Origin of the sequence: Vibrio penaeicida (genome assembly GCF_030689305.1) — a bacterium.
Taxonomy (GTDB): domain Bacteria; phylum Pseudomonadota; class Gammaproteobacteria; order Enterobacterales; family Vibrionaceae; genus Vibrio; species Vibrio penaeicida_B.
Genome location: NZ_JAUYVM010000014.1, coordinates 115,343 through 164,531 on the forward strand (window position 1 = coordinate 115,343; position 49,189 = coordinate 164,531).

Genomic DNA, 49,189 nt, shown 5'->3' on the forward strand with positions numbered 1-49,189 from the left:
ACATTCATAGGGGCAGGTATCACACTGGCTGCTACTGCGAATCGCTAAACCGAATCATTGAACATGACCACACAGCCGTAACGTCATTTATCCAACCTGACTGGGTGTTTAATTTAGATCTTTTTAGTTGTGACATTCGCTAAACAGGCATACTATCGGCGAATTGAATCAATAGAGTGATAATCATCAATGAGAACCTGGGCAATCTTGCTGTTTTCTCTGCTGGTTACTTTCAGCCATACCGTGTTTGCTCAAACGGAGAACGGTGGCTGGCTATCGCAAAACGCTGAATATGCGGCGCAATCCTCTGTTGAGACTCCATCTCACCCTTCTACTGATTTTCAAACCGAAGCCAACTTGCAAATCGAGTTAGAAAAAGGCACCGCTGATTCCCATACTCAGCATATTCCTGATGGGCTTTTAACATCGTCTCGATTTGTTTCGTGGAATCAAGAAAGAGTATTCCCAACTCCAGATTACGAACTTCTTGCCCAACTCGGTGGCGAAGATCTACCACCAAGTTATCTGTATTTCTCTCCTGTTATTCCTTCAGTACTCTGGTCGGAAAAAGCATCAGGCACGAGCCCGCACAGAATATCGGGCTGGAAAGATTCAAACCTACTGTATGTCCGGTTAAGCCGCGACAGCTAACCTCAATACTGTCCAAGTAAAGTCTCGACGTTTCTGCGTCGCACACCGCTATTTTAGTTTTGCGCCAACCTTAGATTTTTAAATCTATTGGCGTCGCTGATCGATCTTTTCGTTCAGCATTCATGAACCTGAACTCAGGTTATTGAGGAATCGCTATGTCATCTTCACGTACTCGCGCAAAAGCGCCAGAGCGTTTAAACCACTATTCCGTCTGGAAATACGTGGTGCTTTTCACTGCCATTGTCTTACTTGCGTTAAGCGCACTCCCATCATGGTACGGCGACAAGCCTGCTCTATTGATTGAGCAAACCCATAACGAGCTGTCTCTTGATACAGTTGCTCGGCAGCTTAAGCAGCACAATATTGATGTAAGAGAAGTCACGCAACGTGACACTCAGTTAACTATTTTATTTGAAAACGAACATGACCAAACCCAAGCAAAGAATTTATTAAAGCCCTTATTGAGTAAAGAATCTCAACTCACATTGGCGTACCAGTCGGTTGCACCTGCTTGGCTTTCTGAACTTGGATTTGCGCCCGTCGACCTTGGATTAGATCTGCGAGGTGGTGTTCAATTCTTGCTTAAAGTCGATGTTGATACTGCCCTAGCTGAAAAGCAGCAAGCGCTGGTCGATGAAATAAAAACCACGGCAAGAAAGCTGCACATTCGAGGCATTCAAGTTCACGCGTCGAGTGAAAAAGGTGTCACATTCAAAACTCGCAACGATAACGCGACAACCCAGCTCAGTGAACAGCTTCGCGATGCTTTTCCTCAGTGGCAGCAAAACCACGACTTAAACAGTGTCACCTTATCTCTTCCGAAAAAAGAATGGCTCGATTTCAAAGAGATAACCCTAAAACAAAACTTAACGATTCTACGATCTCGTATCGAGGAATTGGGTATAACGGAAGCGTCGGTTCAGCGCCAAGGGGATAATTATATTCGAATTGAACTGCCTGGAATTCAAGATCCTTCTCAAGCCAAAAGCGTGATTGGCGCAACGGCGAGTTTGGCATTCCACGAAGTGCAATCCGAAACGTCCGTTGGAAGAATCATTAACGCTAAGGAAGAAAATGGTAACAACGTAAGGCTGGTCGCGAAGCCAGTTGTGCAAGGGGAACACATCACGGATGCGCGCGCAGGGCTCGATGAAATGGGCCGCTCAGTAGTGAACATTTCGCTCGATCTTGCTGGCGGGAACCAAATCAGCGATTTTTCTGCCACTCACGTGGGTAAACCGATGGCAACGCTGTTTAGCGAATACATCACAGACAAACAAGGCAATTTAACTAAGAAAGATACCGTCATCAGCATCGCGACGATTCAAAGCCAGCTTGGTACTCGTTTTCAAATAACCGGTGCGGGCACCACACAAGAAGCACAGGAATTAGCCTTACTTTTGAGGGCAGGTTCTTTAACCGCGCCTGTCACAATTGTGGAAGAGCAATCCATTGGCGCGACATTAGGCGCTGAAAATATCGAGAACGGATTTGCCGCTCTTGCACTGGGTATGAGTTTAACCTTGGCGTTCATGGCGTTCTGGTACCGGCGGCTTGGCTGGGTAGCCAACGTTGCGTTGCTCTGCAATATGGTGTGTTTACTTGGTCTGATTGCTCTGATTCCGGGTGCCGTTTTAACGTTACCGGGCATTGCTGGGCTAGTGTTAACGGTCGGTATGGCAGTAGATACAAACGTACTAATCTTCGAACGCATAAAAGACAAACTCAGTGAAGGAAGAAGCTTTGCTCAATCTATCCATCTTGGGTTCAACAGTGCCGTTAGCACGATAATGGATGCCAACATTACCACGTTAATCACAGCAGTCGTTTTGTACTCAATAGGTAATGGTCCGGTTCAAGGTTTCGCGTTAACACTTGGTTTAGGCATTCTAACCAGTATGTTTACCGGCATCTTTTTGTCTCGTTCCATCATCAATATGATTTGGGGGCAAGATGCCCGCCAAAACGTCAGAGTTTAGGAGCGCATCATGAATCTGAATAAAAACATGACAAACATTCGTCGCTGGACGGGGCTATTTTCATTGGTATTGGTCATTCTATCGGTGGGGCTCATTGCCGCTCGCGGTTTGAACTTAGGTTTGGATTTTACTGGCGGTATGGTGAGCGAATTTAGAGTATCCCCTACCCTTAGCCAACAAGACTTAAACAACGCACTTAGCCCTGTGGTGGGTGACACGCTCTCGATGGTCAAAAGTGGAGAAGAAGGTCGATGGACCTTGCGCTACTCGGCAGAGAGCCAAGCGTCTATTGAGCAAGTGAATCAATCGCTGGTTCAACTCGACAACCACGCTGAGATCATCAGCAGTAGCATGATAGGTGCACAGGTTGGAGATGAATTGTTCGATCAAGGTGGCATGGCGATTTTCATCAGCATGCTGTGCATTATGGCGTATCTGTGTTTTCGATTTGAATGGCGTTTAGCCAGCGGGGCGCTCTTCGCTCTATTTCACGATGTGATTGTGGTTTTAGGCTTCTTTGCACTGACACAGCAGGAATTCAACCTCACGGTTTTCGCAGCAATTTTAGCGATTTTGGGGTATTCATTGAATGATTCGATCATCATCGCCGACCGCATTCGCGAACAAATACTCGTGAAAACAAATTGGTCCACCAGCGACGTTATCAACTCCGCCGTAGCCAGCACCTTCTCGCGTACTATGGTAACGTCTGGCACAACGCTTGTGACAGTTGGGTCACTTTGGCTGATGGGCGGTTCCCCACTTCAAGGATTCGCCAGCGCCATGTTCATCGGTATTGTATCGGGCACTTGGTCGTCCATTTCCATCGCCACTGTGTTTCCGGAAATGTGCGAGTTAAAAGCCAAGCATTACATTCCGGCAGAGATGGATACCAACCCTTAAGAGTCTGTTTAATTTGCTCTTTATGGTAAACGCTTTTTAATAAAAGGGTTCTAAAGAATAAAGGCTTTCTAACAAAAAATGCCCCGTGGCAAACGGGGCACTGAACAATTTAAAGGGAGGGGGAGAGTGACTGGCTCAATTCACTCGATTGATTCGTTCAGCAATAAACTGGGCTTTTGCCCCAAATATAACTTGTACACCATTGGAACCAACGTTAATCACACCCATTGCACCAATGTCTTCCAAGCCTTTGGCGTTTACAAGTTTGGTATCCACCACTTCAAGACGAAGACGGGTAATACACGCACTTACAGACGTCAGGTTTTCTTTGCCACCAAGGAAGTCCAATGTCAGCTTAGTCAGCTGTTCGTCGGTTAAATCTAATTCTTCTTTCGCCTCTTCGCTTCTGCCCGGAGTTTGCAGATTGAATTTGCGAATAGTGAATCGGAAAACCACGTAATAAAGCGCGGCCATTGGCACACCAACCAACACCGCCGCAAAGTAGTTCGTCTCGAACCCGTTCATGGCAGGCATAATGCCAAGTGTAATGTAATCAATAAATCCAGCCGAGAAAGACTTGGCTAAGTGAGCATCCAGCAAGTACATAAACATGTACGCGAAGCCCGTACAAAGTGCGTTGAACAAATACAGCAACGGCGAAATAAAGATAAACGCAAACTCAACCGGCTCTGTAATTCCGGTTAGGAAACAAGTAAGGGCTGCTGAAAATAGGATACCTGCAGCGTATTTTCTCTGGCTGGTTTTGGCTTCGTGGTACATGGCTAAACAGGCAGCGGGCAATGCAAAAAGCATAAGTGGGAATTCACCCTGCATGAATTTGCCTGCGCCTTGATACGTGGCAGAATCAAAATCCTTCACACCATCCGCCAGCATTTTAAACCAGATAGCCTGATCACCATTGACGATTTGCCCAGCTTCCGTTGTGAATTCACCAAACGTAAACCAGAAAGACGGATACCAAATGTGGTGTAAGCCTAATGGGATCAGCGCGCGCTCTGTGAATCCAAAAATGAAGGTAGAAAGCGCTTGGTTATCACCGTTAACAACACTCGACAAACCGTCAATCCCACTTTGAACATGCATCCACACGTTAGGCAGCAATAGCCCAAGTACAAACGCTGCCAAAGCCGTCACAATAGGGACAAATCGCTTACCAGAAAAGAAGCCTAAAAATGCGGGTAATTGAATTGCATGGAATCGGTTATACATGGACGCAGCGAGAATACCCGCTATCAAACCGCCGAATACCCCCATTTGTAAGCTAGGGATGCCCAATACCAGAGCGTACGCTCCGCCTTCGAGTGCCATTTCTTGGGTCACGCCCGCACTCACACCAATAGTCATGTTCATCACCAGCATCGCGACAACTGCCGCCAGACCCGCAATACCCGACTCTTTTGAAAGCCCAACCGCGGCCCCAACGGCAAACAACAATGGCAAGTTGCTGAAAATGACATCCCCAGCGCCAACCATGAGTGGAATGCCAAGCTTGTCACCGAATGCAAGCAATAAACCTGCGGCTGGCAAAATAGAAATTGGGAGCATCAACGCGCGCCCAACAGTAGAAAGTTTTGATACACCCTTCATGAGATACGCAAAGGGGGATGAGCCTTTATTAGGCTTCATCGCAGCTTCAGTTGTCATGGTTGTTCCTTATAGTTCTGACCGATAAAACGGGTTATCGATAGATATTGGTTATTGGTTATTGGTTATTGGTTATTGGAGATAATGTTCAAGAGCTACTTTACGAATCTGAAGAATTATTGAAGTAGAGAATTGTTAGTACTTTGTAAATAGACACTTACAAATAACGCTCACCAACCTTGCATCTCTGGGTCACTAGGGATATATCTTAAGGGCATTAATGCAGCAAAAAACGGGCAAGGAACGCGTAATGAATTTCAAGCGTATTGAGACATTTGTGTTGGTGGCAACTCTCGGTAGTTTTCGTAAAGCAGCGGAACAACAGTTCACCACCCAACCAGCAATTTCGACCCGAATTGCGGGACTGGAAGAAGAGTTGGGCGTAAAGCTGTTCGACAGAGACGCTTCTCCCGTTGTTCTCACAGCCCAAGGTAAAGACCTATTACCTTATGCTGAAAAAATGCTGTATATGGCGGAACAAATGCACAAACGTGCCGACATCAGCCGATTACTTTCAGGGACACTGCGTTTGGGAGTTTCTGAAACCATTGCGCATACTTGGCTAACCGATTTTCTCAAAGTACTTCATCATGAGCTGCCTAACCTTGATGTCGATATGACGGTTGATGTCACGGGAAACTTGAAGAATAGCTTACTTGATCGGTCACTGGATTTGGCTTTTTTAATGGGGCCGGTTCCCGAACCTGGGATCACAAATCACGACCTTTGCCAATTTCCATTGGTATGGGTGGCGAGCACCGACCTACCTTTGCCAGATAAAACTTTATCGCTGGAAGAAATGGTTCAATACCCGATCATTACATACGCTCGCAACACGCAACCCTTTTCCGAGATCAGTGAAAAGTTCATGCAGATAGATGGGCTCCCCGCGCGTTTTTTCTCGTCCAGTTCACTGTCTGCCTGCCTGAAGCTCACCCAAGATCAAATTGGCATTTCCACTTTGCCACTGGCGACAGTCTCGTCCGATATTAAACGCGGGATACTCAAAAAACTGGATGCTCACTGGGAACCCTCTGCTTTAGCCTTTACCGCTTCGTATCCTTCGGTTGCATTTAACAGTGCGGCTGAACTTGCCGCAGAGATTGCGGTGAAAGTGGCAGAGAACTTTGAACAGGGCGATAAATAAAATTTATACCAGTAAGTAAAAAACCATAATTGGACTTTATGCACTTACAAAGCAACACTTGCGTTACATTTCTTTAACAATGGACTGCTTTGCGAAATGCCAAACACATATTCTAAGCCTTCAGCCTATAAGACTCAGTTACTTACTCAAGCCTCTGAAGTAAGAAAAAAAATCCGACTTGGAAAATTCAACCAGCCAACCAGTGGTGTCGCCTCTGGGCTGGTTCAAGGCAATATCGTGATACTGCCGCAAGAGTGGGCAAACGACTTTTTACGGTTTTGCCAAAACAATCCTGCTGCTTGCCCGTTAATTGCCGTTTCTCAGCCCGGGCATCCTCTGTTGTCCGATCTTGGTGAAGACATCGACATAAGAACGGATGTGCCAGAGTTCAAGGTATTTCGACACGGGGAACACGCAGAAACCGTTACCGACATTAACAGCCTTTGGCAGTCAGATTTTGTCACGTTTGTACTCGGATGCTCATTTTCATTCGAAGATGCACTTGAGCGCGCTGGGCTTACAGTGAGAAACATCGAATCCCAAACCAATGTTTCTATGTACAAAACCAATATTCAAACCACGCCAAGTGGTCGGTTTCACGGCAATATGGTGGTGTCCATGCGCCCATTTGTGGCATCAGATGCGATCCGCGCTATCCAAGTCACCTCTCGCTTGCCTAAAGCACACGGCGCCCCTGTTCACATTGGCGACCCAGCCCTCATAGGGATCGAAGACCTATCGCAACCTGACTTTGGCGATGCCGTTGACGTACACCAACACGAACTTCCTATTTTTTGGGCCTGTGGCGTAACACCGCAAGTGGCGATCGCCAATGCAAAACCCCCCATTGCGATCACCCATGTACCCGGAAAAATGCTCATCACAGATTGCCTAAACGATGAACTGGCAGTGCTGTAGCTGATCAGCTATTACTTAAGCTACTAATTAAGCGATATAAATGGAGATTAACATCATGAAATGGATAGCAAAAACCGCAGCCACGTTACTTATCAGTGGATTAGCCGCTCACAATGCGATTGCCGCTAAGTGGCACATGCCAACACCTTACGGGGATGGTCACTTACCTACTCAAATCGCTTATCAGTTTGCGAAAGACATCAAAAGCTATACCGATGGTGACGTCGATATCACGGTGTATTCTGGTGCCTCTTTGATGAAACACCCTGAGATTCCACGCGCAGTGCGCACTGGCCAAGTTCAGCTTGGGGAAGTGTTCATCGGAATCATGGGAAACACGCACCCAATCTTTAAACACGACAACATTCCTTTCCTTGCGACCAATTACGACCAAGCCAAGAAGCTATGGTTAGCCGCTAAACCAGAAGTTGAAAAGCAACTCAGCAAAGAAGGGTTGATGCTTCTGTACACCGTGCCGTGGCCAGCACAAAGCCTTTACACGAAGAAACCCGTTCAATCGTTAGCCGATCTACAAGGCAGTAAGATGCGCGCCTACAGCCCATCCACATCGCGCCTTGCTGATTTAATGAATACCACACCGACTACTGTTCAGTTACCGGACATTCCGCAAGCATTCAGCACCGGTATTATTGATGCGATGATCACCTCTCCATCAACAGGCGCAAATGGGCAAGCATGGGATTATCTAAGCCACTTCACAGAAGTAAAAGCATGGATTCCTAAAAACTTCGTTGTTGTAAACAAGCGTGCGTTCAAACGCCTAGATAAAGACACCCAGAAGAGCATTCTGACGGCGGCTGAAAAAGCAGAAACATCTGCATGGGATCTCGTTGTAGAGCGAGAAGCTCGTGATACAGCCATCCTTGCAGACAACGGTATCAAAGTAACGCAACCATCAGAGAAATTGCTGTCTGAGCTGAAAGAGATTGGCGTCACCATGACGAAAGAATGGCAGCAAGAAGCGCCTTCAGAAGTAAAAACGGTGCTAGACAGATATAACCAATAATACATTACCTTAAGGCTCTGTTTTCAGGGCCTTTCTTTGAACTAGGGTCTGTAGACCTAATACTTCGAAGTATTGCTGTGGGGTTTTTCAGTGAATACGTTTAAACACACTCTTTATATGCTGTCTGGCTACTCATCTGGGTTGTGCATCGTTCTAATGATGCTAATCATTTTGGCTCAGGTTGTGGGTCGCTTTTTTGGGTTTATTGTGCCGTCAGCCGAAGATTTTTCCGGCTACGCTTTGGCGGCATCCACTTTTTTTGGGCTTGCATACGCATTTCGGGAAGGTGGACACATTCGCGTTACGTTGGTGATTCAACGTTTACCTGAACGCGTTCAACACTATCAAGAAACGTTCATCCTTATTTTTGCTTTTCTCTTGGTGACTTTTATGAGCTTTTACTGCGCCCATATGGTGTGGGAATCCTACGATTTTGAAGAAGTCACCCATGGCTACATTCCGATTCCGTTGTGGATACCGCAAGTGCCTGTTGCACTTGGCATGTTTGGTCTTAATTTGGCTGTTCTCGATAACCTCATTTTGACATTGAAAGGGCAAGCGCCAACTTACAAAGCCCACGAAGGCGAGACGGAGTAAGGAAAAGCACTCATGGATATTTCTGTTATTTCTATTATCTTAGCGCTCACCATGATCCTAATGCTCGCGGCTGGGATATGGGTGTCGCTTGCCTTAATTGGCGTTGGTGTTCTCGGTTTGTACATGACGGGGAATGAACAAATCGGCTTGTTGTTCGCTACCTCAAGTTGGGGTGGAAGCACCAGTTGGTCACTCACGGCATTGCCGATGTTTATTTGGATGGGGGAGCTGCTGTTTAGAACTCGCCTGTCTGAAGATCTCTTTAAAGGGCTTGCCCCGTGGTTAAGTGGTTTTCCAGGTAAGCTCTTACACGTTAACGTACTGAGCTGTGGTATTTTTGCTGCGGTATCGGGGTCATCAGCCGCGACAGCGGCAACCATTGGGCGTATGACACTGCCGGAACTCAAAGCCCAAGGTTACAGCGAAAAAATGGCCATTGGCACGCTTGCGGGTTCTGGCACTTTGGGCTTACTTATCCCACCTTCTATCATTTTGATCGTTTATGGTGTGGCCGCAGAAGTGTCTATTGGTCGGCTTTTCATCGCTGGAGCCCTACCCGGACTTATGCTGGTGTTGATGTTTATGGGTTACACCGCAGTATGGGCGCTACTCAATAAAGACGGGCTCCCTACACACAGCAAAGAAAGCGTGTCTTTCACCGTTAAATTGGCGGCGCTGAAAAAGCTCCTGCCTATCGTGAGCCTTATCTTGTTCGTGCTCGGCTCAATATACGGTGGACTAACGACACCAACCGAAGCGGCTGCACTGGGTGTCTTCGGCGCACTCATTCTGGCGTGGACGACGGGTTCTTTATCGCTGAACAACTTCCTTGATAGCTTGCTCGGTGCGGTAAAAAGTTCCTGTATGATTGGGCTGATTCTGGTTGGCGCGCACTTTCTGACACTGGCAATGGGCTTTTTGGGTATTCCTCGCGCACTGGCTGAATGGATAGCGACGTTTACTCTGTCTCCGTTTGAATTACTAATCTACCTAACGGTGCTGTTCGTTATTCTAGGGTGTTTTTTGGATGGCATCTCTGTTGTTGTGTTAACCGTCGCAGTTGTCATGCCAATGGTGCAACAAGCTGGCATCGACTTGTTGTGGTTTGGTATATTCATTGTATTGGTTGTCGAAATGTCACAAATTACCCCGCCAGTTGGGTTTAACTTATTTGTCATTCAGGCACTCACAGGTAAAGACATACTCTATGTGGCTCGCGCTGCGCTGCCCTTTTTCCTATTGATTTTAGTTGGTTTGGTAATGATCACCGTATTCCCAGAAATCGTGACTTACTTACCCACCACCATGACACAAAGATAATCGAATCTGCGTTTTTAAAAGACATCGTTTAAGAGACAAAACATGAAACTGAATTGCGATATGGGTGAGTCCTTTGGCGGTTGGGCCAAAGGACAGGATTCTCACGTCATGCCTTTTATCGACATGGCAAACATTGCGTGTGGTTTTCACGCTTCAGACCCACTGACCATGGACAAAACTGTTCGCATGGCCGTCGAGAACAACGTAAAAATTGGTGCGCACCCTGGCTACCCCGATCTGATTGGGTTTGGGCGTCGCAACATGGATATTGCACCGCAAGAGCTTGAAGCCATATTGATTTACCAAATTGGCGCTCTGGATGCGATTTGCCAAAAACACGGCACTGAAGTCAGCTACATCAAACCTCACGGTGCAATGTACAACCAGATGATGAAAGACAAAACCATTCTGTCGACTATCATGAAAACGGTTCGTAAAGTTCGTCCTCTTTGCCCGCTAGTAGTGATGGCAACCCCAAATAACGACATTATTCGAGCCATGGCTCAAGAGCACGGTATTGAGGTGTGGTTTGAAGCATTTTCTGATCGAGCATACGACGATCAAGGCTACCTCGTTTCGCGCAATGAAGCGGGCTCGGTTTACACCGATTTCACCAGCATCAAAAATCAAATCTGCCAAATCATCGAAGAAGGCTGCGTGACGACGATTACCGGCAAAAAGCTCTCTATAGATGTAGATACCATCTGCATTCACGGAGACGGCGAGCACGCTGCCAGCGTGAGTGAAGCGGCGGCAGTAATGAGGAGAGCCAACTGATGCGCATAGAGCCGGTCAATGAGATGACCTGTATCGTGTATTTTGGCGACCAAATTAACGAACAAATCGCACAGAAAATAAGCCGGGCGATCAACCGGATACATGAAAGCCTTGGCGACATTGTGATCGACATTATTCCGTCTTACACCTCCATTTTGGTGTGTTATGACGTCAATAAAACCGATCGATTCAACATCATTGCCAAACTAAAAAGTGCGCTTCGTGGATCGAGTTCGGCCCATACAAAAACTCAGTCTTCACACGTTGTAGACCTACCCGTTTACTATGGCGATGAAGTCGCTCTGGATTTACAAGATATTTGCGATCACCATAAGTTGAGTAAAAGTGAAGTCATCCAAATCCATAGCGATAAGATCTATCAAGTTTACGCAATTGGATTTAGCCCCGGCTTTGCCTATTTGGGAACAACGGATGAACGCATCACCATGCCACGCAAATCCACACCTCGTTTAAAAGTCCCCACGGGCAGCGTTGGCGTGGCGGATAACCAAACAGCGATTTACCCAAGCTCCACACCCGGTGGTTGGCAAATAGTAGGTAGAACACCGCTCAAGATGCTCGATTGGGAAAGCGACTCTCTGGCTCGTGTTGCCGTTGGTAATCAAGTGCAATTTCGCCCCATAACTCGCGAAGAATTTTTGGATTTAGGAGGGCAGTTCGATGAGCTTTGAAGTTATTAATCCGGGGCTGCTTGCATTGATTCAAGATCTCGGTCGTTTCGGGTACCAACACATGGGTATTACCACGGGCGGCCCTATGGATGAACATGCATTTTGTTGGGCAAATCGAATACTTGATAACCCTCAAAATGTGCCGCAGGTTGAAATAACGTTTGGAAAGCTTACTTTAAAGGCACTCGCAGATACTTGTATTGCGATAACAGGCGCAGACTTAAACGCCAGAATCGGCGATAAAAAAATTCAGCCTTGGAATACGTATCGAATTCGAAAAGGTGATACCCTGAATTTTGACTCTCCTAAAAACGGCTTACGCGCTTATTTAGCGGTTAAGGGTGGCTTTACAGTCGACCTGCAACTCGATAGCGCATCGACAGTCTCACGAGAGAAAATCGGTGGTATTGAAAATGGGCGCGCGTTAAAGCAAGGGGATGTTCTCCGGTTTACCCCATGTAAAGACGACATCAAAACTCGAGCACCAAAATGGGCGATCCCCGACTACACAGCGCCACTGGAATTGGGCGTGATGCTCGGATACCAGTACCGAGATTTTCCCAATAACGACATCATGACTCTATTTTCCAGCGCTTATGAAGTCTCATCCAACATTGATCGAATGGGCTACCGGCTTTCTGGTCAAGCCATTCGCTGCAATCGAGATGGCATTATTTCAGAAGGCATTGCCTACGGTGCAATACAGATTCCTAAAGATGGGCAACCCATCGTGCTCATGAGAGACAGGCAAACTATCGGGGGCTACCCCAAAATAGGGTGTTTAAGCGCATTAGGGGCTGGTCAGCTCGCGCAGTGCGCCCCTGGTAGCCAAATTAGTTTTTACCAAATGGACGTTGGAGAAGCAGAGGCGCAGCGCGTCATCTTCAATCGCGTCATGCAAACTAAATAGCGACCGAATAAAAGACCCGAGCTCAGATTAAAACGGGAAAGGCGTCACCATCAATTCCTCGGTCTTTGACAGTGTTACCTCAAAGACCGCGGGTTGGTCATATGGAGCGTGGTAGATTTCATCGCCCTCTTTTGAAATGACTATGCTTCCCCCCAACCCTGTTTCTTCCGGTACGTTTGTGCCATTTGCCCAATTGCACTGTACTACCGCTGCACCTAACGTTTTTGCTAGTTCTTTCGCTTCATGGTAATAAGCGGCATCGGATCTGAGTTGTTCAGCTTCACCCAAGTTCCACCCGATGTAACTGGGCCAAAGTACCAACTCGACACCCTTTCCTGAAATCAATTTCGTGACGTCATGAACATCCAGTATTTCTCGGCACAATACAACCGACAATGTCATACCTTCTATCTCAACCGTAGGGCGGCTGTCCCCATGTTGAAAAAAGCGCTGCTCACTCTCTGTCAGCCCAATTTTGTCCCACCAGCAAGCCGTTTCACCATCTGGCTTGAAACAATAAAAACTGTTGTAAACCGAAGAAGAGTCGACTCTTGGCAAACCCGCAAACACATAGACTTGATGGCTACTCGCCAGTTCAGAGAGAGTCTGAGTCCAAATCATATGATTTTCTTTGCTCGAAATATTAACGACTTCCCGATTGAAACCTGGCAAAGCCAGTTCTGGAAAAACGAACACTCTTTGCCCCGTTTCTACGCCTTTTTTAACCACCTGTTGAATGGTCTGAATTTGCTTTTCAGCCCCAAGCTCCATACGGATCTGTGCCACTAGAAGTTTCATATTTTCACTCTTCAATTCTTTTGGCGGTGCATAGTAACCGTGAGAAAATTTCACCGCCAGAATTGACATCCTAAACCTGCAAGACGACCCGCAAACATCAAAAGTTTTGCCTGAATGTATTTCCATTTTTATTTAAATTTGCACGTGTAAAACAGAGTAAATGATCTAAAATGCAGAGGCCTAACATTGCCTTATGAACCATTATGACAAAATCTATCTTGCCTCTACTGCTCGTTCTCCCTTTTGCTTCTGCGACGACGCATGCCACAGACCTTTGCCCCGACGATCAACTTCTCATAGAAGGGTGCAATTTTGGTAAGAAAAGTGTCTCGGTTTGTACCGCCAGTGAAAACACCATTTTGTATCGATATGGCACCGCTGAAAAAATTGAAATGGAAATTGAGTCGCCAGTAAAAATGGCTCGCTCAAGCTACAGTGGTGGTGGCGCGGGTTTTGTCCTATTTGAAAACGGACGCTACAACTACATTGTTTTCAGTCGAATAATGCGTGGCGAACGCCAAGAGGACGGCAGCTTTGAGCACATCAGTGAAGCTGGAATCATCGTTGAAAAAGACGAGTCTGAAATCGCAACCCTCATGTGCAAAACAGAGATGGTGTGGGGTAAAGGTGATTTCCCTGAACACGAAGAACTCGTTGATTTTCGTTACTACTAAAATCTGTTGACCAGAAGAGCTCATGAAAACGGTAAACTACTTAGTTCGCGTTCACGCGTTACCAGAAGACTTAAAAGAAGCTTCTAGGGATACAAACCACGATTTGTACAAAACCTCAGTGATCTACACCAAGCTCATCAATACCGACCATTTATGGGAGGTTGATTCCATAGATGAATATGAGCAGGTTTGGGTTGCTGTAAATTTTATAAACGACGCTGGGCAAGCTGAATTCCACACGATCAAAATAGATTCAGGCACTTACGAACCCATCGAATACGACGACTACATTATTAACTAAGATGAACATGCTTACATTCTCATAGTCGATACGGTTATTTTTTAACCACCTTGCTACCGTGATATTTATAAAATATTAACTAATAATGTCAGGTATAAAGGTATGAGAGACCCAATCTTTACCTTCTCGGCGCCGAGAACTGTTCAATCCATCAGCCATGAAGACGAACACGACTTTGCCATTCGTCTTTCACAAAATGCATTAGCATCAACGCATTATTTATCTCAGCTCCCACAGCAACTCAGTGCGCGCCGAATGCGGGCAGCGGCAAGAACTCTTTCTGAAACATTCCGAGGCCGGTTGTCCATTAGCCAGTTGCAAAGCCAGCATGAGAGTTTACTGCGTTTTCATCGTCATATTACCGGTGAAGAACATCGGAAAACGTTTGAAGGTATCAATGAATTTATCGTGAACTTCAGCCCAGCAATGCTCTCGCCAGACGATAGAACATCGCTTTGGGACAACCTGATTCATCACCTCTGGGTGGAATACAACCAAACAACCATTGAGCACATCGTTGAGATTCTAGTGACGGATCATTTCTTAAGGATCCACCGAGTCGTAGAAGCAGACGATGAACTTGAACAAGCTCAAAAAGATACCCGCCTTAAAATGGCATTGCAGGCGCGAGTGGTTATTTCAGCCAGAGTGGATAACCGAACCGAACCTGAAACCACCTTTGGATTAACCGCCAGACAGCATCAATTGCTCGAAAACATTCACCAAAGAAACATTCGAGCGCAAAAACTGAGCCGCGTTCGAGAATTAAAAGACAAAGTAAACAATGAAATTCGACGCTTGGATCATCAAGCAATAACCAGCCCTTCCCAACCTACAGCAACTGCCGCTGCAACCACCTCTTTCACTACCGTAGCCACCACCCAGCGTATTGCGTCTACCATTAGCTTGGATGCATTGAATCTCGATTTATCGGATGACGCAAACCGCACTTTCGGACGCATGAGAAAAGGGGTATTTGACGCACGCGAATTGTTGAGTTTGGCGCAAGAAGAGTTTGAAAGTACGGAGTTGGATCAAGACGACAGCCTCGATGACGATATCGAAGAAGAAAGTACATTATTGGTGATGGGCAGTGAAATTTCCGTGGAAGAGAAAATCCCCGGAATGTCCCTGTTAGCGGGTCTAAATGAAGAGGAAGAACAGCAGTATGTGGATGTGACGTATTTCCGTGAACATGCCGAACCCATTCTCGCTGGCGCTGACGCCAGTATTAATGGTCGCCGAATGTCTGGTGAATTACTTCCAGAACGAGTAAAAGGGTTTCAAACTTTTCGATTTCCATTGCCCGAACCCACTCAGAATCCCGTTAGCCTGCAACTTCATTTATCCATTAACGCCAATCAAGTCATAGAGCCTGAACCCATGGTGGTCACTCATCTTCAAACGGCAAGCGCTATTCTGCCGTGGCAACCGGAAGATTTAGATGAAATAGGCACCCCTCCACCGCCTCTATTTGGTGTAAACAAAATCGGTATGGTCGATTTCTATCAGGTTGAACAGGAATTAGCCTGTTTCGAAGCGGGCGAACCTTCACGCACCGAAAACCTGCTTGCACGTGAGTACAAAGAACGCACCACTCGCAGACTAGATGTGACCGAAAGTGAAACCGAACAGGTGAACGAGTCGGCGTTTGAGCAAAAATCGGATTTGGAAACCACCACGCGCAATGAAGTCCAAGCGGCGGTTGAAGAAGTTCTACAGCAAGATTCATCGCGTAATATTAATGTGAATGCAGGGGTTTCTGGCGGTCCGAGTTTCATGAAGTTTTACGCCAACACGGCAATGACATTTTCAAATTCTCAATCGCGCCAAGAAAGCCGATCTAACGCCATTCAATACGCAAAAAGCGTGACTGAAAAAGTACAGCGGAAAATCAGCAGTAAAACCAGTACCAAACGGCGAGAACGCCATCAGCAAGAATATGAAGAAATCAACAAACACGGTATGGACAATCGCGGCGGCGCTGAACATGTTTTCGGTATTTATCGATGGCTAGATAAAATCTACAACCATTATGTGGTTCACATGGGGCAACGAACGTTACTCGAATTCAGTATCCCAGAACCGGCTAGGCGTTTCATTCAAGCGCAAGAACTGGCCGTTCCTGAAGACGATTTTTCTAAAAGAGCCCCTAAAAAACCTAAGCGATTTGGTGTCCGTGTACCCAATGATGTTACTCGTAATAATTACCGCAAGCTTGCCGCCAAATATGGCGTAAACATTGAAGCGCCACCAGCGCATAGGATTGTTTTGGTACGAGGGTATTCTGAAAGCAAACCACCATTAGCAGAACCTATCGACCTCAATGACATACCGCATGAAGATGTGTTGTCCAGCACTTACGATATAGAAATCCCCGAAAACTATACGGCGCATTTTGCCAAATTGTCTTGTCGTGCTGCGCCTAGCTACCATGACGCAATCCGGCATGAACCTTCGGATCAAGAAGCCATTCCTTTGCAACCCGGTTTTTACGCCATTTTAGGCACAGAAGCCATCCCAGATCACCAAGCGCCCTTCAGCGAAATACAAGTCGAGCGACATTTGAATCCTTCTGTCAGCACGGTTTTTCCGGTATCAATCATTGTGCCTTGGTATCACCGCACCTTCAGTTGCCAAGTGGAAATTCGATGTCGTCTCCGCGCGCGTATATTCCGCGAGTGGCAACTGCGCGCCTTTAATGATGTTATGGACGCCTACCGAGAGCAAAAAGCGCAGTACGATGGAGAAAAAGAGCGCCACCAATCTAAGCTTGCCAGCAGCGACTTAAACCCTAGATTCAAAAAAGACATTATTCAGCGAGAGCTTCGCCAGCTCGCCCTTTATATGATTCAAAAGCCTTTCAACATCAAGGTGGCAAAGAACCACTACCGTGAGAGAAACGACAAGCTTCCTAAACTCAAATTGACCGATAAACTGGATGAGCATAGCGATCAAGTCCGCTTCTTCGAGCAAGCGTTCGATTGGGATCTGATGGCTTACCACTTATACCCTTATTACTATGCGAAAAACCGAAGTTGGAGCGCCAAACTCAGCACGCAAGTCTCACGCAACCGCACCTTTGATGCCTTTATCAACTCAGGCATGGCAAGGCTGGTTGTGCCTATCCGTCTGGGGTTTGAAGACGCCGTAAGCTATTACCTACAAACCGGTAAAATATGGTTTGGTAAAGGGCTCGTCATGGATTCGGAGAACGACTTATATTTATCGATAGCTCAGGAATCGATTCAAGAAGAAGGCACAGTCCTAAACGATACATGGCAAACGAAAGTACCCACCAATCTAACCATTGTGCAAGATCAAGCGGCTGCGCTTGTCGGGAATGGTATGCCATGTTTAGACAATGAAGGGGTAGGACAAGGGAACAGCCAGTTAACGCCTTTACCACCCGAACCTGATACCCCAAACGGCGGCTAACCAATGAGCCACCAACGCCTGCATAGATGGGCTGATGAAATTATGGCAGAGCAGCCCATCACTGGTCGCTGCGATTACCAAATCATTAGCCCCGGTCAAACCAATTTGATCAAAATGGCGATCACCTGTGAATCGAGCGCAACGGATCTGCCCATCATTCCGGACGTATTTGAAAGCCAAGAAACAACAACCAGTGTGTTCCATCTTTACATTGGCTTTAGCGCTGTTGAGTTACTGAAGACCTACTACAAAAACGGGAATTCCGCACAAGATGGTACGCTGTACGTCGAGATAAACGAGGGCGACCGGTTCTCCGATGCCTTATTCATTAGCGCCATACCGGGTAACAATCGCGCTCAACAATTGTTCATGAGTTCTAAGCTCGCACACTTACTGCCTATTTTTGTCCGGATGTTTAATGGAAAGTCCGCTTCCTCGTTGCTTTCCCTAATCGGTCAGCCTCCTGAGCCAAAAGAAAACGAAGACAGTGACTTTTCTGATTTCATTGTTGAATCCATGGAAAGCCTTGTAAAAGCACTGGATAGTGTCAGCAAAGATCTCGCCTCGGATTTGCATGCACCAAAAGAACTCTGGCATCCGTCGGAGCGCCCTGCCGATTTCAATCAAACGGTAAAAAACGCTGGAGAGTCTATCAACAATGGCATTACGCAGCTTATCGCCGAACTGCAACACGTCATTATTGACGTAAACCAGTCTGTCAGCTCGGCATTGACTGAATTCGAAATCTGGGCCAACGATGCAATAGAAACCATTGCTGACTTATTTAATGGATTTTTCGACGCGGTTGATGAGCGTATTAAAGCGGCAAAAGCCCTTATGCACTCTCTAACTGAGCTGATCACCCGATTTCGTAACGGCATATCATCCTTTCTTGCGTTAGCATCCAGCGCGATCAATTGGCTAGATACCAACAGACCCGATTTCAGCGAAAGTATCGATACCTTGGTGGGGTACTTTAGCGGGCTTTGGGATGGCATAGTGGATGCCATTTTAGGATTTATAGATACGATATCACTGGTTTTCCACATCATTATTGCCCTGTTCAAACATGGTGGGAAATTACATGATGTGTTCGAATTAATGCTGGAGATCATCGACGAGTTTCTCGCGGTATTAGAAAAAGTCCCTTGGGGCTCACTTTGGCAGATCATCACCGAGGAGCTCTACCCTGAAGTTCGCGATTTCTTTATTGAGTCGACCGATGAGCTGATGTTCTCGATTGGTGATGCTATTTCCAGAACTCCAGCTGCCTCGGGGTATTATTTTGGTTACCTCGTGTACAACTTGGTGGAGATGTTTTTCCCACCAATGAAGTTTTCCAAAATTTCTGGTGTCGCCAACGACGCAGCCAGCCTCACCAGTAAGTTCTTTAAACGAATGGCAAATTAGATGGCGACCAAACTTTCAAAAAAGGTGGGAGCGCGTAAAGCGGCAAACGCCCTCGATTTAAGCCCTCCCCTTAAAATAACCAAAATCATTAGCGTTGTAGACGTCCTCACCACATCGCTAAGAAAGCGCTTATTCAAGTCATCAAAAGGTTCCAAAAAAGGGTTGAGTGATACCGTCAAAGCGTACGCCAAGCAGCTCCAAGCCGCCAAAAAGCGAGGGGCATATCTAAGAGCAAAATCCATGTTAAACAGTGCGACTCGACCAGTGAAAGTGATTTTAGACAAAAGCGACGTTGGCACACTTTTCAGCAAAGCCCCAAAAGGCTCCAAAATTTGGCTGCCATTTAAACTGAATCAAAAAAAATGGCATCAGACTCGAAATACTGGGGCAATACAAGAGATGAGGGCGTTAATCTTCCCGGATAAACGCGTCCAGTTTGATATTGCAGGCGAAGTGAAACCCTCTATTTCCCCTTTGCGCTCCGACAAAGGAATGGATTTTAAAGATGACCTTCCTTCCCCTTCAACCAGACGTTTTAACGGGCATTCATTAAAAGGATACGAACGCGCACACCTCTGGGGGCATGGGTTTGGCGATGAGGCCAGAATGGGGTTGATGTATGCCCCTAAAGCGCTCAATCAAGTGATACAGAATAACGGGTTTGAAAAGTTCATTCGAGATGTCCAAATGCTGGCTCAACGCGAAGGAAAAAAGGTGCTGTGTAAATGTAAAGCGGTCAGCCATCCACCAAAGGGGAACAGTAACCTTAGCCCCGGAAAAGGAGAATTGCTGCTTTCAGAGGTATTTTACGACGTGGCGTATCAAACGAAAGATGGAAAGACACTATTGGCTCGTTTTGTAGCTACGGTGTCTGAACCACCAGAAAGCAAAGTGGTGATGAATAAGGCAGAATCGTTCATTACAGAATTTTAAAAGGCATGCCCTTTAGCATGCCTTTGATGGTTAAAGTTCGTATTTAAAACGAAATTTACACTTTGAACTGGCTCAGTAGCTGGTTTTGTTTTTCCACCACTTTTTGCTGTTCACCAATCGACTCCGTTAGGTTGCCCATAAAGTCAGACACTTCAACAGAAATATCTTTGGTAGCCTGCGCATTGCGATTCACTTCTTCACTCACGATGCTTTGTTGCTCCGCTGCTGACGCAATCTGATGAATCATATCTGTAATTTGACCCATTGCATGGCGAATGGCTTGCAGTGCCGTATCAGCTTCTTGAGAATGATCTAACGTTTTAGTCACTTCTTTCTGGCTGGATTCCATCACTTCTAGCGCTGACTTAGAACCCATTTGCAGTTCATCGATCATGTTGCCAATCTCTTCTGTTGACGCTTGAGTTTTCTGCGCTAACGTACGCACTTCATCCGCCACAACCGCAAAACCACGACCCGACTCACCTGCACGTGCCGCTTCGATAGCTGCATTCAATGCCAGTAAGTTGGTTTGATCAGCGATGTCGTTAATTACCCCAAGGACCGACTCAATTCGGTTGGTTGCCTGATTGAGGTCGGAAACAACGGATACTGCCTCCATGACTTTTTTAGACAAAACTTCCGTTGATTGAGCTGAATCTTCCACCAGCACGGCACTTTTCTCGATATTGCCATTCGCGCTTTGCACCGCAGTAGACGCTTGCTGAGAGTGGTTTGCCACTTCTCTTGCGCTCACCGACATTTCATTAATAGCCGCTGCCAATTGGTCAACTTCGCGCATTTGTTCTGAAATGTAGTTTTGTGCTTTCGCTGTGCCTTCGGTAGAAGACTTCATGCTGACAGAGATATCGTCACCCAACGATTTGGTGTCTGAAATCAGGCTCTGTAGCTGACTCATTAATGCGTTGATGCTAAGTGCGACTTTGCCGATTTCATCTTCATTATGCACCGCGATACTTTTGGTGAGATCGCCATCGCCTTTTGTCAGATCGTCTACTTTTGCCTGCAAACGCTGCATAGGTTTAAACAGAAGTTGAAGCGTGCCCATTAACGTTAAGCTGGCCAGAATAATTAAACCAAACGCAATCCAAGACATGGTGCTGAATAAATCGCTTAAACTCTTGTACGCGTTCTTTTGGTCAACACTTACAAGGTAATACCAAGATGTGTTCGAACCCAGTTTTACCTCGTTGTGGTAACCGATGCGTGTCAAACCAGAACTATCGAAGGTAAAGGAACCGTATCCCGCGCTGAGAATGATTGGCTTAGATGGGGCGAGTACTTGAATATCGCTAAGGTTCGTTTCACCCGCGATACTTTTTGATGAGGATGACGCAATCACCGTTCCTTTTGCATCAAATAAACTCGCAATAGCGCCAGCGGGCAAATTGTCGTTGATGTACTCACCAACAATGTCCAACGTAAGATCGGCTAGTAACACGCCTTTCAATTTAGTTCCGTCGTAAAAAGGTTCGGCAATACTCACCATCAATTTGTTGGTGGATGAACCGCGATAGATACCAGTGATGATTGTAGATCGTTTGGCTTTTGCTTGCTTGTACCACCCACGAACACGTGGATCGTACTTGTTTGAATCGTATTTACCGGTTCGTGAGCTGAACGCTCGCCCATCTTCAAAACCGATAACAATGGCAAAAACCTGTGACGCATTGGCCACCTGCGATATAAGCAACTCAGTGTCTTCTTCAGAGAAAGGCTGAGCAAATATTGGAGCTGATTTTACGAGTGTTTGAGAAACACTGCGCACCCAAGTTTCAATGGAATCACTCACTGCATCTGTTTTAAGAGAGGCACTGTAGTCAATGCTGTTTTGCTTATCTTGAGCTAGAAAATAATAGGAAATACAAAGCGACACACTCAGTGAGATAACAAGCAGCAAGGCTGCAACCGTAATCACTCGTTGCTTAAATCCAAATTTAATCATTCTTTTACCTGTCTAATCATTCATCAACTCTTAGTGAGCCGATAGCTACAGGGCAAGAAGTGTACAGATTTGAAATAAAAATGGGAGTGATATCACACAAACGGATGGGTATTCCGATTAGTATTTATCAATTATCTCACTGTTTTATAAAAATAAAATATCATGTATTTAAATGTGTCTATATTGTATTTAATTGTAACATTACTCAATAACACTCATAAAATAAGTATTAATCAGGTTGCTGCTCAATCATAAAATGAGCTTATAGTGAAATAATTTAATTTAGTAAACCAACAAAATATGGAATGATTAGCGCATTAGCTAAATCAATAAAAAACGCGCATACAAGTGGAACAATAATGAACGCTTGATGGCTATTCCCGTACTTTTGCGCGACCGCCGACATATTAGCCATCGCCGTGGGTGTAGACCCCAAAGAAATACCACCAAACCCAGCACACACAACAGCGGCATCGTATGTTTTTCCCATCAACGGAAAAACAACAAAAATAGCGACACAAATTGCCACAATAAATTGCACGCCAAGAATAGCGAAAATAGGACCAGCTAGATCAACGAGCGCCCACAACTGCATGCTCATAAGTGACATGGCAAGGAATGCACCTAATGCAATATCGGCAATTAATGCAATGGCAGGTGTACGTTTTGGCCAACGTGTTCCGGTTAAGCGAGGGTAAGAATCTGGAATCAGGTTAGAAATAAGAATACCCGCGAACAGACAGGTCACGAACAATGGCAAGTCCAGTCCGAATTCTGACACCGCTTCATTGAGAAATGCCCCTAATATCACACAGATATGAATAGCCAGCACGGCATCTAAAAAATCGTACGCATTGATACTGGGTTTAGGGTTATTGGGTGAAGTACCCACATCCATTTTTTCAACTTTCGCAGGGCTAAGGTTATGACGATTAATGAGAAACTTGGCAATCGGCCCGCCCATCACACTGGCTAAAATAAGCCCAAAGGTGGCACTAGCGATGCCGATCTCCATTGCCGTTTCCAAACCGAAGCTCTCACCTATTTTTGGTGACCACGCAATGGCAGTACCATGCCCACCTATCAGCGAAACCGAACCACTCAACAAGCCCACGATATCTGGCTGCCCTAACATGGTTGCAATGCCAATCCCCGTTAGGTTCTGGATAAACATGTACCCTATAGTGATGGTGAGCAAGATGATAAGTGGTTTCCCACCTTTGAAGAGATCTTTCAAGCTGGCGTTGATGCCGATGGTCGTGAAGAAGTAAACAAGCAGAAGGTCACGCGCCGCCAAATCAAATTCAACATCAATTCCGGATAGGTAGTGCAGAGCAGCAAATAGGATGGACACTAAAATCCCGCCGGATACGGGTTCTGGAATGCTGAACTCTCTCAGCCATTTGCTCGCTTGTGTTAATCGACGACCCAAAAACAGCACGACGATGCCAAGTGTGACTGCGAGAAAAGATTCGACGTGTAGTATTCCATCCAAGTAGTTCATGGGCTCTCCATTGCCTAAAGTTACGAACACTCAACATGTTAGGTAAGGTGACACTTATAAGCAACCAAAGGAGTATCATAGTTTCCTTGATACCTTCTAAACCAACTTAAGCACTGGCTAACTAAACACGGCATGCGGTAAAACAACGGCGAGAACAGTTTTCTATTATCGAAATTTGAGGTTAACTAATAATATTTATCCAACCCTACTTTCAACAAATACTATCTTTAAAGAAATTATCGTTGCTAAAAATAACAAGACGAAACATCCACATTATGAATTATTTCTCCTCAGCTAATCCAACATGTTTAATATGATTTGCACCCCACTCTCTCATACCATTCAAAATAGGCTTTAATGAAAGCCCATATTCAGTCAATTTATATTCAACTTTTGGCGGAACTTCTGGATAGACTTTTCTCGCTATAATCCCATCCGCTTCAAGTTCTCTTAATTGACTGGTTAACATTCGCTGCGTAATTGTATTAATTTTTAACTTCAGCTCACCGAACCTCAATACACTTCCTTCCATTAAATGAAATAGTATTACAGGTTTCCATCGACCACCAATTACAGATAGTGTTGCTTGCACTGAACATCCATAAGGACGACAATAAAAATCTTTTTCTTTATTTTTCATTAATTTAACTCCAATAGTATATTTTTTAATACCATAGCACTTATTAGTGCGTACTTCCTTTCAATGTAGGTAATGATTATTATGGAAATGAAATCCAACAAATAACAAGAGTAAACTATGAAAGCCTATATTGTCGATGAATATTGTAACACCGCTGTATTTAAAGAAACCACTGTTTCAGAACCTGAAATCAAACCGGGACATGTATTAATAAAGGTTAAAGCGACCAGCTTAAACCCAGTTGATAACAAAATGCTTAGAGCGGACCTCGGTATCAACACCCCGACTCCTGCTGTCATGCACATGGACGTTTCAGGAATTGTTGTAGAAGTAGGTCGGGGAGTCACCAAATTCAGGGAAGGCGACAAGGTATATGGTTGCGCTGGTGGTTTAATGGGACCTGAAGGACCTATTCAAGGGGCTCTGGCAGACTTAATGGTTGCAGATGCCGACCTTCTAGCCCATATGCCCGTCACAGCAAGCTTTGTGCAGGCAGCAGCCTTACCTTTGGTCACCATTACCGCTTGGGAATGTATTTACGACAAAGCCAATATCCAGAAAGGTGAACATATCCTTATCCATGCTGGTACAGGCGGGGTTGGTCATATGGCAGTACAACTCGCTAAACGGCGTGGTGCCTTGGTCTCGACAACAATATCTGACAACAATAAAGCAAGTATTGCCACGCGGTTGGGAGCAGACAACATAATTAACTACAAGTCAGAAGAGGTAGAGAAATATGTTGCTAGGCTAACTGATGGTAAGGGCTTCGATGTTGTTTTTGATACAGTGGGCGATGACAATATTGACCGATCCCTTGAAGCTGTAAAAATGTGGGGAGAGGTTGTCGCCGTTAATCCTCGCATGCAGAACCTACAGCTTATGCATGCTAAATCTCTGACTCTTCATTTCGTATTAATGCTGCTTCCTTTGTTAACAGGCAATAGACGAGCCCATCACGGACAACTTCTTTCTGAAATTTCTCGATATTTTGATCAAGGTGAATTGAAACCGCTCATTCATGATGTATTTCCTTTTAATAAAGTTAATGAAGCCCATAAATTATTCGAACAAAACACCCATATAGGAAAAATTGTATTAGAAAATGTATAACAAGAAGGAATAATTATGATTTATCTTATTGCAGACATTATAGCCAATCCAGGAAAAGAGAAAGAACTGGAGAGCAGTATATTTAAAGTGATGATACCCACCAGAAAAGAAGCTGGCTGCATTCAATATGACCTTCATAAAGATGTTGAATATGATGGTAAATATATTATGTATGAAATCTGGGCATCACAAGAAGCAATTGATAGCCACGTCGCATCTGAACATGTAAAGGTTTTTCTAAATGAAGCTCAACAAAATGGGCTAATGAAAGACTTAATTATAAATAGATGTGAAAAGTTATAGAATTAACCATTTATGATTTCACATTAAATTACACCCTTCTTAATTGCTTAGAAGCCCTTTATCTCAAAGCGCCACGGAGGCTAATATGATAAATTCTGCTGCGAATGAAAGAGGATGGAAAAAAATTTACTTTATATTAACTTTTTTCCTATTTTCGAGCGTCTCTTACTCTGGACAAGGACCGGGGCTGGGACAACTACAATATTCACAAAATGAAGTATTCACACAAATATCACAACTCGTTGATAATAATGAATACGAGTTTCTTCCTCAGGATTATCCGGGACGTCTAAGATATGGTACGAACGGTGTAACAATGTTGAACGGCTATATTCTCGGTGTTTTTGCCCCTGACAGCGGGCAAACTCCGGGGGGCTGGTTTGTATTGGATGCATCTAATCCACGTAATTTATCTTTAGTTAACCGGATTTATGAACCAGACCTATACACTGCAGACCGATCCAGCGACGGTTTACGTACAAGTGATTTTTCTGAAATTCATTCTTACGGCCTCAGTGGAGACTCCTTGGTTGCCATTCACAATGTCAGAGGCATTGAGATCTGGGATTGGTCAGACACATTCAACCCCGTTCAAGTTAGTAAACTTGCATTAGACAATATTGTTCAGGCTGGATATGGCAATATTCCTTGGCACGTATCTTGGCAAGCGCCCTACCTCTATGTTGCTCGAGGGACATCAGGCATTTCTATTGTCGATACATCAGACATAACCAACCCTGTGCACGTCAAAACCATACCCACCAGCCAACTGGGCGGATTCTTGGTTGGTAAAGTCCGCGCTTTCGGGAACAAACTCCATATTTCAAGCCGTAACAATCGCGGTGGATTTTCCATTCTTAACATTGATGATCCTCTGAACCCCGTGCTAGAGAAAACCATTCCGAATCTTCCCTTTGTGTACTACACCTCTTGCTGGGATGGAAAATACTCCTATTTCGGTGCGCGCGCTTCATCTGACAGCCTCATTATCTATGACACAACCACCACACCAATGTCATTGGTCAGCGACAACGTAACAGGGTTTCTCAACACCTACTGCTCGCACCAGGATGAAAAACTCATCATGGGTAATCGGTTTGACGTAGGAACGCTGGATGTTTCTGATAAATCAGATATCCGTGAAATCGGTAGGGGTGTGTTAAGGCTAGACCCTTCTATCATACCAGATCATGGGCAATCGTTTCCCTTTGGTAATCTGATTTGGGTGGGGAATGACCACGGTTCCGGAAGTGGTTTTATGGCTCATGAAGCGCAACCGGATACAAATCCACCGTCTGTATTTTATACCTACCCAGAACAAGACAGCACACTCGTACCCGTAACCGCACGAATCGGTCTTGCGATGTCCGATAGTATCCTGCTGGAATCGGTGAATGACCAAACCTTTGTCGTTACAGAATTTCCAGGAGGACAGCCCCTCAGTGGAACATACAGTGTGAACCGGGCATTTGTACATTTCAGCCCAGACCAACCGTTGAAGAGAAATTCTATATACCAGGTCACCGTCTCGGGTATAGAGGATTTTTCTGGAAACCCGATGCCGGAATACCGCTTTAACTTTGCAACCGGCTCAGTAGCAAGTCATGATATAACACTCACTCAAAACACCATGATTGAGGTGGGACAGCCCTTGGTTTTTAACGCTTCTGCACAACCTATTTTGAGTGGTACAGTTGAATATTCATGGGATTTTGGTGATGGTACCCCTTCAACGCCGTTTTCTCCTAATGGACAGATTCAACATTCCTACTCCAACTCCGGTCATTGGCAACCTATCGTGTCTGTCAGAGAAAACCTGTTAACATCCACTGATTCAATGGCTGTCACTGTCGTGACCCCGTTAACATCGACTCAACCGACCACCGCGTCATCTATTATTTCAACCGGAAATCGCATCTACACAGCAAATGAAGACAACGGTTCAATTACCGCGTTTTCCGCTTTCGCCCCATTCAATAAGATTTGGGAGTCGCCGGTCGGTAAACGACCACGGACACTAGCGCAAGCGCCTGATGGTAGGATTTGGGTGGTAAACCAAGGTTCGGATTCCATCAGCATCCTCAACCCTAATAACGGACTTATCGTACAGACAGTTTCATTGCCACGAGCCTCTCAACCTTATGGTCTAGTATTCAGCCCTGATGAGCGCAATGCATTTATTACACTGCAATCTTCGGGTCAGCTCCTTAAGCTGGATCCACTTAATGGGGACATCCTGCAAACTCGCAATGTTGGTCATTCTGCAAGAGGAGTCGCTGTTGACAGCAATTCTGATACGGTTTTTGTCACCTTGTTTAAATCCCCTCAGGATCACGCTAGAGTTATTGCTGTCGATATCGACAGTTTCAATACTCAAGTCATTCGACTCAACAAAGACACCACTACCGCCGATGGTCCGGATCGCTCTAGGGGGCTTCCAAACTATCTCAACAGCATTACCATCTCACCAGATGGTAATTGGGCATGGGTTCCTTCTAACAAAGTAAATGTAGATCGCGGTCCATTTAACGAGAATAATCCGGATAATAAACTGACATTTGACAGTACAGTCCGCGCCATCCTTACACCAATCAACCTCCAAACAAGGCAAGAAGCCTTCAACATGCAGATTGACTTCGATAACGCTTCGCAACCCAAAGCTACCGTATTTAGCCCTGCTGGTGACTATATATATACTGCACTGGAAGGAAGCAACAGGATCGAAGTAAGAGATGCCTACAACGGAAACATCGCCTTACAGCTCAATCGTATAGGTGATGCGCCAATCGGTTTAGTCCGTTCAGGGAACTTCTTGTTTGTGCATGCTTTCCTGTCACGTAGCGTGAAAGTACTTGATGTCAGCCAGTTTGAACTACCCAGTAAAGGTGAAGTCACAGAAGTTGCTGTTCTGAAAACAGTCGAAAATGAGGGTATGAATACCGCAATACTTGCTGGTAAAAAAATCTTCCATAACGCTGATGACGCCCGAATGGCAACAGATGGTTACCTCTCATGTGCCAGTTGCCATGCAGATGGTGATTCCGATGGTCGAGTATGGGACTTTACTGATCGGGGCGAGGGATTGCGGAACACGTTGTCGCTGCTCGGTCGCTCAGGCACCGGGAACGGAAATGTCCACTGGACAGCCAATTTCGACGAAATCCAAGACTTCGAAAACGACATTCGATATGGCTTCGGGGGAAGGGGATTTTTACCCGACCAGATATTTTCAAGCACAGAGGACCCATTAGGGTCGCCCAAGTCAGGTTTGAGTTCAGACTTGGATAATCTGGCATTGTACGTTTCCAGCCTAAATGAATACCCTGGTAGTTACAAAAGACGTCAGAATGGCTCACTTGGCTCCTATGCTCGTCGCGGTAAAGCACTGTTCGAGTCCAAGGGCTGCGGCAGTTGCCACAGTGGACCGGCCTTTACCGATATGAAACGTCATGACGTAGGTACTATCCAACCGTCTTCGGGCTTGGGAATTGGTCAATCTTTGTCAGGTAAAGGCTTTAAAACACCAACACTGATTGGTCTTATGGATTCTGCACCTTATTTCCATAACGGTCAGGCAGCAACATTGGATGCAGTCCTTCAAACCGGAGGAGTTCACTACATTTCGGACAATGCAGAGCGGTTGGATGTCGAGTCTTACCTTCAGCAGATCGAGTATGAAGGTGACCCTCTACCTGAAACCTCAGGTAATGAGTTCATCTTCGTCAGCGATATCACACCAGTTTCCAGCAGCAACGGTTATGGACCTATTGAGTTTGACCAAAGTATCGGTGGACGGGAGAGCAATGATGGCCAAACTCTCACCATCGACGGTCAAACATTCACCAAAGGGATCGGCGCTCATGCCAACTCTGAAGTGACGTTTGACCTGACAAATCTTAATGTCGACCAATTCAGTTCCTACATTGGGTTGGATGATGGGGCCGGAAACAGGGGATCGTCAATCTATGAGGTATATCTGGATGGACAACGCGTTTATGTCAGCCCTGTCATCAAAGGTTCGAGTGTTTTACAACATATTACCGTTCCTATCTCCCCACAACACTCACAGTTGAAGCTGGTCACTTTGCCAACATCTGATGGAAAGAGTTTCGATCATACCAACTGGGGCGATGCAAAACTCAGGATACAGCGCCATATCTATCTGAGTGACCTGTCTGAGGTGTCATCCACTAATGGTTGGGGACCAGTTGAAAAAGATCAAAACGTCGGACAACGGCAACCCAATGATGGCGCCATCATAACTATCAATGGCACCCAGTATACGAAAGGTCTGGGAACGCACTCTACCTCTGAGATTACTTATGATCTTGCGGGTAAATATTACAGTGCTTTCTCTGCGGTAATTGGTATCGATGACAGTGCTGCAAACAGGGGAACTGTGGTTTTCGAAGTCTACGTGGACAACCAGCTTGTCTATCAAAGCCCGGTAATAACGGGCAGAGATGATGGAATACCGATACACATTCCACTCACGGATGCAAACACTGAACTTACGTTGAAGGTTTTACCTACTTCGGATGGCGGCGGTTTTGACCACGCTGACTGGGCAGATGCTAAGCTTCGCCAGAAATCGTACGTATACGCCAGTGATATGCAAGAAACCTCTTCTATCAATGGATGGGGACCAATAGAGAAAGACCAAAGCGTCGGTCAACAACAGCAAGGAGATGGCAGCCAAATCCGTATCGGCAATGTGGGGGATGTAAAAGGGCTTGGTACCCACTCAGTATCTTCTATCTCCTATGACATACGAGGTCTTAACTTCAGACAATTTAAGGCCGTGGTAGGTATAGATGACAGTGCTGGCAACCGCGGGTCTGTGATTTTCAACGTTGTCGTAGATGGGACCCGGCTCTATCGCAGTCAGGTACTGCGTGGCACCCATCAAGGCATACCGATTACTGTTCCACTTTCATCAGACTCTGAAGAAATCATATTGGAGGTTGAAAATGCACAGGATGGCGGTGGATTTGACCATGCAGACTGGGCAAATGCTCGATTCGTAAGATAAGAAAGCGCTTGCTCTTTCAACGGTCCTAACGAAGGCACCTGAGCCGTGAGGCACTCAACTTCACGGCTTTTTATTTTTTATGCTTACAGTGATCTTGATGCTTGTATATAATACCGACCGCATTAAAAGTTTTTAGACTAAGGCTTGATTGCCGCTGTAATCATCAATGCACATTCTTGAGGCGATGCTGATGTTGTATCGATAACCAGATCGTAGTTCACTCCACGATGCACTCGCTGCATCTGCTCTAGTGCAGACCCGACTTTTCGGTCGCCGCGAGCCAATTCTCTCTGCTCTAAAACCGCTTCACTGCATTTGATTCCGACATAAAAGCAGTGGTGTTCTTCCAATAAATTCCGCCATATTTCAATCTCTTGGTTTCCATCCGCCACCTCATCCACAATCACCTTTAACCCACTCTCCGCTAGGTGCTTAACCGTTGTTCTGTATGCATCGTTCACCTGTGAGCCATATGCCCCTTTCCGGACTCGGTAAATTGGCTCTCCACTGGTCTTTTGCGTTTCCCAGTAAAAACCTTCTGCGGTTTCGGTAGTATCACCGAGCATATTGGTCCTTTCTGGCATCATAGAGATGAACGTATCGATGCCAATGATTAGATATGGCGCATCTAACGTTTCTTGCAAAGCCTTTGCGATACTGCTTTTTCCGCTGCTACTCGGACCATTCAGTAAGATGACATCCATTCTCTAATCTCTTCAAATTTACAATGTAAATGATAAGAAACGGTTCAATGCAAGACCGACCACTTCAGGGAATTCTTGGTGTGTTGCGTGGGCAGAAAAAGGTACATTCATAAACTCTGCGTCTGGCAATTGATTAACAGCTAAGAGTGCCTCGTTCGCCGACAATAAAAAATCATTATTACCGCGTATAACCAGTGATGGGCAACCAATCCGCTGAATTGACTCACTTGGGTAACCAGTCGAGGTTTTATCTAACCATACTGCTTTTACTTTTTCTATCAGTGCACCGAAATCTGGGCTTGGGTTGATTTCTTCATATCTCGCGACATCTTCGGGAAATTGCTCTCGCCACATCATCTCCGAAACCGAACCCAATATCTCTTCCGATGAATCGTTTTGTGGCAACCGCCAATGCGAGCCTAACGTTACTATTTGTTCCACTAATTCCGGCTGACTTGCGGCAAGGCGATACGCTACTGTTCCGCCGTCGCTGAATCCAAAAACGGAATACGTCGATATGTTCAACAACATCAGCAACTGCTCTACGTCTTGTTGATAACGTTCATAACTTAATGCCGCTTCCCCTAACGTGGATTGACCATGCCCACGTAAATCGACCAATATCACTTTGTAGTCTTCGGGAACATAATCCAGCAGTGGCATCAAGTCGTACATGCACCCTAACCCGCCATGAATCATCAGCAAGGGTTTGCCATTGGGATTGCCACTGACTTCGTAGTAAATATTTGCATTATCTATCTCGATAATCCCTTTTCTCTGGTACATAAAAGCCTCTGATTCTATTGGAATGTCGATATCCTATTCGACTTATGTGTCAGATTTTGTCAGCAAGTACTTATGTTTAGAGGCACCACGAAGAAAATTTGATTTTCGGGTTTATCTGAAGGTATCGTCATTAAATGCAATTAAGCTCATAACGATCACACAAAAACACACGCTAGGAATTGAGTATGACAACGTCAGCAAGAGTTATAGATAAAAGTACGTGGGGGCGAGCCCCGCATTATGATCATTTCAGCCAAAGGGATTTTCCCTATGTTGGGTTTTGTGCAGAGGTAGAACTTACCAACTCATTTTACTATGCCAAAACACACTCGATTTCGATCTTCAATTTGGTTTCTTACGCGGTATTGGCAGCGGCTAATGACATTAGGGAGTTTAGATTGAGGGCACATGGTGAAGAAATAGTAGAATACGAGTCTTTGCGGTTTGGATTTATCGCAATGACAAAAAAACCGCCGCTTTTTAGCTTTGGGGAGGTCGAAAAAGGCGAATCTTTTAACGAGTTTAATGATTTGATCGAATCCGAGAAATCTCGAATTTCACAAGAAATCATGTTGGAAACCAAACTGGAAAGTGATGATGTTATCTACACATCGTGCTTGCCTTGGTTGCGGTTTACCTCCTTTGTTCACCCAGTTAATTTAAATATTCCCTCGACTATTCCTCTGGTTTCATGGGGGAAGATCATCGATAAGGACGGTTACGTCGATATGCCTGTGTCGGTACAAGCGAACCACGCACTTATGGACGGTTGGCATATTTCCATGTACTACAAAAAACTGCAGCAATACTTAGCCGAGCCAGAAAAGCTGCTGGAAGAAATGCTTTAATCCTTAGGCTAGATCGAAAAATGGGAGCCCAGCGCTCCCATATGTATACCCAAAACAAAACTTACTCGTTCACGATTTCCCACTGGTACCATTTTTCGTCCGCAAGCGCGAGCATTGGCAAATCTTCATAGGTATCACCATACGCGTATATTTTATCGAACTCTTCCAGCGCGACTGTGCGTTTTAGCAATGTGACTTTGTTTTCTTTACTGCAGTCCCCTTGACTGTACCGCCCAGTATAGCGACCATTTTTGACTTCTAGTTCGCTACACACAAGTGAGATGCCATAGGATTGGCACCAAATTTTTAAGTACACATCAAGCGATGCCGAAACCAAGACTATTTTGTCTCCTTGTGCTTGGTGCCAGCGGAGCTTTTCTGCTGCTTCCGGTCGGATAATCGTAGTCAGATATTCGCTCGCATACTGGTTAGCGATTAGCGTGACATCCTTTTCTTTTCGATGCCAAAATGCCACCTTAGACAAAATAGGGCGCGTTATAGAGGCTTGCAGCCATCCAAGCTTATAAAGAAAAATGATCGGCCATACCAGCAGTAAGCCGATCCCCATTCTGACCTTGGGCGTAGAATAAAAAATAAATTTTGTGTAGGTGTCTTCGCTGGTGATGGTGCCATCAAAATCAAACAGTGCTAGATTCATTCGCCGTTGTCCGGTTTAAGTCGCATTTCACAAGGCAGTGGCTCCACAGTGGAGAGGTAGGTCATCAAGGTTGCAGCGATCATTTTTGTCTCTTTCGCGGCTGTCTCATCTAGCCAAATGTAGTCTGCGTTGTTCAAACCGCCAGTCCAATGCCCTAAGGTGTATTCCGAGACTATTTTACTGTTCAATGATATCGCACCTGATGAAATGCTAAATGTATTTCCAGCATCATCTGTCAGCTTCATAGCATTCAACGTCCATTGCTTATTATTGAATGTTAATACGCCGATATTGGGATCGTGAGTGACCTTGATGCTTTCATATTCAGGTTTTTCATCGTAAGGAGGACGATACCCCTTCACAATGCAGTATTGCTTGTACTCCAAAGAAGCCGACGTATTGTTTGGACCAAATTGCTTAATACTGACCGTGCGAGAATCATCTTCTTCCAAGTACGGGCCGCTAAAATACACGTCTCTCTGCCCCGTAATTTTGCTTTTACTGACGTCACTGGAGTATTCGCCAAAATGAATATTCTTTCCTGGCATCCACCCTTCTCGCCCCTTCACTTCAAAGCGTTGGCTGTTTTTCAGAAAGGTGGGCTCCGCCTCTGTTGGCGTCATAAATACACAGCCTGAAAGCAACCCCGTCGTAGCCAAAACAATGAAAAACTTTTGCACTATGTCACCTCGCCTAAATTTATATCCAAGTCACTTCTACCGATAGTGAATCCAAATGAAACATATCACATATTTGAATCCAAACATCCTCAAGATATTGAGTTCATTTGACTTAGTGCGACGAGCGTCGTGAGCGCCATATTTTCAGGTGAGATTAGGTTTACGCACAGTGCTCAATGCAGATCAAATTAATGTCCACTTTGCTTAATGGAGCCTGGGTAAGTCCACAGAGATGAGAGCCATCAGAAAGGGGGTAGTTATGGGTACAGCTAGCGCAAACGCCAAATGTGCGGAAGTGGTTCTGTTTTTGAATTGACGACAGGAGCAATTGCAGTTGCTCCTGTAAGAGGTCTGGGCGCAAATCTGAAACCGAATCGCCATCGGCCGCTAATGCACGCGTTAGGGCTTGGGAAGGAAAACAACCATCAACCAGATCTCGTCCTTTTTGGGATACCACTAAATGCGTAACTCTTTTGTCATCTGCGTCGGCAAGTTTTTCTATATAACCCTTGTTTTCCAATACTTTAAGGCTTTGAGATACGGTTCCTTTCGTCAACCCTAAATACTCCGTCACCGCTTTGGGTGTATCGGAAAACCGATTACAAATAGCCAAATAGTGGAGCGCATCTAGCTGGACGGGCTGTAACCCATGCTCGGTTAAACCAGCACGGGTTTCATTTCTAACGAGGTTGCCGATTCGATCAAGCAACTGATGAACAAGATAAGTATTCATACCTAAATAGTATCGACTCAAAACCTTATTGACAAGTTTATTTATTTACTGTTAGATCTATTTGTATCGAGTCGATACCAAACAAACACTATAACCCAAGAACCTAAACCAAAAGTAGCTATATCGAAGGAAGTAGCATGAGCAAATTAAACTTAGTCAAAAAGACGTCGTCGATACTGATTGCATCTGCATTGCTGGTCACCTCCGCCCATACGGTTGCCCATTCAAAACATACGGGTGGGATCCAATCGGGCACCAGTGATTCCGTACTCTCTGCATTTGACATTATCCACACCAAAATCACGACGGAGGGCAACACGGCAACATTTCATATTGCCGTATCCGACAAAGCGGGGAGCGTTAAACCGACCCCAACAGGAAAGCTAGCAGGGAGCGACGTTTTTTCTTACGTTTGGCCGACCACCATGAACAGCGGGCAAATCGGGTTTGAAGATGATGCGGGCATTTTGGCTTTCGCAGTCACATCCCACCCCGATTTTGACGATACCCCTCTTTACGATGAAAACGGCGATGGCGACAAAGCAAACGACGGGGACGTTTGGCACAGTCACTGGGTGGTATTGCAGCCTAATGAACAATGTGGACCAGGCGCTCTCGGAGTCGTTGATATTCCAGAGGGAAGTAAGCCCAAAGTACCAGACACATGGCCAGGCTTGCCGTTACTGATTGATAGCCCCGATTACACCCCTAACTTTGACGGCAATACGCTGAACGTGCAGGTTCAATTCGATGATATCGATGCCGTCAAATTGGCCAAATTTGATGGGGTTACGTCTGGTTTAAGAGTCAATGCAAGCGCGCATTCACCGCTTCTTTGCATTGTTGATGTGTTTGATGTCGCCTCTGGTGATCTAAGCCTGCCGGGCGTTGTTATACCCAAGTAACCTAAATAAGGAAAAACAATGAAATCATTACCACTAGCACCTGAACTAAAAACGGCGGGCTGGCTTAATTCTGATATCCCGATTGAGCTAAGAGATTTGCGAGGAAAAGTAGTTGTACTGCATACATTCCAAATGCTTTGCCCTGGATGTGTCAGCCACGGCTTGCCTCAGGCTTCTAAAATCCATCAGTTTTTTAAAGATGATGATGTACAAGTGATTGGGTTACATACCGTATTTGAGCATCATCAAGGTATGCAGCTAGAGTCACTAAAAGCCTTCGTCCACGAATATCGGTTAACGTTTCCGATCGGAATTGATGCGCCTTCTGGCGGTGATATCCCGCTCACAATGGCAGAGTACGGATTACCCGGCACACCTACATTGGTGTTGATCGATAAATCGGGTCAGATCCGGTTTACGCATCATGGGATCATCGAAGATATGATGGTTGGGAAAATGATCACTTCATTGCTGCATGAACAGTACATAGAGGCGGATCATTCATTGTCTGGAGATAAAAACAAAGGCTTGAGCTGCGACGAAGAAAAATGCTCAACAAACTAGTCGATATGATGCAATATTCCACATGAGTCATCCGATCCAAACCTTTAGGCGTGGTGCTTCCACTTTCCTTCCACGCCTCTTTTTATGTTGTGTCCTCAGTTCAATTATTTGAAACTGCGTTAGGCATATCCCCCTTGAGGTGTAACCTCATATCTGCGCAATCCTGATACACATTTCCCATAGCAGGGAACACGACGTATTCCCTCAAAACGCCTGCTTTAACGAAGCCACATTTTTCTAAGACTCGGATACTCGCAACGTGATTTACATATGGGTGAGTTCGAATCTCGCTAATACCGCTTCCTTTTAGTATTTCGATTCCAACCAAGCATAATTGAGTCGCCAGACCTCTATTTTGATGATCAGGCGAAATACCAAAATGAATTTCAGCATGTGTACCGTTAAAGATAAAGACAAGCATACCTATCACTTCGGACGTTTGATTACATTCCGCGACAGATACTTTAATTTTTGAAGAGGTTTTCAGGTTGGATTGGGACCATTTTTTGAGAGCCACTGACACCTCATCTTCATTAGCAAACGCTTTTCGAGCAAGGTATTGGGTTGTTTCTTCCCTTCCCAAATAATTTTTAAAAAGAGAAGTCGTATCTGACTTTCGAACAGACCTAACATTGATATCTGAGGCAGTTCTATGAACTTTCAAATCCGGACATTCTCCTCTAGAAGATTAGCCTTACTCTACTTTCAATTATTTTCGTCTTCTTCTCGTTTTTTCAGCTCGTTTTGGTACCAAGTTTCATTGATAAACCAACTCAGAGCACCGAAAACAAAGCCGCCACCTAAGCCAATCCCAGCCGCTTGCGACAAACTCACTAAGGCCGAAACATCGTGCTTCGATAATGCTGGTATCGAGTACGCTGCCAGTAAGGCAATGAAACCAGAGAAAATGGTCCAATTGAAAATGTACCGAACTTTTCCCGCTTCACGCTTTAGTTTCCAACGCTTAAATTTGTGCTCCAATGCATTCATCGCCATCTCTCGTTTTATTGATTATTATGAAAACATAATACCGCAAAATTAACTTCTTTGATAAAGCTGCTAGGTTCATTCACCCCTAAATAAACACGCTCGCCCGACTTTAGTTTAATTTCTACGTTAGGAACACCCATTACGTTATAAACCTTCACTTCTTTAGCGCGTTTTACAGCTTGGTCCCATACATTAACCTCACAGATGTCAGCGTATTGGATCACTCTCGGATGCCATACTCCGTAGCGGACATAAATCTGATTTTTGTCTAAAGAAATAGGTCGTATAGATAGCGCTTTGTATTCCGCAATGAAAAAGTGCATGCCAAGTAATGTCAGTATGGTCAAAGCATTAGCGGCAAAAGGAGATATCCAGAAGTGCACAAGAACGTGGGTAATCGGGACTTCAAATAAAATGATAAAAATAAACCCAAGAAGATTACTTTTTGTACCATCTTTCAGGTGCCCATGAAAATGTGAATTACCTTGGAAATCCTCCGTTTTCATTTTGCTAGAGAATAATGCGTATGACCACACGCGAATTTCGAAACATACCCATTTACTAAATATGCCGTGCCCAAATACACCCTCGACGGAGGTTGATATTGCTTCATCGGGGTCGGAATTCTTCTTAAGTAACGATTTGATGGTAAGAAAAACCATCAACATTGCGAAAACTTCTACCGCAAGCAGTAACGGAGCAATCAAGTAACGAGCAAATTCAAGGTGCGACCATAAAACTTTTGAGTCTTCGGGAATAATAAAGCTACCCAAAACAACGAGTACACCTACATACACGGCTGCTTTGGTTCCCGCTTCTTTTTTATCTTTGATGCACATAAAACAGAGAATCGGCAACACGATAATGCCATCGAGCAACAAAAACCACTCTGGTTTGTCGCCAGCAATATTGAACAACTTATCTATCGATGAGTGGATCGGTGTAGATTGGTAAAACATCGCCCAAAACAGCGAAATAGTAAGAAAGTAGACAAAAGGAATATGATGGCGCTGAAAGGTAGACATATCGATTTACTCCCAAAGCAGCAAGGAAAGGGCAAGCAACTTGTTCGTATTCAACCATCGTGAGCGATAATAGGATATTAAAGATCGATACTCGGTCACGTAAAGCTTTTTGTGTCAGCAGACATCACTTGGTTTTCAGGCTAGGCAATGCTGGATGTATTTTGCCAGCTGTTCAGGGTTTTCTAATGGCAGCATATGACCACTTCCTGAGATTCTAGTGACTGAAATACTCGACGCCAGAAATGTCGCTTCGTTATACCAGCTTAAGTCGACCAGTTTGTCTTTCTCGCTGCAAAAAATGAACGTGTTGCAGGGTGCGCAAGCAAGTTCTTGATACAAATCTTTCCGATGAGTCGTATGGTGGTATTGACTTAAAAAGGTGTCGATACCCAACTCGCGATCCATTTCCTGTATTTGCTCAATAAGTGAATCAGTCCGCTTACTTTCATCCAATAGAGCGGAGACTTTCGTGCGGCTAATACCTGAATACCCTTTTGCTTTAACATACTGAAGTACATGGTTTCTTTGTTTTACCTCAGCGGATGGCAATTCGGTTAAGCCGTTCGATATTACTATAAGGTTAGAAACGCGGTCTGGGTATTGATGGGTGAAATGCCCTGCACTGTAGCCACCCAATGAAAAACCGATGAGGTTAAGTTCGTCGCCTTTTAAGGTTTCACTATAATACTCGGTAATTTCATCAAAGCTTTTGTCATTGGGAATTGGCAAATGAACTAGGTCAAAGTCATCGACTAGGTAGTTCGATAACTCAGACCATAGTTTTTCATTGCACATCGTGCCAGGGATTAGATAGAGAGTTTTACGCATGAACTTAACGTATCAGGTCACTGAGATAATGTCTCTTAACTTTTTAATATCTCTGAATTTTATACACTCAAAAAGTAGCTATAGTAGGCCGTATCTCGTTCATACCCTAAAGATTCATATAGCTTTTGCGCTGTGAGATTATCGTGTGCGGTTTCAAGGGCTAGACCTTTGGCATTGGTACTGATTGCTAGCTCTTTTGCAGCGTTCATTAGTGCTTTTCCTGCGCCTTGACCTCTCGCATCCCCTGTAACAAACAGATCATTTAAAATCCAAGAGCGCTGCGCGGAAACTGATGAAAACGTCGGGTAAAGCTGGGTAAACCCGATACCTTCACCTTGCTCATTCAATGCAAGAAAGACGACAGATTCGTTGTTTTCGAGCCTCTCTTGAATAAACGCCGTCGCGACACCGATATCACTTTCATGACCATAAAAGACTCGATATTGGTTAAATAGGTCCGCTACCATAGCGACATTTTCTGCACTTGCTTTAATTATATCCATATAAAAATCCGTTCTTTAATTAAGCCAATTATTCCGACATTGTCGTGTTCAGAGTTTATGAAAACAACTTGTTGATTACAAAAACTTTATTTATCTAACACTACAATCGCATTCGCTAATTTATCCCCTATTCTTTGCCGACCTTTACCCAATATAAAGAGAGCGTCGATAGTGCCAATTATGGGCGATAAAATATTGCGTAAAAATGCGCGCCACAAGGTACAGCTTTTACCCGTAGATTTGTTGATGGTCGACATACCCAATACCAATTTCCCGATGCTTTTACCCCGTGGTAGGGCATCCGAGAATATAAAATAGGTGGCGGCAGCAGCAATGGAAGTCAGGACTTCAACATCGCTTCCAACCTGCAAATAGTCCGTTACGGCCATTACCGTGAGAAAAATCGCCCAAGAAATAGCACCATCTATTATTTGCCCAACATATCGCCTACCGGGGCTCGCTAGAATACGCGTATCTTCCATATCCTCTCCCCGTTTTCCCTGTCGAATTTGTTCTGGATTGGTATCCGCCATCTCTACAGCTTTTACATCACCGACTGTCGGTTCGATTTTCATTTAACCGTATCCATTTACTCTATTAAAAATTAAACGTGAACGAAAAAATCTAGCGGTTTCATTGGTGAAATGAAACGGCTGAGCGAAGGTTCTATTAGATGTGCCCCGCAATTTCGTTCAATACTTCAGTCAGCAATCTCGATACGTTTGTCTTTCCACGTCACTCAAGGAAATACAGAATGGAGTCTTTAGTCTTGTCTATGATTGTCTTCGCGTTTGCTGGCGCGGCGACACCTGGTCCGGTGAATATTATTGCTGCGGCATCTGGCGCTCAATACGGCTTACGCAAGGCTTCGGTTTATGTCGTTGGCGCATCTGTTTCTTACGCAATTGTTGTGCTGCTCAGTGGGCTAACGATTGGTTCACTTTTACTAACCCTGCCTGCATTTACTTTCTACCTTAAATTGGTCGGGTCGGCTTTCTTGATCTATTTAGCGTATAAAATCGCTACCGCTTCCCCTGAACCGCTGAAGGCGACGAATATCGGGCAGCATGCGCCAGGGTTTGGCAAGGGTGCATTAACTCAAGTATTGAACCCTAAAGCATGGCTTTACGCCTCGTCTGGCGTGTCTTTGTTTGTTGCAGGTAGCAGTACCCAAGACTTGCATTTACCGCTATTCGTCACTATCTCTTTAGTAGTTTGCCTTTTTGGTGTCGGTATTTGGGCATGTTTTGGGCAAGCTATCGGTCAATGGCTCAATAGCGCTCAGCGTCAAAGAGCATTCAATTGGACAATGGGTTTGCTATTAACGGTAACGGTGATAGGGATGTGGTGGAGTTAAAACATGAAGCAAGATGATTCAGTATTTTTGACCCAATCTCAAAGCCTACCATTTGTCGAAATACGCACAGCGTCTGATTCATTCGCATGCTATCAAGCTCACTCCCACGATGAGTTTTCTTTTGGTGTTATCGATGGTGGATGTGCAAGCTATCGCAACCTGAATCACACCCATCAGGTGCATCAAGGTCACACTGTGACGATTAACCCCGGAGACATGCATTCTTGCAATCCAGACAAAACGCAGTGGTCTTATCGAATGCTATTTGTCGATACCCAGTGGATTGGCAAATTACAGCAAGAGTGGACCAAAAAAAGCGGTGTGGATTACCAACCTTTCTTCCATCAATACGAACAACGCTCTGATTTGTATCGGTTATTTCATCAGCTCTATCAATCGCTTTTATCAGAGAAAAACGCGTTGGTGACTGAAACACTGATGGTTGAATATTTGGCAAGTATCTTTGAACATCCTGTTAGCCCAAGCCTCAATAAGCCCCTGAAAACGGAATCAAAATTGAATCGGGCAGCAGAGATGCTGTGTGACCAATTGGAAGTCAATGTCGCACTGGATAAGCTTGCAAGCGAAGTAGACATGAGTCGATACCAGCTGATTCGAGCATTCAATCGGCGGTATGGCGTTTCTCCTCATGCCTACCAATTAGACCAACGGATAATCAAAGCAAAATCTCTACTTAAACGTGGGTTATCTTTAGCCGATACCGCCTCTGAAACTGGGTTTTCTGATCAGGCGCATTTTCAACGTCATTTCAAAAAACGTTTGGCGATCACCCCTAAGCTTTATCAATCCTTTTTTATTACCTAGCTCGCACACCAAAAACACACAGTTGCATATGAAAAGTAGTTCGATATAGAGTCGAATCTACTATCGATTCTATAGAATATGGGAAGGAAAAGGTGATGCGAACACTTCTTTTAAGCCTAATGATGTTTAACGTCCATGTTGCAGCTGAAGAGATGTCTATCCCCAGTGACGTATTGAACTGCGTAGGCAGTGAGCCCGATTGGTACCTAGAAGTCACGCCGAAAAAAGCATCATTCAAATCGCTCTCTACCGACGCATTCTCGGTCAGCGTTACACAAGCTATAGAGACCGATAATCACACCAATAAATGGGTCATTACCGCTGAGGACGACCAGTTTCACCAACAGATTGTTATAGCGTTAGCCGACACTCATACCTGCTCTGATGACATGAGCGATAAAGTATATCAATACGAGACGATACTCCTTGTACACGGTCAGGAAGCCTATAGCGGGTGCTGCAACGTGATAAAAGACTAGTAGGCTACTAACCTCTTATCCCGAGTTCGGGTTACTTAGCAAAATTAGCAGGGATAAATCAACACTTTGTGACTTTCAAAAGCAAGTCACCGGAATGTTCAAGTAAATCGGTGGTGTCGACTGAAGGCGCACATAGCCACCGGTCTACTTCGCTAGGTGGGATGAGAAGCGGCATTCGATGGTGGTAAGGTTCGTAAACTTTATCGGGTTTAGTCGTTAATGTAACAACATTGTTCATGGACTCTAACCCAATCGCAGCCATATAAAGCGGTTCATCTTTTGGTGGTTCGAAAAGGTACTTTTGCTTTAAACCTTCACGTGATACCCATTCATACCAACCACTGCAGGGCACTACCACGCGTGACGATTCATAAGCGCTTCGAAACGTCGGCTTGGAAGCAACCGTTTCTGCTTGCGCATTAATGATGACTTTTTTAGCCCAATGGGGCTTGATACCCCAGCTAAGGTCGTATTGTTGTAAACCAAATGAGGCTGCGCCTACCACAGCAAGCGTATCTGTTGGTCTGACATCGGAGTTGGGTTGTGTCAAAAATCGAATACCAAGCTGCTCACAAACCTGCTGAGCAAATGGATCGTCCATAACATTAAGTCTGCCGCACATCATAATTTCCACTGATTCCTTCAGATTCAGTATAGTCTGCGGTTTTTACGTCATACCTATTTGTAAAAATGAAAATAAAAAAAGCAGATCCGAAGATCTGCCAAACGAGTAGATTATTACGTGCTGCCATCGCAATAGGCACAATGACTATCACTTACTCAGTACTACATCATACGATGCATTGAAAAGTCTCAGTCAAGACGCTTGCTTGCCTACGATCATTTGATAATCGGCATCTAACCTGCGCTTTTCTTCTTCGGGTAGAACCGTCCAATGTTGACCTGTTCTCGCCCCTTCAATTTCGTAAAGCAGCTTAGGCGACACATCCAAATCAAGCCCGAGCTTTACGATTTTGCTCACGATATCTGCGGTAGAATCTTGTTGAAGTTCCGTCATAGAACCTATGCCAATTCTGCGGAACAACTTAAGATGCAGACGACGAACATTTGGCAACAACCGCAGAGGTTGGTTGGCTCGATGATCACGGTTAGCGGCTTCGATAGACAAATGAACCGCCTCGATAAATGTGACCTCATCAAGCTCAGAGAATAATGAAAAATAATGTGCGGCAATTTTAAAATCGCCCTTCATTTGTGGCTCTGGTTGGCATTCACCACAACCCATTGCAACCAATTGGCCTTTGAGTTGGTCTCCTGCCCTTAGAAAAACATGTTCATCACGGGCCACCGCGAAAATGACATCGTTACAGAAAATCCCTGTGCCTCCAAACATTGCACGAGAGCTTACGCGTCCAAATCGCTGCGCGATGAGTATGGTTGAATCAACATTTACGTTCATACCCTTTCCCCCTTTTATTACATCCTTGGCGTTATGCCTCAGGAAACGCCAGCACCCTCATACTGGCTTCACAAATGTGTGATGTTTCCTTACGTTTCAAGCCATTTATAGCTTGGATATCAGTGCCATCGTTTCAGATACGAACATGTGATGGTCACTGTCGACAATCAATTTGACTGTCATGAGTAATGTAACGGTGATAAAGACTGGGCGAACCACTTTATCGCCGTTATGGATTACGATTTTGCTTCCGACGACTGAACCTAAAATCTGTCCAGCGCCCATTACAAGTCCTAGTGTGTAGTCCACGGAACCTAGCCCTATAAAAAACAGTAAAGAGACCAAGTTACCCATGAGGTTCAGCGGTTTTGTAGCGATGGTTGCTTGCTTGATCGTGACACCTAAAAGGATCACGAAAGCCACCATCCAGATCGAACCAGTACCTGGACCAAAAAAACCGTTATAGAACCCAATCGCTAATCCACAAATCAACATGAATCGACGATTGGAAATCTTGGCTTCAGCCGCTACGTTGTTTTTAATTCTTTTCGATAAAATCGAATAAAATGTAATGCACACCATTAGAACTGGCAGAAGAAGTTGCAGTACTTCTTTTGAAAACAAACTCACCGAATAAGAGCCTAAAACTGCCCCTATTGCCGTGGTTAAAATGCCAAATCCAAATCCTTTGAGTTTTATCTCTTTATTTAGCCAATAGGTAATCAACGCTGTGGTTTCACCTATGACTGCCTGTAATCTGTTGGTTCCTAATACAACCAGTGGTGGTATACCTGCTAGCATCATACTTGGCACTGTTATTAGCCCACCACCACCAGCAATCGCATCCACGATGCCAGCAATCAATGCAGCGCAAAACAGCCAAATTAAAACACTTTCAGATACACTAAAAAGCGACAGCTCCATTTGTCAAAACTCCGTACAGGGCAAAAAAAAGCCGAGCCTTGTACCATTGACCAAGGCTCGGTAAAACATGGATTTAGGACGTTCTGCGATTCACAATTACACGGTGCATTACACGTAATGAACCATAGTAATCGTTTACCGCATGGTGTTGCACCGACCGGTTGTCCCACATAACAACCGTGCCATTTTCCCACTTAATGCGGGTGGTGAACTCGGGTCTTGCAACATATTCGTAGAGGTACTCTAGTATTGGGGTACTTTCTTCTACAGTCATGTTGGCAAATTTGTGTGTGTGCTCCTTATTAACGTATATAGAGGGATTGCCTGTATCTTCGTTAATTTTTGCTGCTGGGTGGATTGCTTCAAACGACGCATTCGCTGTAGCAATCTCACTAAAATTGGTTAAATGTGGAGTCTTTTGTTTTGCTGACTGATGCTTGTTCGAAATATACACAGCATCATTGTTCAACAAGAACTCCTTCATCCCACTCGATAATCGACTGAACGCCGTTTGGCTGTCAGAGAAAACCGTATCACCGCCTACTTCAGGCGTAGCTCGAGCGGTCAAAATGGTAAAATCGGGTGGGCTATCCAAATAAGTGGAATCCACATGCCACATCCCGCTAAAGTTTTCTTGCTGGTGAGGTTCTTTTCGTATTTCTACGATATTTGGGTGCCCTTCAATTCCGCTTGAGAATGGGTACTTTTGAACTTCACCTAATTTGTTTGAAAATGCCATCAAGTCTTCAGATGAAATAAATTGATCTCTAAAAACCAATACTTTGTTTTCTAGCATCAGCTCTTTAACGAAGATAAGCCCATCTTCATCCAGCTCTGCTAATTTCAACCCTTCAACTTCTAAGCCCATATGAGGTGCCAATCGCCTGACACGCGTTTCTATCTTAAATTGTGGTGTTGCAACCTTGTCCATGATCGTTAAGTCCGTCTTTTTGTTTAATTATGCGACGCCATTATTAGTATCAATTTTCAACATGTAGTTAAATTAATCATATCTAACTCCAATATTAAGGTTGAACTTAATGCTTACTTCACAGGACCTTGAATTTTTCGATACGATCGCCAACAGCCCTTCATTGGCTGCGGCTGCCAGAACGCTCAACGTAACCCCCCCAAGTATTTCGCAAAGGTTGCAGGCACTGGAAAAAAAATTAAATGTAAAATTAGTTGAAAGAAGCGTTCGTTCTACAACACTCACTGAAGAAGGGGAAAAGCTGGCCAAACGGGGGCGCAAGCTACTTGTAGACATTGAATCATTACAGAATGAAATACTCGCTGACAAACAAGTCATTGAGGGAGAATTGAGGGTATTGTCCCCATTAGGATTTGGCATCGATTACATTGCTCCTCTTGTCACAGAGTTTCAAGAACGATACACAAATATTGATATCGACCTGACTCTTTCAGACATACCGCGCTGGACAGACCGGCAACATCCGGATGTAATGGTTTACATTGGTGAACTTAAGAACTCTTCACTCAAATGCATACATCTTGCAGAAAATCGACGCCTTTTGCTCGCATCTCCTCAATACTTGAGAAATTCGCCACCTTTGCTCTGTCCGCAAGATTTGCACAAGCATCAATGTATCGCATTGCGAGAAAATGATGAAGATGTGACCATGTGGAAGTTTGAAGCCACCAGCAATCAGCCACTCACAGGGGTAAGAATTCACCCCAAATTATCCAGTAATGTAGGGCAAGTTATTAAAGATTGGGCTGTGGATGGAAAAGGAATCATCCAACGTTCAGAGTGGGATGTGACCAAAGAACTCAAATCCGGTGAGCTGGTTTCACTCTTACCAGACTTCCCTATTCCAAGAGCCGATGTGGTGGCGCTAGTGTCTGATGACAGACAACAACGTCCATTGAAAGTGAACTTATTCTTAGACTTTATTAAAGCGCGTCTTTCAAACCGACCATGGTTTAATAAAGCATAGGTTCGACAAAGCATAAGTTTAACAAGGCATAGGTTCAGCAAAGCTTGAGGTTAATTCGCAGGAGAAAGAACCACTCACATAAAAATTACTCTTGTAAACAAATACTCAAGTAAATAATCACTCAAGTAAGAAAACAATATTCCCCATCACCATGGTGAGCCAAATAGGTGCGTAAGGGATATCTTCAGGAGACATTTTTGTAATGTCGTCTCCGAGTATGACTAGGTCAGCGGATTTGCCTACTTCGAGTGTGCCCGTTAAATGCTCTATCCCTAAGCTTATCGCAGGGTTTTGAGTGTACGCTTTTATCGCAGCATCGATATCGGGAAGCCCCTGCTCCCCCATTTTTAGGCTATTGGCAATACCCGCTAATGGGCTGATCGGATGGACATTCCAATCACTGCTCAAGCTAACATTCGCCCCTGAACGATATAGCTTGTTCAAAGGCATCAGATCGTGGATACGTTTCTTTCCAATAAATGGCTTCGCCCAATCATGGTCTTGTTGTGCAATGTAGTCAGACCCAACTTGCATGTCTGCTGTCACACCCAGCCTCGCAAATCTCGGTATGTCTTTTTTATTTATCATCTCAACGTGCGTTAGCGTGTAGGAAGCGGTTCTGGCTCGATTATCTAGGCTTTCAATCGCATCTAGCGACGCTCGGACGGCTTTGTCGCCAATCGCGTGGATGTGAGCGCCATAACCAATGCCATTTAACAAATGTAGCCACTCTTCCATTTCGCCCGGTGGAATGTAGTACAACCCATCTTTACTTTTAGGCATGTAAGAAAACAAATACGGTGCCAACGTTTTCGCCGTGCCATTAATCAATATTCCGTCACTGTACATTTTTACCTGATCAATGCGTAACCAGCCTTGATCATCGTTCCGATAAATGCGCTCTAAGTATTTCATTTGCTTAAGCATGTCATCTTGAGGATAGATCCACGGACGAAGAGATACTCTAGCGGTTAAAGCACCATTGATTTCCGCCTGCTGCCAAACTTCTAGCCAGCCTCGCTTCCAATACATCCGTCCATCACCAATGGTGGTAATACCATGCTGTGCGGTCTCGTTTAACCCATTTATAAGCCCTCTGTAACTGGCTTCGAAAAGGTTATCGGAGCTGTTCCAAGCAAGCTCCATGATCACGTCTCCAGCGTTATCCAATAAAATGCCGTTGAGCTTACCTGTGCGTTTGTCTTTCAGAATACGCCCGCCAGCAGGATGGGGTGTTTTCGCAGTAAAATTGGCAGCAGCAAGGGCTGCGGAATTAACCCACATAGAGTGTGACGTTTGCTCCATGAGAACCACTGGCTTATCTGGAAACACACTATCAAGTACCTCTAACGGAGTGCGTTTGTTCGATTTATGCAGAATATGATCGAGTTGAAAGCCGTACCCAATGATCCACTTTTGCTTCTCTCCATATTCTTTGCAATAGCGTAAATAGGGGATTTGTTCTTCAAGAAAAACGTCTGGATCCACATAACAGTCGCCGCCCACTTCGGATGCCGATTCAAAAACGTGGTTATGGTTATCAATAAACCCCGGTAAAACTAACGCACCGTTGGCGTTTATGATTTTGGTTTCAACGTCAATATAATCTTCTACACTGGCTTCACTTCCAAGATAGTCAATTTTTCCTTCTCGGATCGCCATCGCAGAGACACGAAAGCCTTTCCCTGTATAAATATTGGCGTTACGCACAACAGAATCCGCTTTTAAAACGGCAAAGGAAGGAAAACAAATAAAAAGTAATGAACACCAAACAGTTAGACGTGCCATTCCAACACTCCAAGTGAGACCTAAGTCTATATAATAGGTCATTCTAAGATGGCTTCCGCTATGAGAAATAACTAAACGAGATAAGAATCAAATGTAAGATTATTTTTTTTAAAGCTCAAATTAAAATCAATGTGGGGATTTTATGAGCTACTGATCATATAAATTTACTTTTGTAGAATTTTATTTTGTATTCCTCACAATTGTTGTGATTATATTGGGCCCAACAAATTGCTCATATGGAATAAAAATCACATGCCTCAAACCCTTTCAAAATCAGCTCAAGAAGTTCTAGTAGGTGAAAATGAACAGCTTGTTTCTACAACCGACTTAAAGGGCGTTATCACATATTGTAACCCTGCCTTTTGTAGAGTCGCTGGTTTTGAAGAGAGTGAGCTTTTAGGGCAGAACCATAACCTTGTTCGCCACACCGACATGCCAAAAGCGGCGTTTGCTGATATGTGGTCGCACCTAAAGAAGGGTAATGCTTGGCGAGGGATTGTGAAAAATCGAACCAAGAAT

Annotated in this window: 49 protein-coding genes (1 of these 49 only partly in view); 28 read left to right on the plus strand and 21 right to left on the minus strand. The window is 44.8% G+C overall.

The genetic code is table 11. The features are described 5' to 3' along the window. The 4 genes from Q8W40_RS20265 to secF all read left to right on the plus strand — a co-directional run. On the plus strand, nucleotides 1-48 hold the 3' end of the coding sequence (locus Q8W40_RS20265; protein WP_305399784.1) for a LysE family translocator. The gene continues 603 nt to the left of window position 1, outside the view; 48 of the gene's 651 nt are visible here — the last part of the coding sequence; the start codon falls outside the window, past its left edge; its stop codon occupies nucleotides 46-48. A 141-nt stretch (nucleotides 49-189) separates the two neighbouring features. Next, complete coding sequence (locus tag Q8W40_RS20270; protein ID WP_305399786.1) at nucleotides 190-651, plus strand: hypothetical protein; 462 nt, start codon at nucleotides 190-192, stop codon at nucleotides 649-651. Nucleotides 652-806: 155 nt separating this feature from the next. Continuing rightward, on the plus strand, nucleotides 807-2,630 hold the full coding sequence (gene secD / locus Q8W40_RS20275; RefSeq protein WP_305399787.1) for a protein translocase subunit SecD: 1,824 nt from the start codon (nucleotides 807-809) through the stop codon (nucleotides 2,628-2,630). Nucleotides 2,631-2,639: 9 nt separating this feature from the next. Continuing rightward, the gene (secF, locus tag Q8W40_RS20280) at nucleotides 2,640-3,533 is read left to right on the plus strand and encodes a protein translocase subunit SecF (RefSeq protein ID WP_305399789.1); all 894 of its coding nucleotides are present in this window, start codon (nucleotides 2,640-2,642) and stop codon (nucleotides 3,531-3,533) included. Nucleotides 3,534-3,668: 135 nt separating this feature from the next. Here secF and Q8W40_RS20285 read toward each other — a convergent pair whose 3' ends face one another. Continuing rightward, nucleotides 3,669-5,180 carry a PTS transporter subunit EIIC gene (locus tag Q8W40_RS20285; protein ID WP_305399856.1) on the minus strand — a complete coding sequence of 504 codons (1,512 nt, stop codon included), beginning with the start codon at nucleotides 5,178-5,180 and terminating at the stop codon, nucleotides 3,669-3,671. Nucleotides 5,181-5,448: 268 nt separating this feature from the next. On the opposite strand from Q8W40_RS20285, the gene Q8W40_RS20290 reads away from it, so the two are divergent. The 8 genes from Q8W40_RS20290 (at nucleotide 5,449) to Q8W40_RS20325 (ending at nucleotide 12,586) form a co-directional block, all read left to right on the plus strand. Beyond that, nucleotides 5,449-6,345, plus strand: coding sequence for a LysR family transcriptional regulator (locus Q8W40_RS20290; protein WP_305399791.1), 897 nt, complete (start codon nucleotides 5,449-5,451; stop codon nucleotides 6,343-6,345). A gap of 96 nt (nucleotides 6,346-6,441) precedes the next feature. Continuing rightward, nucleotides 6,442-7,263: a putative hydro-lyase gene (locus Q8W40_RS20295; RefSeq protein WP_305399793.1), complete on the plus strand. Its 822-nt coding sequence runs from the start codon at nucleotides 6,442-6,444 to the stop codon at nucleotides 7,261-7,263. A 55-nt stretch (nucleotides 7,264-7,318) separates the two neighbouring features. Next, nucleotides 7,319-8,290 carry a TRAP transporter substrate-binding protein gene (locus tag Q8W40_RS20300; protein ID WP_305399795.1) on the plus strand — a complete coding sequence of 324 codons (972 nt, stop codon included), beginning with the start codon at nucleotides 7,319-7,321 and terminating at the stop codon, nucleotides 8,288-8,290. A 117-nt stretch (nucleotides 8,291-8,407) separates the two neighbouring features. Further along, nucleotides 8,408-8,887 carry a TRAP transporter small permease gene (locus Q8W40_RS20305; RefSeq protein WP_104398663.1) on the plus strand — a complete coding sequence of 160 codons (480 nt, stop codon included), beginning with the start codon at nucleotides 8,408-8,410 and terminating at the stop codon, nucleotides 8,885-8,887. Nucleotides 8,888-8,899: 12 nt separating this feature from the next. Further along, nucleotides 8,900-10,207 (plus strand): TRAP transporter large permease, encoded by a 1,308-nt coding sequence (locus Q8W40_RS20310; protein ID WP_305399797.1) that lies wholly within the window; start codon nucleotides 8,900-8,902, stop codon nucleotides 10,205-10,207. 42 nt (nucleotides 10,208-10,249) lie between these two features. Next, nucleotides 10,250-10,984, plus strand: a complete 735-nt coding sequence (locus Q8W40_RS20315) for a 5-oxoprolinase subunit PxpA (protein WP_101111728.1) — start codon at nucleotides 10,250-10,252, stop codon at nucleotides 10,982-10,984. After that, nucleotides 10,984-11,676 (plus strand): 5-oxoprolinase subunit PxpB, encoded by a 693-nt coding sequence (gene pxpB, locus Q8W40_RS20320; protein WP_305399798.1) that lies wholly within the window; start codon nucleotides 10,984-10,986, stop codon nucleotides 11,674-11,676. Before Q8W40_RS20315 ends, pxpB begins: the two co-directional genes overlap by 1 nt. Continuing rightward, nucleotides 11,666-12,586 (plus strand): biotin-dependent carboxyltransferase family protein, encoded by a 921-nt coding sequence (locus Q8W40_RS20325; RefSeq protein ID WP_305399799.1) that lies wholly within the window; start codon nucleotides 11,666-11,668, stop codon nucleotides 12,584-12,586. Before pxpB ends, Q8W40_RS20325 begins: the two co-directional genes overlap by 11 nt. Nucleotides 12,587-12,613: 27 nt before the next feature. On the opposite strand, the gene Q8W40_RS20330 is transcribed toward Q8W40_RS20325, so the two are convergent. Beyond that, complete coding sequence (locus Q8W40_RS20330; protein ID WP_305399800.1) at nucleotides 12,614-13,384, minus strand: carbon-nitrogen hydrolase family protein; 771 nt, start codon at nucleotides 13,382-13,384, stop codon at nucleotides 12,614-12,616. A 203-nt stretch (nucleotides 13,385-13,587) separates the two neighbouring features. On the opposite strand from Q8W40_RS20330, the gene Q8W40_RS20335 reads away from it, so the two are divergent. The 5 genes from Q8W40_RS20335 to Q8W40_RS20355 all read left to right on the plus strand — a co-directional run bounded on the left by Q8W40_RS20335 (nucleotide 13,588) and on the right by Q8W40_RS20355 (nucleotide 20,140). Beyond that, nucleotides 13,588-14,058, plus strand: coding sequence for a hypothetical protein (locus Q8W40_RS20335; protein WP_305399802.1), 471 nt, complete (start codon nucleotides 13,588-13,590; stop codon nucleotides 14,056-14,058). A gap of 22 nt (nucleotides 14,059-14,080) precedes the next feature. After that, nucleotides 14,081-14,359 (plus strand): hypothetical protein, encoded by a 279-nt coding sequence (locus Q8W40_RS20340; protein ID WP_305399804.1) that lies wholly within the window; start codon nucleotides 14,081-14,083, stop codon nucleotides 14,357-14,359. 102 nt (nucleotides 14,360-14,461) lie between these two features. After that, the gene (locus Q8W40_RS20345; RefSeq protein ID WP_305399805.1) at nucleotides 14,462-17,797 is read left to right on the plus strand and encodes a hypothetical protein; all 3,336 of its coding nucleotides are present in this window, start codon (nucleotides 14,462-14,464) and stop codon (nucleotides 17,795-17,797) included. Nucleotides 17,798-17,800: 3 nt separating this feature from the next. Beyond that, on the plus strand, nucleotides 17,801-19,207 hold the full coding sequence (locus Q8W40_RS20350) for a hypothetical protein (RefSeq protein ID WP_305399806.1): 1,407 nt from the start codon (nucleotides 17,801-17,803) through the stop codon (nucleotides 19,205-19,207). Next, nucleotides 19,208-20,140, plus strand: coding sequence for a polymorphic toxin type 4 domain-containing protein (locus Q8W40_RS20355; RefSeq protein ID WP_305399807.1), 933 nt, complete (start codon nucleotides 19,208-19,210; stop codon nucleotides 20,138-20,140). Nucleotides 20,141-20,195: 55 nt separating this feature from the next. Here Q8W40_RS20355 and Q8W40_RS20360 read toward each other — a convergent pair whose 3' ends face one another. From Q8W40_RS20360 to Q8W40_RS20370, 3 genes are all read right to left on the minus strand, one after another. Next, nucleotides 20,196-22,103 carry a methyl-accepting chemotaxis protein gene (locus tag Q8W40_RS20360; protein ID WP_305399808.1) on the minus strand — a complete coding sequence of 636 codons (1,908 nt, stop codon included), beginning with the start codon at nucleotides 22,101-22,103 and terminating at the stop codon, nucleotides 20,196-20,198. Nucleotides 22,104-22,380: 277 nt separating this feature from the next. Then, entirely contained in the window at nucleotides 22,381-23,607 is a 1,227-nt protein-coding gene (gene gltS, locus Q8W40_RS20365; RefSeq protein ID WP_305399809.1) for a sodium/glutamate symporter, read from the minus strand. 280 nt (nucleotides 23,608-23,887) lie between these two features. Beyond that, a complete protein-coding gene (locus Q8W40_RS20370) occupies nucleotides 23,888-24,247 on the minus strand; it encodes a winged helix-turn-helix transcriptional regulator (RefSeq protein WP_305399811.1) in 360 nt (119 codons plus the stop codon). A gap of 117 nt (nucleotides 24,248-24,364) precedes the next feature. Between Q8W40_RS20370 and Q8W40_RS20375 the strand changes: the two genes are divergently transcribed. The 3 genes from Q8W40_RS20375 to Q8W40_RS20385 all read left to right on the plus strand — a co-directional run bounded on the left by Q8W40_RS20375 (nucleotide 24,365) and on the right by Q8W40_RS20385 (nucleotide 30,695). Next, nucleotides 24,365-25,360 (plus strand): zinc-dependent alcohol dehydrogenase family protein, encoded by a 996-nt coding sequence (locus tag Q8W40_RS20375; RefSeq protein ID WP_305399812.1) that lies wholly within the window; start codon nucleotides 24,365-24,367, stop codon nucleotides 25,358-25,360. A 15-nt stretch (nucleotides 25,361-25,375) separates the two neighbouring features. Continuing rightward, nucleotides 25,376-25,663, plus strand: a complete 288-nt coding sequence (locus Q8W40_RS20380) for a putative quinol monooxygenase (protein ID WP_305399813.1) — start codon at nucleotides 25,376-25,378, stop codon at nucleotides 25,661-25,663. A gap of 316 nt (nucleotides 25,664-25,979) precedes the next feature. Further along, nucleotides 25,980-30,695 (plus strand): NPCBM/NEW2 domain-containing protein, encoded by a 4,716-nt coding sequence (locus Q8W40_RS20385; RefSeq protein ID WP_305399815.1) that lies wholly within the window; start codon nucleotides 25,980-25,982, stop codon nucleotides 30,693-30,695. 137 nt (nucleotides 30,696-30,832) lie between these two features. Here Q8W40_RS20385 and Q8W40_RS20390 read toward each other — a convergent pair whose 3' ends face one another. Together Q8W40_RS20390 and Q8W40_RS20395 are read right to left on the minus strand one after the other, a co-directional pair. Beyond that, on the minus strand, nucleotides 30,833-31,399 hold the full coding sequence (locus Q8W40_RS20390; protein WP_305399817.1) for a chloramphenicol phosphotransferase CPT family protein: 567 nt from the start codon (nucleotides 31,397-31,399) through the stop codon (nucleotides 30,833-30,835). A gap of 18 nt (nucleotides 31,400-31,417) precedes the next feature. Continuing rightward, entirely contained in the window at nucleotides 31,418-32,185 is a 768-nt protein-coding gene (locus tag Q8W40_RS20395; protein ID WP_305399819.1) for an alpha/beta fold hydrolase, read from the minus strand. A 185-nt stretch (nucleotides 32,186-32,370) separates the two neighbouring features. Between Q8W40_RS20395 and Q8W40_RS20400 the strand changes: the two genes are divergently transcribed. Continuing rightward, complete coding sequence (locus tag Q8W40_RS20400) at nucleotides 32,371-33,033, plus strand: CatA-like O-acetyltransferase (protein WP_305399820.1); 663 nt, start codon at nucleotides 32,371-32,373, stop codon at nucleotides 33,031-33,033. A gap of 61 nt (nucleotides 33,034-33,094) precedes the next feature. Here the strand turns inward: Q8W40_RS20400 and Q8W40_RS20405 are convergent, their stop codons facing one another. From Q8W40_RS20405 to Q8W40_RS20415, 3 genes are all read right to left on the minus strand, one after another. Beyond that, the gene (locus Q8W40_RS20405; RefSeq protein WP_305399822.1) at nucleotides 33,095-33,691 is read right to left on the minus strand and encodes an HAD family hydrolase; all 597 of its coding nucleotides are present in this window, start codon (nucleotides 33,689-33,691) and stop codon (nucleotides 33,095-33,097) included. Beyond that, nucleotides 33,688-34,371 (minus strand): hypothetical protein, encoded by a 684-nt coding sequence (locus Q8W40_RS20410; protein ID WP_305399824.1) that lies wholly within the window; start codon nucleotides 34,369-34,371, stop codon nucleotides 33,688-33,690. The genes Q8W40_RS20405 and Q8W40_RS20410 overlap by 4 nt, the downstream gene beginning before the upstream one ends. Before the next feature lie 160 nt (nucleotides 34,372-34,531). Next, complete coding sequence (locus Q8W40_RS20415; RefSeq protein ID WP_305399826.1) at nucleotides 34,532-35,104, minus strand: MarR family winged helix-turn-helix transcriptional regulator; 573 nt, start codon at nucleotides 35,102-35,104, stop codon at nucleotides 34,532-34,534. Between the two features lie 137 nt (nucleotides 35,105-35,241). Between Q8W40_RS20415 and Q8W40_RS20420 the strand changes: the two genes are divergently transcribed. After that, on the plus strand, nucleotides 35,242-36,009 hold the full coding sequence (locus Q8W40_RS20420; RefSeq protein ID WP_305399827.1) for a hypothetical protein: 768 nt from the start codon (nucleotides 35,242-35,244) through the stop codon (nucleotides 36,007-36,009). Nucleotides 36,010-36,027: 18 nt separating this feature from the next. Then, a complete protein-coding gene (locus tag Q8W40_RS20425; protein WP_305399828.1) occupies nucleotides 36,028-36,573 on the plus strand; it encodes a redoxin domain-containing protein in 546 nt (181 codons plus the stop codon). A gap of 100 nt (nucleotides 36,574-36,673) precedes the next feature. On the opposite strand, the gene Q8W40_RS20430 is transcribed toward Q8W40_RS20425, so the two are convergent. The 6 genes from Q8W40_RS20430 to Q8W40_RS20455 form a co-directional block, all read right to left on the minus strand. Then, entirely contained in the window at nucleotides 36,674-37,237 is a 564-nt protein-coding gene (locus Q8W40_RS20430; protein WP_305399830.1) for a GNAT family N-acetyltransferase, read from the minus strand. A 41-nt stretch (nucleotides 37,238-37,278) separates the two neighbouring features. After that, a complete protein-coding gene (locus Q8W40_RS20435) occupies nucleotides 37,279-37,563 on the minus strand; it encodes a hypothetical protein (protein ID WP_305399832.1) in 285 nt (94 codons plus the stop codon). 14 nt (nucleotides 37,564-37,577) lie between these two features. Further along, nucleotides 37,578-38,588, minus strand: coding sequence for a hypothetical protein (locus tag Q8W40_RS20440; RefSeq protein WP_305399834.1), 1,011 nt, complete (start codon nucleotides 38,586-38,588; stop codon nucleotides 37,578-37,580). Nucleotides 38,589-38,723: 135 nt separating this feature from the next. After that, nucleotides 38,724-39,416, minus strand: a complete 693-nt coding sequence (locus tag Q8W40_RS20445) for an alpha/beta fold hydrolase (protein WP_305399836.1) — start codon at nucleotides 39,414-39,416, stop codon at nucleotides 38,724-38,726. Nucleotides 39,417-39,475: 59 nt separating this feature from the next. Further along, complete coding sequence (locus Q8W40_RS20450; RefSeq protein WP_305399837.1) at nucleotides 39,476-39,919, minus strand: GNAT family N-acetyltransferase; 444 nt, start codon at nucleotides 39,917-39,919, stop codon at nucleotides 39,476-39,478. 86 nt (nucleotides 39,920-40,005) lie between these two features. Further along, a complete protein-coding gene (locus tag Q8W40_RS20455) occupies nucleotides 40,006-40,494 on the minus strand; it encodes an RDD family protein (RefSeq protein ID WP_305399839.1) in 489 nt (162 codons plus the stop codon). A gap of 179 nt (nucleotides 40,495-40,673) precedes the next feature. On the opposite strand from Q8W40_RS20455, the gene Q8W40_RS20460 reads away from it, so the two are divergent. From Q8W40_RS20460 to Q8W40_RS20470, 3 genes are all read left to right on the plus strand, one after another. Next, nucleotides 40,674-41,276 carry a LysE family translocator gene (locus Q8W40_RS20460; RefSeq protein WP_305399841.1) on the plus strand — a complete coding sequence of 201 codons (603 nt, stop codon included), beginning with the start codon at nucleotides 40,674-40,676 and terminating at the stop codon, nucleotides 41,274-41,276. 3 nt (nucleotides 41,277-41,279) lie between these two features. After that, nucleotides 41,280-42,101: a helix-turn-helix transcriptional regulator gene (locus tag Q8W40_RS20465; protein ID WP_305399842.1), complete on the plus strand. Its 822-nt coding sequence runs from the start codon at nucleotides 41,280-41,282 to the stop codon at nucleotides 42,099-42,101. A 95-nt stretch (nucleotides 42,102-42,196) separates the two neighbouring features. Next, nucleotides 42,197-42,580: a hypothetical protein gene (locus Q8W40_RS20470; protein WP_305399844.1), complete on the plus strand. Its 384-nt coding sequence runs from the start codon at nucleotides 42,197-42,199 to the stop codon at nucleotides 42,578-42,580. Between the two features lie 58 nt (nucleotides 42,581-42,638). Here the strand turns inward: Q8W40_RS20470 and Q8W40_RS20475 are convergent, their stop codons facing one another. The 4 genes from Q8W40_RS20475 to Q8W40_RS20490 all read right to left on the minus strand — a co-directional run bounded on the left by Q8W40_RS20475 (nucleotide 42,639) and on the right by Q8W40_RS20490 (nucleotide 45,855). Beyond that, nucleotides 42,639-43,205: an SOS response-associated peptidase gene (locus tag Q8W40_RS20475; protein WP_305399845.1), complete on the minus strand. Its 567-nt coding sequence runs from the start codon at nucleotides 43,203-43,205 to the stop codon at nucleotides 42,639-42,641. Nucleotides 43,206-43,397: 192 nt separating this feature from the next. Further along, complete coding sequence (locus Q8W40_RS20480; protein WP_224055693.1) at nucleotides 43,398-44,000, minus strand: TfoX/Sxy family protein; 603 nt, start codon at nucleotides 43,998-44,000, stop codon at nucleotides 43,398-43,400. Nucleotides 44,001-44,105: 105 nt separating this feature from the next. Next, on the minus strand, nucleotides 44,106-44,924 hold the full coding sequence (locus tag Q8W40_RS20485; protein WP_101111765.1) for a TSUP family transporter: 819 nt from the start codon (nucleotides 44,922-44,924) through the stop codon (nucleotides 44,106-44,108). Nucleotides 44,925-44,997: 73 nt separating this feature from the next. Continuing rightward, nucleotides 44,998-45,855 (minus strand): TauD/TfdA dioxygenase family protein, encoded by an 858-nt coding sequence (locus tag Q8W40_RS20490; protein WP_305399847.1) that lies wholly within the window; start codon nucleotides 45,853-45,855, stop codon nucleotides 44,998-45,000. A gap of 109 nt (nucleotides 45,856-45,964) precedes the next feature. Here Q8W40_RS20490 and Q8W40_RS20495 point away from each other — a divergent pair, with 109 nt between their 5' ends. Continuing rightward, the gene (locus Q8W40_RS20495; RefSeq protein WP_101111767.1) at nucleotides 45,965-46,882 is read left to right on the plus strand and encodes a LysR family transcriptional regulator; all 918 of its coding nucleotides are present in this window, start codon (nucleotides 45,965-45,967) and stop codon (nucleotides 46,880-46,882) included. 117 nt (nucleotides 46,883-46,999) lie between these two features. Here Q8W40_RS20495 and Q8W40_RS20500 read toward each other — a convergent pair whose 3' ends face one another. Next, nucleotides 47,000-48,670 (minus strand): amidohydrolase, encoded by a 1,671-nt coding sequence (locus tag Q8W40_RS20500; protein ID WP_305399848.1) that lies wholly within the window; start codon nucleotides 48,668-48,670, stop codon nucleotides 47,000-47,002. A gap of 252 nt (nucleotides 48,671-48,922) precedes the next feature. On the opposite strand from Q8W40_RS20500, the gene Q8W40_RS20505 reads away from it, so the two are divergent. Next, nucleotides 48,923-49,189: PAS domain-containing protein (locus Q8W40_RS20505; RefSeq protein WP_305399849.1), on the plus strand; the 267-nt coding region annotated here is incomplete at its 3' end.

Coding starts and splice junctions, on each gene's coding strand:
- Q8W40_RS20270 (WP_305399786.1), top strand. CDS start 190: ATGAGAACCTGGGCAATCTTGCTGTTTTCTCTGCTGGTTACTTTCAGC.
- secD (WP_305399787.1), top strand. CDS start 807: ATGTCATCTTCACGTACTCGCGCAAAAGCGCCAGAGCGTTTAAACCAC.
- secF (WP_305399789.1), top strand. CDS start 2,640: ATGAATCTGAATAAAAACATGACAAACATTCGTCGCTGGACGGGGCTA.
- Q8W40_RS20285 (WP_305399856.1), bottom strand. CDS start 5,180: ATGAAGCCTAATAAAGGCTCATCCCCCTTTGCGTATCTCATGAAGGGT.
- Q8W40_RS20290 (WP_305399791.1), top strand. CDS start 5,449: ATGAATTTCAAGCGTATTGAGACATTTGTGTTGGTGGCAACTCTCGGT.
- Q8W40_RS20295 (WP_305399793.1), top strand. CDS start 6,442: ATGCCAAACACATATTCTAAGCCTTCAGCCTATAAGACTCAGTTACTT.
- Q8W40_RS20300 (WP_305399795.1), top strand. CDS start 7,319: ATGAAATGGATAGCAAAAACCGCAGCCACGTTACTTATCAGTGGATTA.
- Q8W40_RS20305 (WP_104398663.1), top strand. CDS start 8,408: ATGCTGTCTGGCTACTCATCTGGGTTGTGCATCGTTCTAATGATGCTA.
- Q8W40_RS20310 (WP_305399797.1), top strand. CDS start 8,900: ATGGATATTTCTGTTATTTCTATTATCTTAGCGCTCACCATGATCCTA.
- Q8W40_RS20315 (WP_101111728.1), top strand. CDS start 10,250: ATGAAACTGAATTGCGATATGGGTGAGTCCTTTGGCGGTTGGGCCAAA.
- pxpB (WP_305399798.1), top strand. CDS start 10,984: ATGCGCATAGAGCCGGTCAATGAGATGACCTGTATCGTGTATTTTGGC.
- Q8W40_RS20325 (WP_305399799.1), top strand. CDS start 11,666: ATGAGCTTTGAAGTTATTAATCCGGGGCTGCTTGCATTGATTCAAGAT.
- Q8W40_RS20330 (WP_305399800.1), bottom strand. CDS start 13,384: ATGAAACTTCTAGTGGCACAGATCCGTATGGAGCTTGGGGCTGAAAAG.
- Q8W40_RS20335 (WP_305399802.1), top strand. CDS start 13,588: ATGACAAAATCTATCTTGCCTCTACTGCTCGTTCTCCCTTTTGCTTCT.
- Q8W40_RS20340 (WP_305399804.1), top strand. CDS start 14,081: ATGAAAACGGTAAACTACTTAGTTCGCGTTCACGCGTTACCAGAAGAC.
- Q8W40_RS20345 (WP_305399805.1), top strand. CDS start 14,462: ATGAGAGACCCAATCTTTACCTTCTCGGCGCCGAGAACTGTTCAATCC.
- Q8W40_RS20350 (WP_305399806.1), top strand. CDS start 17,801: ATGAGCCACCAACGCCTGCATAGATGGGCTGATGAAATTATGGCAGAG.
- Q8W40_RS20355 (WP_305399807.1), top strand. CDS start 19,208: ATGGCGACCAAACTTTCAAAAAAGGTGGGAGCGCGTAAAGCGGCAAAC.
- Q8W40_RS20360 (WP_305399808.1), bottom strand. CDS start 22,103: ATGATTAAATTTGGATTTAAGCAACGAGTGATTACGGTTGCAGCCTTG.
- gltS (WP_305399809.1), bottom strand. CDS start 23,607: ATGAACTACTTGGATGGAATACTACACGTCGAATCTTTTCTCGCAGTC.
- Q8W40_RS20370 (WP_305399811.1), bottom strand. CDS start 24,247: ATGAAAAATAAAGAAAAAGATTTTTATTGTCGTCCTTATGGATGTTCA.
- Q8W40_RS20375 (WP_305399812.1), top strand. CDS start 24,365: ATGAAAGCCTATATTGTCGATGAATATTGTAACACCGCTGTATTTAAA.
- Q8W40_RS20380 (WP_305399813.1), top strand. CDS start 25,376: ATGATTTATCTTATTGCAGACATTATAGCCAATCCAGGAAAAGAGAAA.
- Q8W40_RS20385 (WP_305399815.1), top strand. CDS start 25,980: ATGTTGAACGGCTATATTCTCGGTGTTTTTGCCCCTGACAGCGGGCAA.
- Q8W40_RS20390 (WP_305399817.1), bottom strand. CDS start 31,399: ATGGATGTCATCTTACTGAATGGTCCGAGTAGCAGCGGAAAAAGCAGT.
- Q8W40_RS20395 (WP_305399819.1), bottom strand. CDS start 32,185: ATGTACCAGAGAAAAGGGATTATCGAGATAGATAATGCAAATATTTAC.
- Q8W40_RS20400 (WP_305399820.1), top strand. CDS start 32,371: ATGACAACGTCAGCAAGAGTTATAGATAAAAGTACGTGGGGGCGAGCC.
- Q8W40_RS20405 (WP_305399822.1), bottom strand. CDS start 33,691: ATGAATCTAGCACTGTTTGATTTTGATGGCACCATCACCAGCGAAGAC.
- Q8W40_RS20415 (WP_305399826.1), bottom strand. CDS start 35,104: ATGAATACTTATCTTGTTCATCAGTTGCTTGATCGAATCGGCAACCTC.
- Q8W40_RS20420 (WP_305399827.1), top strand. CDS start 35,242: ATGAGCAAATTAAACTTAGTCAAAAAGACGTCGTCGATACTGATTGCA.
- Q8W40_RS20425 (WP_305399828.1), top strand. CDS start 36,028: ATGAAATCATTACCACTAGCACCTGAACTAAAAACGGCGGGCTGGCTT.
- Q8W40_RS20435 (WP_305399832.1), bottom strand. CDS start 37,563: ATGAATGCATTGGAGCACAAATTTAAGCGTTGGAAACTAAAGCGTGAA.
- Q8W40_RS20440 (WP_305399834.1), bottom strand. CDS start 38,588: ATGTCTACCTTTCAGCGCCATCATATTCCTTTTGTCTACTTTCTTACT.
- Q8W40_RS20445 (WP_305399836.1), bottom strand. CDS start 39,416: ATGCGTAAAACTCTCTATCTAATCCCTGGCACGATGTGCAATGAAAAA.
- Q8W40_RS20450 (WP_305399837.1), bottom strand. CDS start 39,919: ATGGATATAATTAAAGCAAGTGCAGAAAATGTCGCTATGGTAGCGGAC.
- Q8W40_RS20455 (WP_305399839.1), bottom strand. CDS start 40,494: ATGAAAATCGAACCGACAGTCGGTGATGTAAAAGCTGTAGAGATGGCG.
- Q8W40_RS20460 (WP_305399841.1), top strand. CDS start 40,674: ATGGAGTCTTTAGTCTTGTCTATGATTGTCTTCGCGTTTGCTGGCGCG.
- Q8W40_RS20465 (WP_305399842.1), top strand. CDS start 41,280: ATGAAGCAAGATGATTCAGTATTTTTGACCCAATCTCAAAGCCTACCA.
- Q8W40_RS20470 (WP_305399844.1), top strand. CDS start 42,197: ATGCGAACACTTCTTTTAAGCCTAATGATGTTTAACGTCCATGTTGCA.
- Q8W40_RS20475 (WP_305399845.1), bottom strand. CDS start 43,205: ATGATGTGCGGCAGACTTAATGTTATGGACGATCCATTTGCTCAGCAG.
- Q8W40_RS20480 (WP_224055693.1), bottom strand. CDS start 44,000: ATGAACGTAAATGTTGATTCAACCATACTCATCGCGCAGCGATTTGGA.
- Q8W40_RS20485 (WP_101111765.1), bottom strand. CDS start 44,924: ATGGAGCTGTCGCTTTTTAGTGTATCTGAAAGTGTTTTAATTTGGCTG.
- Q8W40_RS20490 (WP_305399847.1), bottom strand. CDS start 45,855: ATGGACAAGGTTGCAACACCACAATTTAAGATAGAAACGCGTGTCAGG.
- Q8W40_RS20495 (WP_101111767.1), top strand. CDS start 45,965: ATGCTTACTTCACAGGACCTTGAATTTTTCGATACGATCGCCAACAGC.
- Q8W40_RS20500 (WP_305399848.1), bottom strand. CDS start 48,670: ATGGCACGTCTAACTGTTTGGTGTTCATTACTTTTTATTTGTTTTCCT.